The following is a 55,565-nucleotide window of genomic DNA, read 5'->3' on the forward strand; positions in this document are numbered from 1 at the left end:
CCGGGCCGGTTGGGCCGGGGTCGGGTGTGTGTCGGGGTGATCCCCGCAGGGCGCCGAACGCAACGAGGCCGATCTCTCCGACCCCTCGACACGTTCGGCGTCCGAGGAGACACCCCGGCGCGCGCCCGGCCCCGGCACAACCGGCCCCCCGCATACCCGGCCCGAGCGGCGCAGCCAACCGGCGCCCGGCCCCGGCACAACCGGCCCCCACCGTGCCCGGCCTGCTCGGATCCCGGCCAGGGGCTAGGCCGGGCCGGTGGCGACCGGGCGGAGGGGCGAGGGCACGCCCCACTCGCTCCAGGAGCCGTCGTACACGGCGGTGTCCTCGTACCCGGCGAGCTCGGCGGCGAGGGCCAGTACGCACGCGGTCACCCCCGACCCGCAGCTGAAGTAGAGGCGTCGGCGCCCGCCCGCCACCTCCTCGAAGGCCGTACGGAGTTCCCCGGCCGGCCGCATCAGGCCGTCGGGGTCCTGGAGTTCGCCGAACGGGAGGTTGACCGCGCCCGGCATGTGCCCGCCGCGCAGGCCCGGCCGGGGCTCGGGGGCGGTTCCGGCGAAGCGGCCGCGGGTGCGGGCGTCGACGACGGCCGCGGCCGGGTCGGTCAGGGCCGCGGCGACGGCCTCGCCGCCGACCAGCAGCCCGGCGCGGGGCCGGGCGGTGAAGGACCCGCGCGGGCCGTCGTACGCAGGGCCGGTGGCCTCGACGGGCAGCCCGGCGGCGGTCCAGGCGGGCAGTCCTCCGTCGAGGACGGCCACCCGGTCGAAGCCCATGGCGCGCAGCATCCACCAGGCGCGGGCACTGGAGTAGATCCCGGCGCCGTCGTAGACGACGACGGTGTCCGAGTCGTCCACGCCGAGTTCCCGCAGGGCCTCGGTGAACGCCCGCGCCCCGGGCATGGTGTGCGGGGCGGGCGCGTCGTGGTCGGACAGGGCTCCGTCGAGGTCGAAGGGACGCGCCCCCGGAATCCGACGCTCCGCACCCCGGTGGGCGCCGACGGAAGCGTCGAGGACCACGAGCCCGCCCACCCCCAGCCGCGCGCCCAGCCACCCCACCCCGACGAGTGCCCCGGGCGGCGGCCCGATCTCCGACCCGGCCGGCACCCCGGGCAGCGGCACAAGCAGCGGCACGGGCAGCGCTCCGGGCGCGGCGTTCTCGGGCGTGGTCATTCGGCACCTCCGGCTGTGCGACGCGGGTCGCCCCATCCTCCTCGACCCGACCGGACGGGCCCCCGCCCGGGCCCCCGCCCAGGCGGGTCAGGGGCAGCCGCCCGGGCGGGCGTACACCGCGATCCGGGCGCCGCGGACGCCGGTCGTCGAGCACAGTTCGAAGCGGGTGGCCAGCGTGTCCCGCTTGGCCGCCTCCCGCGGGTACGGGTCCAGCGGCTGCCCGGCCGGGTCCAGCAGGGCGATCACCCGCGGCGAGGCGAGCAGCGCCGCCCGGATCCGGTCCGGGGCCAGCTCGGTGCCCTGGAGGCTGTGCGAGGCCGCCGGGGTCCGCTCCAGGGCCACGTCGCGCAGTGACGCGTAGACCTCGGGCGAGGAGAGCAGCCACTCGCGCCGGCGCGCGGGCATGAACACCACCGCGTCGCCCGGCCGGGCCCGCTCCCGGACCGCGGCGGCCACCGCCAGGACGTCGTCCTTGCGGCTCTCCGGCGTACGCAGCCACGCCGACCAGATGCCGAACGGCACGAGCAGCGCCCCGGCCAGCACCCACGGCCACCACCCGCGGGCCGCCGCCAGCCGGGCCCCGGCCAGCAGGGCGGGTCCGGCCAGCGCGTAGAGCACGTAGCGGTCGACGTACCAGGGGTGCACCAGGGAGATCACCATCAGCAGCCCGGGCGGCAGCAGGGCGAGCGGAAGCGCCACCCGTACGAGGTCCTTCGCGGCCCCCCGCGCGAGCAGCAGGGACGCGCCGCCCACCACCCCGTACGCCGCCCAGTCCTGCCAGCTCGGCCGGCCGAGCCAGCCGAGCTGCTGCTCGGCCTGCCGGGCGCTCACCAGGGCCAGCGGCAGCAGCAGGGCCGCCACGATCCCGGCGCTCCACCGCCAGCCGCGCGAACGCCACGCGGTGAAGGCGTGGGCGAGCAGGGCCAGCACGGCGAACTCGTGGAGCCAGCAGCCGAGCAGCAGCACCACCGTGTACGCGGTCCACCGCTCGCGCAGCATCAGGTACGTCGCCCAGACCACGGCGGCCGCGACCAGGGCGTACGAGCGCCCCTCCTGGGCGTACATCTGTACCGGCGGCAGGACGGCGTACACGCAGCCGGCGATCAGCGCGGCCCGCTCCCCCGCGAGCCGGTGCGCGATCGCGGCCACCCCGGCGGCCGCGAGCGCGGTGGCGGCGACGGAGGGCAGCCGCAGCGCCCACAGGCCGCCGTCCCAGAGCTGGAACACCCCGTGCATGAGCAGGTAGTACAGGCCGTGGACGGCGTCGACGCCGCCCAGCAGGTCCCGGATCCCGCCGAGCGGCCGGTGGGCGACCTGCCAGGTGACGGACTCGTCGCGCCACATGCTGCCGCCCCGCTCCAGGCCCCAGAGGCCGAGGACCACGGCGAGCAGCGGCGGCAGCAGTCGCCAGGGGGCGATCCGGCTGATGTCGGCCTCCGGGTGCTGTCGGAACGGGTGTGCGGAATCCATACGGACTCCATACTCGGGGTTGGACCTGAGTGACTGCGGAGGTGGGTGTGCGCGCGTTACGAGCGGTGGCGGGCCTGGCGCTGGGTGCGGCGTTGCTGGCGGGGTGCGGACCGGCCGCCTCCACGGACGGCGACGACGCGCCTCCGAAGACCTCCACGACGTCGGGCCCGAGCCCGTCCGGGGGCACCTCGGGCTCCGGTACGGACCCCACTGCGGGCGCCACCACGAGCCCCACCGCCAGCCGCGTCCCCGCGCCCGGCGAGACCCTGGTCCGCGTCACCCGCACCGGCGGTTTCGCCGGCCAGACCCACACCCTCATCGTCAAGGGCGACGGCTCCTGGACCCGGCTGGACGCCAAGGCGAAGACGGAGAGCACCGGCACGATGCCGGAGACCGGGCTCGCCGCGCTGCGCACCGCCCTCCAGGAGGCGGACTTCGCCCACCTGCCCAGGATCGCCACGGGCGGCCCCACGATCTACGACGGGTACTTCTACGCCTTCGTGCACGGCGGCTACGAGGTGGCGGGCGACCAGGGCTCGCTGCCGCCGGCCCTGAACAAGGTGGTGGACGCCCTGCCCTCCTTCACTGCGGGCTAGGCCGGGGCGGCCGAGAGGTCCCGCAGCAGCCGGTCCAGGAACCCGCGCAGCCGGGCCGGCATGTCCACCCTGCCGGGCGCCAGCACCCACTGGATCTGCAGGCCGTCCATGACGGCGAGGATCTCCCGTCCGGCGGCCTCGCAGTCGGCGTCCGGGCGCAGTTCGCCGCGCGCGACGCCCGCCTCCAGCACGTCGAGGGTGTGGCCGAGCACCCGGGCGTAGCGCTGCTCGAAGTACGCGTGTGCGGGGTGTCCGGGGTCGGCGGCCTCGCCGACCAGGGTGTTGAACATCCGGACGATCCCGGGCCGCCGTTCGTTGTCGGCGGCGAGGTCCACGAGGGTGGTGAAGTACGCGGCGACCGATGCGGCGGGTTCGCCGAACCGCCGCTGCACGTCGTGCCGCTCGCTCTGGGCGAGCACCGACAGCAGCAGGTCCTCCTTGCCGCGGAAGTGGTGCAGCAGCCCGCCCTGGGTGATCCCGCAGCCGGCCGAGATCCGGGCCAGCGAGGAGGCGTGGAAGCCCCACTGCGCGAAGTGTTCGACGGCGGTGTCGAGGATCTTCTGCCGGCGGGCGTCGCCCACCGCGTAGGTCCCGCGCCCGGCGCCCGTCGAAGCCGCCCGCCCCGTGTCCCGTGCCATGCGCACCACCCTAAGGCGCCTCGCGCCCGCCTTCACCGAGGGTGACCCAGGTCACTTTTCAAAAACCTAGCGGGTACAAGGTTTTCGCCCCTACCGTGACGCCCACGCCGCCGAACCGCCCGGTCACGCAGTCCAGGAGCCCCGCCGTGAACGCAATCCCCGAGTACCAGGACGCCTCCCTCCCCGTCGAGCGGCGCGTGGCCGACCTGCTCTCACGGATGACGCTGGAGGAGAAGGCCGGCCAGCTCTTCCACTCGATGCTGATGATGAACGCGGACGGCAGCCCGGTCACCGAGACCGACGGCTCGATGCTCCCCTTCACCACGCCCGAGCTGGTCGAGGACCGCTTCCTGTCGCACTTCAACCTGCTCGGCACCTACGGGGCCCGCGAGATGGCCCGGTGGCAGAACGCCGTCCAGGAGATGGCCGCGGCCACCCGCCTCGGCATCCCGGTCACCCTCTCGACCGACCCGCGCCACGCCTTCACCGACAACGTCGGCGCCTCCTTCAACGCCGGCGCCTTCTCCGCCTGGCCGGAGGCCCTGGGCCTGGCCGCGATCGGCGATCCCGAGCTCGTCCACCGGTTCGCGGACACCGTCCGCCGCGAGTACCTCGCCGTCGGCTTCCGCGTCGCCCTGCACCCGCAGATCGACCTGGCGACCGAGCCGCGCTGGGCCCGCCAGACCGGCACCTTCGGCTCCGACGCCGACCTGACCGGCCGGCTCGTCCAGGCGTACGTACGCGGCCTCCAGGGCCCGGCCCTCGGCCCCGGGTCGGTGTCCGCCATGGTCAAGCACTTCCCCGGCGGCGGCCCGCAGAAGGACGGCGAGGACCCGCACTTCGCGCACGGCAAGGAGCAGGTCTACCCGGGCGGCATGCGCGAGCACCACCTGGAGCCGTTCAAGGCCGCGATAGCCGCCGGGTGCGCGCAGATGATGCCGTACTACGGCCAGCCGACGGGCACGGACTGGGAGGAGGTCGGCTTCGGCTTCAGCAGGGGCGTGGTCACCGGCCTGCTCCGGGAGGAGCTCGGCTTCGACGGGATCGTCTGCACCGACTGGGGGCTGCTCAACGACGCGACCATCTTCGGGCAGGTGCATCCGGCGCGCGCCTGGGGCCTGGAGCACCTGAGCGTGGCCGAGCGGGCGGCCCGCGCCCTGGACGCCGGCTGCGACCAGTTCGGCGGCGAGCAGTGCCCCGAGGTGGTCGTGGAGCTGGTCCGCTCGGGCCGCGTGGCCGAGTCCCGGATCGACGCGTCCGTACGCCGGCTGCTGCGCGAGAAGTTCACGCTCGGCCTGTTCGAGAACCCGTACGTGGACCCGGACCTGGCGGCCGAGACCGTGGGCCGGGCCGACTTCACGGCCCTGGGGGCCGCCGCCCAGCGCCGCTCCCTGACCGTCCTGACCAATGCGGACGGGCTGCTGCCGCTGGGCGGGCGGCCGAGGCTGTACGTGCGGGGCGTGGACGAGGCGGTCGCCGCCGGGTACGGCGAGGTGGTCGCCGGACCGGCCGAAGCGGACCTGGCCGTCCTGCGGCTGCGGACCCCGTACGAGCCCCGGGAGAACATCTTCGAGTCGTTCTTCCACTCGGGCTCGCTGGCCTTCCCCGAGCCGGAGCTGGCCGAGATCCTGGCCCTCCTGGACCGGGTCCCGACCCTGGTCTGCATCAACCTGGAGCGGGCCGCCGTCATCCCGGAGATCGCCGACCGCGCGGCCGCCCTGATCGCCGACTACGGCGCCTCCGACGCCGCCCTGCTGGACGTGGCCTTCGGCCGCGCGGTGCCCGAGGGCCGGCTCCCCTTCGAGCTCCCGCGCTCGATGGCGGCGGTCGCGGCCTCCCGTCCCGATGTGCCGAACGACACCCACGACCCGGTCTTCCCGCACGGGCACGGACTGGCCCTCTGAAGGGCCGCAGACGGCGGGGCACCTGACCGGTCCCGCCCGCCGGGTGCCGGTCCCGTGGGGGGTCCGGCACCCGGTACATATCATTCCGCTTACCCTGCTCCAGCACATATGCCATGTCCGAACCCCACGTAGCCGCAGGCCGGTGCCTCCTCTACGCTGCACCCCATTCACGCGGGATCTTCAGGGGCGGACATGGAACAGACACACACCACACACAACGGCGCCGCGGCGACACCCGGCGCCCAGCGGCGTGTGCTCGTCGTCGAGGACGACCACACCATCGCCGAGGCCATCGCGGCCCGCCTGCGCGCCGAGGGCTTCCAGGTGCAGACGGCGGCGGACGGCCCTGCCGCCGTCGCCGCGGCCGAGAGCTGGCTGCCGGAGCTGCTGGTCCTGGACGTCATGCTGCCGGGCTTCGACGGGCTGGAGGTCTGCCGCCGGGTCCAGGCGCAGCGGCCGGTCCCGGTGCTGATGCTCACCGCGCGCGACGACGAGACCGACCTGCTGGTGGGGCTCGGGGTCGGCGCGGACGACTACATGACGAAGCCGTTCTCGATGCGCGAGCTGGCCGCACGGGTCCACGTGCTGCTGCGCCGGGTGGAGCGGGCCACGATCGCCGCGCACACCCCGCGCGGGGCCACCCTGCGCCTGGGCGATCTGGAGATCGACCACGCGCAGCGCCGGGTCCGGGTGCAGGCCGAGGACGTGCACCTGACGCCGACCGAGTTCGACCTGCTGGTCTGCCTGGCCGGGACCCCGCGGGCGGTGCTCTCGCGGGAGCAGCTGCTGGCCGAGGTGTGGGACTGGGCCGACGCGTCCGGGACCCGTACGGTCGACAGCCACATCAAGGCCCTGCGGCGCAAGATCGGCGCGGAGCGGATCCGTACGGTCCACGGCGTCGGGTACGCCCTGGAGACCCCGGCCCAGGCATGAGCGGCCCGCCGAGCGGACAGCGGCAACGAGAGCGGCCGAGGCAGCGGCACCGGCCCGCCGGGGGCCTGCGACCCTTCTCGCCGTTCTCGATCAAGACCAAACTGGGCACGCTCGTGGTGGTCTCGGTCTTCATCACGACCGGCCTGCTGCTGGTGGCCCTGCGCACCGACACCGAGCTGCGTTTCATCACGGTCTTCTCGGTGATCGCCTCGATGCTGATCACCCAGTTCGTGGCGCACAGCCTGACGGCTCCGCTCGACGACATGACGACGGTGGCCCGGGCGATATCCCACGGTGACTACACCCGTCGGGTGCGCGGGGCCGGGCGCCGCGACGAGCTGGGCGACCTGGCCTCCACCATCAACCTGATGGCGGACGACCTGGAGGCCGTGGACCGGCACCGCAAGGAGCTCGTCGCCAACGTCTCGCACGAGCTGCGCACGCCGATCGCCGCGCTGCGGGCGGTGCTGGAGAACGTGGTGGACGGGGTCTCGGCCGCCGATCCCGAGACCATGCGCACGATGCTGAAGCAGACGGAGCGCCTCGGCGGGCTCGTGGAGACCCTGCTGGACCTGTCCCGGGTGGACAACGGCGTGGTCCCGCTGCGCGCCCGCCGCTTCGAGGTGTGGCCGTACCTGTCGGGGGTGCTGAAGGAGTCGCGGCTGGCGGCCGCCGGCCGGCCGGGGATGCTCTCCGGTTCGGGCGGGCACACCCGCAACGACGTGCACCTGCACCTGGACGTCTTCCCGCCCGAGCTGTGGGCGTACGCGGACAACGAGCGGCTGCACCAGGTGGTCGCGAACCTGATCGACAACGCGGTCAAGCACAGTCCCCCGCACGGCCGGGTCACGGTCCGCGCCCGGGGCGGCGACGCGCCCGGCGCCCTGGTGCTGGAGGTACGGGACGAGGGTCCCGGCATCCCCGAGGCGGAGCGCCACCGGGTCTTCGAGCGGTTCAACCGGGGCAGCGCCCGCGGGGGCGACGGAGGCACCGGACTGGGGCTCGCGATCGCCCGCTGGGCCGTGGAGCTGCACGGCGGGCGGATCGGAGTGGCCGAATCGTCACGCGGCTGCCGCATCCTCGTCACGCTTCCGGGCAGCTCCCAGGCGCCGGGTTGACGTAGGGTTCGAGTGGGAAGGACATGATCTCGGCCACACGTACCCGGGGTCCGTCAGGGGTGCGAAGCCATGGGGGCCGCAACCTCGGTGCCCCCTACCCGAACCACACTTGTTTCCCGCCATTCCAGGCGGTGAAACCCGCCGTTCGATGTGACCTGCGCGACGTAAGTCCCGCCCGGCCTGCATGCAGCGGCCGAGGAGGCGTAGCCTTTATTCCCGCTGTCCATACCTTGTGAAGCGGAAGAGGGCGGTTGCCGCCGTGTCGCCACAGTCCCCCAGTAACTCGAGCACCACGACCGAAGCAGCAGAGGGCGGGAAGAACCCTGCCTCAGGCTTCGGTGCCAATGAGTGGCTCGTCGACGAGATCTATCAGCAGTACCTCCAGGACCCGAACTCGGTCGACCGGGCCTGGTGGGACTTCTTCGCCGACTACAAGCCGGGGGGCGTCGCCGCTCCGGTGAAGTCCGCCGGCACGGAGAAGCCCACGACGACGACGGACGGCGCCTCCGCACAGGCCGCCACCACCGTCGCCCAGGCCCCGCAGGTCGCCGACGCCGCCACGGGGGCGGCGAGCGCCGCGCCCGCGACCGCAGCCCCGGCTCCCGCGCCCACGCCTGTGTCAGCTCCTGCCCCTGCTCCTGCCACCCCCTCTGGTGCCCCTGCTGTGACTGTCACCTCCCAGGCCCCGGCCGCCGCACCGGCCGCGCCCGCCCCCTCCGCCGTAGCCCCCCAGAAGGCCGCGCCCGCCACCGAGGCCCCCGCGGGCCCCGAGCTGGTGACGCTCCGCGGCCCCGCGGCTGCCGTAGCCAAGAACATGAACGCCTCCCTCGATGTGCCGACGGCCACGTCCGTCCGCGCCGTCCCGGTGAAGCTGCTGTTCGACAACCGCATCGTCATCAACAACCACCTCAAGCGCGCCCGGGGCGGGAAGATCTCCTTCACGCACCTGATCGGCTACGCGATGGTGCAGGCGATCAAGGCCATGCCGGCCATGAACAACTCCTTCGCGGAGAAGGACGGCAAGCCGACCCTGGTCAAGCCGGAGCACATCAACTTCGGCCTCGCGATCGACCTGGTGAAGCCCAACGGCGACCGCCAGCTCGTCGTCGCCGGCATCAAGAAGGCCGAGACCCTCAGCTTCTTCGAGTTCTGGCAGGCCTACGAGGACATCGTCCGCCGCGCCCGCGTCGGCAAGCTGACGATGGACGACTTCACCGGTGTGACGGTCTCCCTGACCAACCCCGGCGGCCTGGGCACCGTCCACTCCGTGCCCCGCCTGATGCCCGGACAGTCGGTCATCATGGGCGTCGGCTCCATGGACTACCCCGCCGAGTTCCAGGGCACCTCGCAGGACACCCTGAACAAGCTGGGCATCTCCAAGGTCATGACCCTGACCTCGACCTACGACCACCGGGTCATCCAGGGCGCGGCCTCCGGCGAGTTCCTGCGCATCGTCGCGAACCTGCTGCTCGGCGAGAGCGGCTTCTACGACGCCGTCTTCGAGTCGCTGCGCATCCCGTACGAGCCCGTCCGCTGGAACCGGGACATCGACGCCTCGCACGACGACGACGTCACGAAGGCCGCCCGCGTCTTCGAGCTGATCCACTCCTACCGGGTCCGCGGCCACGTCATGGCCGACACCGACCCGCTGGAGTACAAGCAGCGCAAGCACCCCGACCTCGACATCACCGAGCACGGCCTCACCCTGTGGGACCTGGAGCGCGAGTTCGCGGTCGGCGGCTTCTCCGGCAAGTCGATGATGAAGCTCCGCGACATCCTCGGCGTGCTGCGCGACTCGTACTGCCGCACCACCGGCGTCGAGTTCATGCACATCCAGGACCCGAAGCAGCGCCGCTGGATCCAGGACCGCATCGAGCGCCCGCACACCAAGCCGGAGCGCGAGGAGCAGCTGCGCATCCTGCGCCGGCTGAACGCGGCGGAGGCCTTCGAGACCTTCCTGCAGACGAAGTACGTCGGCCAGAAGCGCTTCTCCCTGGAGGGCGGCGAGTCCGTCATCCCGCTGCTCGACGCCGTCATCGACTCGGCCGCCGAGGCCCGCCTCGAAGAGGTCGCGATCGGCATGGCCCACCGCGGCCGCCTGAACGTGCTCGCGAACATCGTCGGCAAGTCGTACGCGCAGATCTTCCGCGAGTTCGAGGGCAACCTCGACCCGAAGTCCATGCACGGCTCCGGCGACGTCAAGTACCACCTGGGCGCCGAGGGCACCTTCACGGGCCTGGACGGCGAGCAGATCAAGGTCTCGCTCGTCGCGAACCCCTCGCACCTGGAGGCGGTGGACCCGGTCCTGGAGGGCGTGGTCCGCGCCAAGCAGGACGTCATCAACAAGGGCGGCACGGACTTCACGGTCCTGCCCCTCGCGCTCCACGGCGACGCGGCCTTCGCGGGCCAGGGCGTCGTCGCCGAGACGCTGAACATGTCGCAGCTGCGCGGCTACCGCACCGGCGGCACCGTGCACGTGGTCATCAACAACCAGGTCGGCTTCACCGCCGCCCCGGAGTCCTCGCGTTCCTCGATGTACGCGACCGACGTGGCCCGCATGATCGAGGCGCCGATCTTCCACGTGAACGGCGACGACCCGGAGGCCGTGGTCCGCGTCGCCCGTCTGGCGTTCGAGTTCCGCCAGGCGTTCAACAAGGACGTGGTCATCGACCTCATCTGCTACCGCCGCCGCGGCCACAACGAGTCCGACAACCCGGCGTTCACGCAGCCGCTGATGTACGACCTGATCGACAAGAAGCGCTCGGTGCGCAAGCTGTACACCGAGTCCCTCATCGGTCGCGGCGACATCACCCTGGAAGAGGCCGAGCAGGCGCTCCAGGACTTCCAGGGCCAGCTGGAGAAGGTCTTCGCGGAGGTCCGCGAGGCCTCGACGGCTCCGGCCGCCGGCGCCCCGGTGACGCCCGCGCAGACCGCGCAGGAGTTCCCGGTCGCCGTGAACACCGCGATCTCGCAGGAGGTCGTCAAGCGGATCGCCGAGTCCCAGGTCACCATCCCCGAGGGCGTCACCGTCCACCCGCGTCTGCTGCCGCAGCTGCAGCGCCGCGCGGCGATGATCGACGAGGGCACCATCGACTGGGGCATGGGCGAGACCCTGGCCTTCGGTTCGCTGCTGATGGAGGGCACCCCGGTCCGGCTGTCCGGCCAGGACTCCCGCCGCGGCACCTTCGGCCAGCGCCACGCGGTCCTCATCGACCGGGAGACGGGCGAGGACTACACCCCGCTGCTCTACCTCTCGGACGACCAGGCCCGCTACAACGTCTACGACTCGCTGCTCTCCGAGTACGCGGCCATGGGCTTCGAGTACGGCTACTCGCTGGCCCGTCCGGACGCGCTGGTCCTCTGGGAGGCCCAGTTCGGTGACTTCGTCAACGGCGCGCAGACGGTCGTCGACGAGTTCATCTCGTCCGCGGAGCAGAAGTGGGGCCAGACCTCCGGCGTCACCCTGCTCCTCCCGCACGGCTACGAGGGCCAGGGCCCGGACCACTCGTCCGCGCGTCCCGAGCGCTTCCTCCAGATGTGCGCGCAGGACAACATGACGGTGGCCATGCCCACCCTGCCGTCGAACTACTTCCACCTGCTGCGCTGGCAGGTCCACAACCCGCACCACAAGCCGCTCATCGTCTTCACCCCGAAGTCGATGCTGCGTCTGAAGGCGGCGGCGTCGAAGGCGGAGGAGTTCACGACCGGCTCGTTCCGTCCGGTCATCGGTGACAGCACGGTGGACGCGAACGCGGTCCGCAAGGTCGTCTTCTGCGCCGGCAAGGTCTACTACGACCTGGAGGCCGAGCGCGAGAAGCGCGGCATCACCGACACCGCCATCATCCGCATCGAGCGGCTGTACCCGCTGGCGGGTGCGGAGCTCCAGGCGGAGATCGCCAAGTTCCCGAACGCGGCGAAGTACATCTGGGCCCAGGAGGAGCCGGCGAACCAGGGCGCGTGGCCCTTCATCGCCCTCAACCTGATCGACCACCTCGACCTGGCGGTCGGCGCGGACGTCCCGGCCGGCGAGCGCCTGCGCCGGATCTCCCGCCCGCACGGCTCGTCCCCGGCGGTCGGCTCCGCGAAGCGCCACCAGGCGGAGCAGCAGCTCCTGCTGAACGAGGTCTTCGAAGCCTGACCGCTGCGCTGAGCTCAGCACCACGGAAGGCCCGGTTCCCCCTGAGGGAGCCGGGCCTTCCGGCCGTTCGGCGTCGATAGGCTGGACCATCGGCGAGAGCAGAGGAGTGCCCCGTGGGCAAGGTGGTCATGTACGGCTCCGTGTCGGTGGACGGCTTCGTCGCGGACGAGAACGACCAGCCCGGACCGCTGTTCGACTGGTTGTCCAGTGGTGACGTCCCGTTGGACGGGAGCGGCGTGCTGAAGGTCTCGCAGACGTCCTACGACTACACCCGGCCGTACTGGGACCGGATCGGAGTCACGATCGTCGGCCGCCGCGTCTTCGACCTGACGGACGGCTGGGACGGGAAGCCGCCGGGCGGGATCGACCACGTGGTCGTCGTGACGCACCGGCCGGCGCCCGAGGGCTGGGACCCCGGGGCGCCGTTCCACTTCGTCGACGGCGTCGGGGCGGCCGTGGCCAAGGCGCAGGAGCTTGCGGGTGACCGCCTGGTCGAGGTGGCCGCCGGCGACGTCGGTGGCCAGGTGCTCGCCGCGGGCCTGATCGACGAGGTGCGCATGGACGTCGTACCCGTCGTGTTCGGTTCCGGCAAGCGCTACTTCGGGTCGGTCCACGCGCAGCACCTGCTGGAGGATCCCGACGAGGTGATTCAGGGCAACCGGGTGCTCCACCTGCGCTATCGGGTGCGCCGTTGACCGGTGACACAGGACCGCCTACGGCTGCGGTTCGAAGTCCCAGTACGGGCGGACGCGTTGTTTCGCGGAGATCGTGTGGACGTGCTGGGCGCCGAGGGTGCGGGTCAGGCCCTTGATGCCCGCGTCCTCGTGCTTCGCGGCCTCCGTGTCCTCGCGGACGGCGCGGAGGTCGGCCGCGAGCGCGATCTGCGCGCTCAGCGTCATCGGGTGGTCCGGGCCCAGCACCTGTTCGGCCGTGCGCAGGGTGTCCCGGCTCAGGTCCAGCGCGTCCTCCAGCCGGCCGGTGATGTTGCGGTGGCCGGTGGCGTTCAGGGCGCAGCCCAGGGTCCACGGGTGGCGGTCGCCGAGCGCGCCCCGCATGCCGACGAGGGCCTGCTCCGCCAGCGAGAGGGCTTCCGCGCGTTCGCCCTGGGCGCGGAGCACCAGCCCGAGGTTGCCGACGGTGCCGATGCTGTACGGGTGGGCGAGGCCGAGCTGCGTCTGGTAGCCGCGGACCACGTCCTCGGAGATCCGGCGGGCCTCGCCGACGTCCCCGTACTCCCTGAGGTAGGTGGCGTAGTCGGAGGCGACCATCAGGGTCCACGGGTAGTCGACCCCGAAGACCCGCGTCGCCCGCTCCCACACGGTCCGCAGCCGCAGGCCCGCGCCGGGGATGTCCCCGGAACGGCGCAGGCACATCCCGAGGTTGTGCTCGGCGCGCAGGGTCTGCGGGTGGCCCAGCCCCAGCACCTGCGTGTTCAGCTTGACCCCCTGTTCCTGCCGGGTCTGCGCCTCCCGGTAGCGGCCCATCAGCCGCAGGCCCATGGCGCAGGCGATGCCGGAGGCGAGGGTGGAGATGTGCAGGGGCTTCAGGACCCGCTCGCGGCGGCGCAGCGTGTCCAGGTCGAGGTCGTAGGCGTCCTGGTAGCGGCCGAGCAGCCGGTAGGTGGCGGCGAGGTTGTTCTGGGCGTCCAGGGTGACGGAGTCGTCCTCGCCGAGCAGCTCCCGGTAGGTGCTCAGGCAGTGCTCGAAGATCTCCCGGGCCGGTTCGAACTTCGCGATGCACAGCAGTACGCCGCCGTACGCGCTGGTGGCGCGCAGGCTTTCCAGGTCCCGGTCGCCGCGCTCCGCGGTGAGCCGGCCGGACACGGCCTTGGTGAGGGTCTCGGCGCGCCGGAACAGGCCGAGGTTGCGCAGGGCGTTGCCGTACTGGTAGCTGAGCTCGCGCACCTTGGGGTGGTCCTCGCCGAGCACGGCCCGCCAGATCAGGTCGGTCTCCTCGCAGAGCCGCAGGCAGGTGCGGTACTCCCCGGCGAGGATCAGGTAGCGCAGGCAGCGCAGCAGGAAGTTCTGGATGCGCGGGTTGCCGCTGGTGAGCACCCCGGAGGTGGCCAGGTGCGGGACGAGTTCGGCGTAGCGGGGCCACAGCCGGGAGTCGGAGGGCCCGCCGGGGTCGGCGGCGGCGAGGACCTGCCGTACGGCGCGGGCGAGGGGTTCGGCCTCCTCCTCGGAGAGGTTCTCGCGGACGATGCCGTGGACCATGCGGTGCAGTTGTACGGTCTCCAGCCCGCCGCCGCCCTCTTCGGGGGGCAGGTCGGAGTACTCCAGGCGGACGACGGAGAACTGGACGAGCTTGTTGAGGGCGGCGTTCCACCTGATCTGGTCGTTGATCAGCCCGGCGAGCTGTTCGGGGACGTCGTCGGCGGGGAATTCGCGCAGCAGGCGCAGCGGTACCGGTCCGGGGGCGAAGAAGACGAACAGCCGCAGCAGGGCGAGGGCGTCGGGGAAGTTCTCCCGGACGTTGTTGAGGAGTATGGCGAGGGCCGTGGGGAAGGGCAGCGGGTAGTCGTCGGAGACGGTGACGGCTTCGTGGGAGTCCATCCGGCGCTGGAGGAGGGCGAGGTAGTCGCCGACCGCGAGCGGGGAGTCGGCGAGCCAGCCGGCGGTCTGGTCGAGGGCGAGCGGGTAGTCCTCCAGGGCCTCGGCGAGCTGGTCGGCCTCGTCGGCGGTGAGGCGCAGGGCGCGGCGGCGGATGAAGGTGATCGACTCGGGGCGGGCGTAGAGCGGGACTTCGACGAGGCTGGTGTGCCGGGTGGCCCATTCGCGGTTGCGGGAGGTGATGATCACGTCGCCCGCGCCGGAGGGCAGCAGGTCGATGAGGTCGTCGGGGTTGTCGCAGCCGTCGAAGACCATCAGCCAGCGGCCGTACGGGGATCCGCGCCGCAGCGCTTCGAGGACGGCCCGGATCTGCTCGCCGTAGCTGCCCGCGCCGCGGGGCAGGCCGAGGGCGGGGGCCAGGTCGGCGAGGCGTTCGCGCAGGGTGGGCCGGTCCTCGGCGGGGACCCACCACACCACGTCGTACTCGGAGGCGAAGCGGTAGGCGTACTCGGTGGCGACCTGGGTCTTGCCGACGCCGGAGAGGCCGAGCAGGGTGACGGTGGAGGCGCCGGCCGGTGCCTCGGTCAGGGCTTCGCGCAGGGTGCCGATGACGTCGTTGCGGCCGGTGAAGCGCGGGTTGCGGCGCGGGACCCGGCCCCAGATCTCGGGCGGGTCGTTGGGGAAGCGGGGGCCGCGGCGGCCGCTCTCGGTGCCGATCCGGTCGGTGGGCAGCTCCAGCCGGCGCAGCACGCGGTACTCCGCCTCGTACGCGTCCAGGCCCCACAGGTCGGTCTTCTCCAGTACGGCGACGGCGCTGGGCAGCGGGGCGTCGGTGAGGCAGACGGCCGCGAACCGGTCGGGGTGGCGGTCGGTGACGGCGCGCAGGGCGGTGTTCCACTCCTCGTCGGCGTGGGTGCCGGCGGAGAAGTAGCGCTCGCTGAGGACGAGGAGGACCCGGCTGCCGGAGCGGGCGAGGTCGTCGAGGGCGGGGGTGATGCCGGGGCTGTTCTGCGGGTCCCAGCGCTGGAGGGCGACGCGGTGGCCGTGTTCCTCCAGGCGGTGGCCGATCCACACGGCCCAGGGGCGGTTGAATCCGGCGAAGCTGATGACGAAGCGCTGCGGCTGGGCGTGCGGGTACGGGTGCGGGGTGTTGCCCTGGTCCTGCCGACTACCGGTGGTCATGCGCCGTCTCCCTGGGCTCCGGGCAGTGGACGGGACTGAAAAGGTACCGCAGGGGTGCCGGTGGGCGCGGCCCCTCAACCGCGGGCGAACGGGGCGAGTTCGGGATGTGCCTCGCACCAGGCGCGGCGCTCCCGGTCGACGGCCCGGCGGGCCGCGATGTGCTGGTCGCCGGGCGGCGGCAGCTCGTCCATGGCCCGTTCGGCGGCGGCCATCGCCTCGGTGAACTCCCGGCCCGCCGCGGTCAGTCGGTCGTGGGCCAGCAGGGCGGGCAGCACGGCGGCCACCTGGGCGCGGATCCGGGCGTGCTGGGCCCAGGCGCCGCGGGCCCCGTAGAGGGCGGCCCGCTGCCAGTACCCGGCCAGGGCCAGGTGGGCGTAGGCGCCGTGCAGGAGTCCCTCCAGCGGGCGGGGGTCGCCGCGCCAGGGGGCCCAGTGCCGGGGGGTGCGGTCGGCGGTGTGCAGGGTCAGGACGTCGGCGAGGGCGGCGAGTTTGCCGTGCTGGACCTCGTGGACGAGGGTGGCGGCCAGGGCGGGCGGGGCCTGCGCGCGGGCGAGGACGGAGCCGGCGGCCGCGGGCAGGGTGGCACCGTTGGAGCGGGAGCCGCCGGACAGCGGTACGACGGAGCGCAGCAGTTGCGCGGTCTCCTCGGCGCGGACGGTGTCGTAACGCAGCAGCAGGGTGAGCGCGCCGGACCACTGGGTGTCCCAGCGCTTGTGCCCCTTCGGCGTGAGCCGGCGGGCGGGGCGGACGGGCGCGGGCTGCGCGGGTCCGGGCGCCCGGTAGGGGTCGAGGTCGTCGAGGGCGGTCCGGCCCCCGGGCAGGGCGTGCAGGGGCAGGGTGGCCGGGTCGTCGGGGTCCCAGGAGCGTTCGGTGAGGGCGAGGGGGCCGGGGCGGTCGGGGCGCAGCAGTCCGAGGGTGGGCAGGACGAGCCGGCCGTGCTGGGGCCGCAGGGTGTGGGTGAAGGCGATCCCGGCGCGCAGGGCGGCGGCTACGGCGAGGGCCCCGAGGTGGCCGAGGTCGGGCGGGGGTCCGTACGAGGCGTGCAGCCGGCGCAGGGTCTCCTCGGCCCAGACCCCGGTGGCCGGGTAGTGCAGTACGTCGCGCACGGCGCCCGCGTCGCGGCGCTCGGCCTCCTCCAGCAGGGCCCAGTGGCCGGCGGCCTCCCCGGACGGGCCGCCGGGGGCGGCGTCGAGGACCGCGCGGAGCAGGACCAGGCGTTTGGAGCGGCGCACGTCGCGGACCAGGCGGGTGCCTTCCGGGGAGGGTTCGGTGGAGGCGAGGGCGCGCAGGGTGCGGGAGGAGACGGTGAAGGCGGTGAGCGCGGTGGTCATGAGGCGACCGCCGGCGGGTGGACGGCGGTGGCACGGGCGGCTCGCGGGGGGACGGTCGGAGGGGCCTGGGCGGTGCGCTGGGCGGGCGTGGGGAGTGTGGCGGGCGTGGCGGGCGTGGGGGGAGGCTGCGCGGCCCGGTGGACGGCGGTGGCGATGTGCCGGATGAGCACCTGGAGGTCGGCGCAGTACACGGACGGCTGCCGGAAGCCCTCGCCGGCGCGGTAGCGGTGCGGGTAGTGCCCGCCGCCGCACACCTCGACCAGCTCGCAGGCGCGGCAGCCGGCGGCGAGCGCGTCCCGTCCGAGCTGGCGGGCGGCGAGGCCGGGGTGGTCGAGGAGCTGGTCGAAGCTGTGGGTGTCGAGGCTCATGCCGGTCGCGGCGGCGCCCTCGTACGCGGATTTCAGTGAATCGGCCTGTTCGATGGAGCCGTCGGTCTCGATCACGGCGGTGGCGGCGGGCGCGAGCCCGAGGGTCTCGGTGGCGGCGGGCAGGCCGAGCAGCAGGGCGATGATCTCCTCGAAGAGCCGGATCCGGGTGCGCCGTACCCCGTCGTGCCACCAGCGCTCGAAGACGGCGAGCAGCCAGTCGGCGTACGGGGTCAGGCCCGGGTGGTGGCCGGGGGGCGGGACGCTCCAGTTGGCGAGCGGCAGCAGCAGTCCGACACTGGGCGGGGCGAAGGCGAGCAGGGACTCGTACGTCTCCACCGGGTCCTGGTCGAGGTCGACGACGCACAGCACCCCGGCGTAGCTGTCCGGGTGCCGGGCCAGCAGCCGTAGGCCCCGGGCGGCCGCGCCGAAGCCGGGCCGCCCGGCGTGGTCCACGCGCCGGGCGTTGTGCGCGGGCAGGCCGCCGTCGAGGCTGACGCCGACGCGGATCCCGGCGGTGGCGAGCGCGGCGAGGCGGCCGCGGGTGAGCAGGGTGCCGTTGGTCTGGACGGTGGCGGTGACCCGGGTGTGCGGGGCGGCCCGGGCCACGGCGGCCCGTACGGCGTCGACCGGCCCGGCCAGCGCGGCGGGGGCGGTGAGCAGCGGTTCGCCGCCGTGCAGCACCAGGTCGACGCGGGGCAGTCCGTGGGCGGCGGCGTGCTCGGCGATCCGCTCGGCGGCGCGGGCGGCGGTGGCGGGGGTCATCGCGGGCGGCTGGCCGCGCCAGCCCTGGTCGGCCATCTCGTAGACGTAGCAGTAGGTGCAGGCGAGGTTGCAGCGGCTGCGCGTCTTGAGGACGAACTGCCGTATCGGGTGCGGCCGGTGTCCGGCGGCCCGGGCGGCGGCCACGTCGAGCCGGTCATAGGGCCAGGGCGCGTACCGGGCATGACGCAACCGGTGCACCGCGCCGGGCTCCTGCCAGGACCGACCCGCGTCCGGCTGGGACCGACCCGGGGCCTTGTGCGGCCGGGCGGGGTCTGGCTGGGACCGGGCCGGGTCTGGTTGCGGCCGGGCTGGGGCCTCCTGAGGCCGGGCCGGGACCGGCTGGGGCCGGGCCGGGTCCTGGTGGGGCCGGGCTGGATCTTGCTGAGGCTGGGCCGCGGCCTGCTGAGGGCGAGCCGGAACCGGCTGGGACCGGGCCGGGTCTTGAGGCCGGGCCTGGACCGGCTGGGGCCGGGCCGGGTCCTGGTGCGGCCGGGCCAGGACCTGCTGCGGCCGGGCGGGGGCCTGCTGGGGCCGGGCCGGGTCGGGCTGGGACCGGGCCGGGTCCTGGTGCGGCCGGGTTGGGTCGGGCTGGGCTGGGGGCTGGTGCGGGGCGGCGGCGCCGGTGGGCGCGGGCAGGACGGAGTCGCTCGTGACCGCTCGCCTCATCGCCCCGCCTCCCTCCCCCTCGCCGCCGGGGGGCGACCCCCGGCGGACGGTCCATCCCTGCCCTTCGGACGGACCCGGCTAACGGCGGAAAGTGGTCAACTCGCTTTCAAGGTGGGGCGGATCAGGCACGCTCCGGTCAGGCCACTCCGGAGTCGAAGGCGTTGAGGATCTCGGCCGGATGCGTCACCCGCTCGACCATGCCCTCGATCACCTGGGCCAGCACGGGATGGTCGATCCCGCGCAGTGCGGCCAGGTCCAGCCCGGAGAGATCCGGCAGGCGCCCGGGGCACGCCGGGGTCACCGCCTCCACTTCCTGCCGCTTCGTCACCATGTGCCGCTGCTCCCCCTGTCGCGTCGCGGACCGGACGGTCCACTGCCCTTTCCCTCCGGCCGGTCCGCGGAAACAGCGCGCTCCGCTCGGACAGGGCCTGGCCGCTCCGCCGTCAGAGGGCTGATTCCAGGGCCCGCACGCGGGCGCGGAGCGCCTCCGTCCGGCCTTCGGCTTCGGCTTCGGTGCCCGCGTCGGGCCGCGTCCACAGCTCCAGCGCGGAGCGGTACGCGTCCAGGGCGGCGCGGGGGCGGGCGAGGCGCTCCAGCACCTCCCCGCGCGACTCCTGTACGCGGGCGGCCAGTCGGACGGCGGTGCCCGCGGAGCCCGCCGTGCCGGCGGTTCCGGCGGTTCCGGCGGTTCCGGCGGGGGTCTCGTGGCCTGCGCGGCGGTCGAGGTCCGCGCGGATCCCGGGTCCGACCTGCCCGTCCGGCCCGGCCTGGCCGGCGCGGCCTTCGTCGCCTTCGCGGTCGGCCTCCAGGGCGGCCCGCCAGGCCCGCCGGTAGGAGTCCGCCGCCCGGTCCAGGCGTTCCACCGCCCGGGTGTGACCGTGGATCTCCTGCTGCACGTCGCCGTGGTCCCGCCAGGCCCGGGCCCGCTCCAGCGGGCTGCGGCTGTGCCGGACGGCCAGTTCCAGCAGGTACTCCGCCTCCCGCAAGGCCACCGGGTCGCCCTCGTACGCGTGCCGCAGCCGCAGCCCGGTGGCCAGCCGCATCAGCCGGTGCGCGGCTCCCGGGTCCGACTGCGGGACCGCCGCCCGGCTGTCGCGCAGGACGCGTACGGCGGCCCCGGTGAACGGCCGTCCGTCGGCGGCCCGGGCCCGCTCCAGCAGCACCTCGCCCCACTCGGGCAGCAGCTCGCCGAAGGCCTCCCCGTCGCGGGGGATCAGCCGCCGGGCCCGGCCGTACGCCTCGGCCGCGTCCTCCAGCGCCACCGGGTCGGCGTCGCGCGCGTACCGCTCCCGGTGCACCCGGGCCAGGCACACCAGGGCGGCCACCCGCAGCTCCGGGTCCCCGCCGGCCTCCTCCAGGGCCGTGGTCAGCTGGCCGGCTGCCTCCTCCAGCCGGGCCGGCAGGTAGCGCAGCGCCCCGGCCAGGTCCACCCGTACCCGGGCCTCGGCGGCCGTGGCCCGGGCCGCGCCCGCGGCCGGTACGGCCAGCCGGGCGGCGGCCTGTTCGGCCAGGGCCGTGCGCTCGGCCGGGTCCGCGGTGCGGGGCAGCAGGGCCAGGAGCACCCGGCCCAGGGCCCGTTGCAGTGCGGGGTCCGGCTCGGGCCCCGCGTCGGGGTGCGCGTCCAGGTCCCCGCCGAGGGGCCCGTCGAGGGCCCGGCCGGGGGCGGCCGGGGGTCCGGCCGGGGGTCCGGCCAGGGGTTCCAGGGCCGCGCGGGCCTCGCGGAGGGCGCCCGCGTCCGGGCGCAGCCCGCTCAGCCGGATCAGGGTCTCGGCCCGCCGTACCGCGCAGTCCCGCCGCAGCTCCGGGTCGGCCGTGGCGCCCGCCGCCGCGAACTCCCGGTCCGCTTCGGCGAGGAGTTCCGCGTCGGGGCCGTGGGCCAGCGCCCGCTCGTACAGCACCCGGCCGAGGACCGCCCGCGCCGGCGGGGTCCGCAGCCCGGTGACGGCCCGTTCGGCCTCGGCGAGGAGTTCCGGGTCCCGCTGGACCGTCCACAGCCGCAGCAGCGCTCCCGCCAGTTCGGTCTCCGCCTCCTCCGGCGGGTCGCCGGGCGCCACCGGGGCCGTCGCCGCCCGCCGCAGGACCGCCACGGCCTCGTGCAGGGCCCGCGCGCCGCCGTCCGCGGCCGCGTCCGCGAGCCGGGCCCGTGCGGCCCGCACCGCTCCGGCCCGCCCGAGCGGGGGGACGGCGGGAGGCTCCCGGCGGGCCGGGCCCTCCTCCGGCATGCCGGGCACGTAGCGCCGTACAACTTTGGCCGAAACCTGCGCGAAGGCCTGCGGGAGCCGCCCCTCGGGCACCCGCTCGGCGTCCTGCGGCCCGGGGTCGGCCGGCGCCGGCGGGACCCCGGTGAGCTGCGAGACCGCGAGCGCGGGGAAGTTCCGTACGCCCCGCCCGAAGTGCGCGCCCACGTACTCCGAGCAGTGCTTGAGCACCAGCGCCGCCTCGTCCCGCCCCAGTGGCCCCAGCAGCACGTCCTGCACCCCGGGGACGAACTCGTACCAGTGCCCCGGCCCGGGCCCGCTGCGCCGCAGCAGCCCGCTCAGCAGCACCTCCGCCAGGTCGGAGGGCTCCGAGTCCGGCAGCATCGTGCGCTGCACCAGCCGCATCACGGGCAGCGTCAGCGGCGCCGCCGACAGGTACACCGCCAGCTGTACGGCCCGGGGCGCGGCCGAGGACCGGAACCGGGCCACCAGCTCGCGCGGCGGCCGGACGGCGCGCGGCGGCGGTACGGGCACGGCCGGATGGTCGGCCAGCACCCGGCCGACCTCGGCCGGTACCGGCCCGGTGCCGAGTCCGGCGACGAGCCGGGCCCAGGCCCCGAGGGCGGTCGGGCTCGGCGGCAGCACGGGCACGGTGAGCCCGCCCGTGGGCCGTCCGGGCAGCGGCGGCCGGTCGGGGCGGAACCTCAGCCGCTGCCCGCCGCCCTCCGGCCGGGTGAGCGTGCCCCGTTCGGTCGGCAGCCAGCTGCGGCCCCACAGCCGCTGCGGCAGCGGCTGGACGACCATGCACGGGGTGCACTCGGCCCACCGGTACAGCAGCCGCTGCGCGGCGCCCTCGCGCCACAGCGGCCCGGTGCAGTCGGAGACCACCATGGTCAGGGCCCGGCCGGTGGGGTCCCGCAACTGGTCGCCGGAGCGCAGCCCGGAGCCGGGTACGGGGCTGCGGCCGAGGACCGCCGTACCGTCCGGGAGGCGGTGCAGGTAGTGCACCTGGACGTCCCGAAAGGCTCCCAACCGCTCGCACACGGACCGCAGTTCGTCGAACATGTCCTGCCAGACGGCCATCGAGGGGGAGGCGTCCATCACCAGCCGCAGGGTCGCCTCGCGCCGGCTCTCCGGCCGGAACACCGGGATGACCAGCCCGAGGGCCCGGGCGCTGGCCTCGGCGGTGGCCGGTTCGTCGATCACCAGCCGGGTGGGCGGGACGGGCGGGCGGTGCCGCTGGAGGGCGCGCAGGGCCCGCTGGACGTCCAGGATGCGGGGCAGCGCGGCGGCGCGGGGCACCCGTACGGGCACTCCGTACTCCTCGGGCGACTCCTCGGGCCGGTCCCCCTCGGCCCCGCCGGCGCGGCGCGCGCCCGGTGCGTAGAGCCTGACCGGATCGTCGGCGTCCGGCTGTGCCCGTTCGGGTTCGACGGGCTTGCCGGCCGGGTCCTCGGCGTCCTCATCGGGGTCCGGGTACGGCCCCGGCGCGCCCCGGGCGGCCGGCCCCGGACCGCGGATGTGCCCGGCGAGCCAGAGGGCGTCGGCGAGTTCCTCGGCGCTCGGGTCGAGCCCGGCGGCGCGCAGCAGCGCGGCCAGTTCGCGGACGCCCTGCCGGGGCTCGGGAGCAGCGGCGGGAGGTACGGCGGGCGGGGGCGCGGCGGGAGTCGGCGGCACGGCCCGTCACCTCGGGCGGTCGAGGCGCTGGATGAGCAGGTCCGCGAGGTCCTCCCGGGTGGGCGGGGCGGCGTAGTGGGTCAGGTACACGGCGTTGAGCAGCTGGTCGGCGGCGACCAGTTCGGTCTGGGAGCGGCTGAGGAACTCCCGGATCAGGTCCGCCCCGAGCCGGGCGGCCTCCTCGCCGAGGTGGGCGCGGACCATGGTGGCGAGCCGCTTCTCGCCGGGCTGCCCGAGCTTGAGCTGGATGCAGCGGCGCAGCAGGGCGGCCGGGAAGTCCCGTTCGCCGTTGCTGGTCAGGATGATGAAGGGGAATTCCCGGCAGCGGACCCGGCCGCCGCGGACGGTCTCCTTGGTCCCGTCGTCGGTGAGCACCTGCACCTCGGGCTCGGTGTCGGCGACCCGCTCCAGCTCGGGGAGCGCGAACTCCCCTTCCTCCAGCACGTTCAGCAGGTCGTTGGGCAGGTCGATGTCGCTCTTGTCGAGTTCGTCGATGAGGAGCACCCGGGGCCGTGCGGTGGGGAGCAGGGCGGTGCCCAGCGGCCCGAGCCGGATGTACTTCCCGATGCCGGGGGCCGTTCCGGTGCCGTGCGCCGCACCCCCGCCCGCAAGCCCGCCTCCGCCACCGCCACCGCCACCGCCACCGCCACCGCCACCGCCACCGCTCGCCGCGAGCTGTACGTCCTGCAGCCGGGCGAGCGCGTCGTACCGGTACAGCCCGTCCTGCAGCACGGTCCGCGAGACCACCGGCCAGCGCAGCACCCGTCCGAGCTTCAACTCGTGGGCGACGGCGTGCGCGAGGGTGGACTTGCCCGTTCCGGGGAAGCCGGTCACGAGCAGCGGCCGGCGCAGGTACAGCGCCGCGTTGACGGCCTCCAGTTCCTCGGGCTCCGGCCGGTGCAGCTCGGCGGCCTGCCGGTGCGCCCCGAGCCGCCGGGCGACGTTGCCGTCGGCGGCCGCGGCCGGCCCGCCCGGCTCCGCCACCGGTCCGCCGTCGAAGTCCCGCCAGGGCGGCGGATCGGGCAGGGCGTCGATCCCGTCATGGGGCTCACCGACCCCCCGGTATATGAGCCACTCGTCGTTCATTGCCCCTCCCTCACTCGAATCCGCCGGGCCCGGCGCCGTCACAGGTCGCCCTGGAGCGGTTCGTCGTCCGGCAGCGGCCGCGCCGGGTCCTCCCACACGAGCCCGGTCCCGGCCGCCCAGTACGCGTCGGGGTCCGCCCCGTACGCCCTCCCCCGCAGCGTCTGCAGGCGCACCGGCAGCACCTCCGCCCGCCCGGCGTCGGCCAGTTCCTCCCGCAGCCCGCGGTGGAACGGCGCGCACGACTCCCTCGGATCCGGCGGCGGCCGCCGGGTCACCACCACCCCGTACCCGGCGTCCCGCACCGCGTGCAACGACCCCAGCGTGGGCTCCGCGTCCGCGGCCCGGCAGTGCACCGGCACGGTGTTGTCCGGCAGTCCCGACAGCCACTCGGCGGCCGGGCTGCGCGGGCGTCCCCGTACGCAGTCGGCCCGTTCGTCCTGCAGGGGGCCCGCCTGTACCCGCGCCCACCGGGCGGCCGCCTCGGGGTGCCCGCGGCCCGCGGGGTCCCCCGGATCGGCGGGGTGCGCGCGGCCCTCCGGGTCCCCGGGATCCGCGGGGTGGCCGGGGTCCGCCGGGTGGCCGGGTTCCGCCGGGCGCCCGGCCCCGGTCCGCCCGGCGGGGTGGCGCAGCACCACCGGCCGCTGCACCCCGAGCGGTACGCCGCCCGTCACCACCCACTCGTCCACGGCCAGCCCGAACAGCTCCGGGGCCACGGCCACTTCGAGCAGGGCCGCCGCCTCGTGGGTGTCGCAGCGCCGGAAGGCCTCGGCGAGCGGGGCCCGTAACACCTCCCGCAGACCCGCCGGGGTGGCCCGTACGCCCGAGTCCACGGGGGTCACCCGCCCGGGCTGCGCCGGGCCCGCCAGGACGGAGACCCGCCAGTCGTAGAGGTCCTCCCAGCCGTGCGCCCACACCTCCAGCAGCGCCGAGGCCCCGGGCGGCAGTCCGCCGGACCGCCGGGCCGGGCCGCCCACCGCGCGCCCGGCCGAGGCCCGCCGGCGCCGTTCCCGTTCCGCGAGGCCCCGCTCGTGGCGCTCGCCGAGCTCGCGCCGCAGCGGGCGCCACAACCGCTCGGCCGTCGCCCGGATCCAGTCCCAGAGCTCTTCGTCCGCGCCGGGGGTCGGCGGCTCCCGGTAGTCGGCCACGCTCACGTCCGTCGCGTACCGGAGCATGGCCGCGGCCTCCCCCGCCCCGCCGGGCGGGTCGTGCAGCAGCCCCAGCCCGTCGCGCCAGCTGAGCGGGGCCGGCGGCTGCGGGTCCGGCTCCTCCCCGCGGGCCGCCTCGACGAGGGCCCGTACGACCTCGGAGGAGCCCGGCGGGGGCAGTTCGGCCAGCAGCCCGCACAGGGTGGTGCGCTCGCCGGGGGTGAGCCGGCCGCGGCCGCCGTACGGGGAGCCCTCCTCCGCCGGGAGCTCGCCGTGCACGTCGGTCCAGGTCCGGCGGTTGTCGAGGTCGCTGAGGTGCTGGTCGTAGTGGTGCAGGTCGTGGGCCTGCATGACGCGGCGGTAGAGCCCGACCTGGCCGCGCGCGGGCATCGGCAGCGTGCGCAGCTGCACGACGGAGACGGCGAGCCCGCCGCCCGCCCCGTGCCGCCGGGCCTTGACCACTCCGACGACCTCCCCGCGGGCCAGGTCCACCACGGGCCCGCCGGACATCCCGGGGTCGATCTCGTCGTCGCCGCCGAGCCGGATGGCGGCGCCGTTCCCGGCGCTGCCGCGCAGCCGGGTGGTGCGGCCGGTGATCTCGGGCGTGCCCAGGTCCTCGGTGCAGCCGAAGTAGGCGACCTCGTCGAAACGGGGTCTGGACCGGTCCGTCAGCCAGACGCAGGCGTGCGACACGGGGGCCAGGACCCGGAGCAGCGCCAGGTCGGGCAGGTCCCACAGGGCGCCCCGGCGCGGGCGCCGCTCCTCCAGCCGCTCGGGCAGTACGCACTCCACGCGCCCGGTGACCGTCCCGGTCGCCCCGTGGGCCCCGGAGGCGAAGGTGATGCCGACCTCGCGTCCCGTCAGACGCACCGCAGCACCCCCTTCGCCGACCACGTGCGCGCACGTCAGGACCCAGCCGGGGGCGATGAAGAAACCGCTCCCCCACGTGGGACCGGTCCGATGGCTGCCGGGGTTGTCATACCCGCCCGGCGGGGCGTGAACGCGTACGGTCGCGGCCTGGACGAGGGGCTCGAGGAGCTCGAAGGCGCGCGCCGAGCCGGTCGTGCGCCCGTCCGTCATCCGCACCCCCCGCTCGTTGGGCATCCAGGCTAGCCCCGGGGACACCACGGGCGGGAGGCCTCTTCGCCCGCGCGGATTATCCTGGCGGGAAACACCCCCTGCACACCCCCATCACGGCACGGAGCCCGACTTGTACTTCACCGATCGCGGCATCGAGGAGCTGGAGAAGCGGCGCGGCGAGGAGGAGGTCACCTTCGAGTGGCTCGCCGAGCAGCTGCGCACCTTCGTCGACCTGAACCCGGACTTCGAGGTCCCGGTGGAACGCCTGGCCACCTGGCTGGCCCGCCTGGACGACGAGGACGACGACGCCGACGAGTGAGCACGGCGCGTACCGGCAGGACGTGTGGCCGGTACGCACGGCCGGGAGGCGGAGAACGAGAACGGCCCGGCTGCGCTGAGCAGTCGGGCCGTTCTCGTGTGCGTGCCGGACGCCCGCGGCGGGCGCGAGCGGGGGCGGGCGCCGGGTCAGGCGGCCTTGGTCTCCCAGAAGATCCGGTCGATCTCGGCGATGAGCTCGAGGGCCTTGGCGCCGGTCGCCGGGTCGTTGGACGCCTTGGCGGCCGAGAGGGCCTTCAGGGTGTCGTTGACCAGGGTGTGCAGCTGGGGGTACTTCTCGAAGTGCGGCGGCTTGAAGTAGTCGCTCCACAGCACCGAGACGTGGTGCTTGGCGAGCTCGGCGCGCTGCTCCTTGATGGTGATGGCGCGCGCGCGGAAGTCGGCGTCGTCGTTGGCCTGGTACTTCTCCTGCACGGCCTTGACGGACTCGGCCTCGATGCGGGCCTGGGCAGGGTCGTACACGCCGCACGGAAGATCGCAGTGGGCGGAGACCTTCGCCTTGGGGGCGAAGAGGCGGGAAAGCATGGAGTTTGTCCTCCTCGTGATCGTCTTCTCAAGGGGGAGATTACTCGCTGAACAACCGGATTTCGCGGGCGCCCCCATGGGCTTGGGACAAAAGTCCAGAGGCGCGGCCGGACCGATGAGCGAATGTACGGACCCGTGCGGCAGCATGCGGGGGTGACGAGGAGGACACGCATGGTGGAGAACGGGCGCCCGCCGAGGCGGTTCGGGGTGGTGGAGGTGACGGGGCCGTCGATGGTGCCCACGCTGGCCAACGGGGACCGGGTGGTGGTCCGCTACGGGGCGGCCGTCCGTCCGGGTGACGTGGTGGTGCTGCGCCATCCCTTCCAGCAGGACCTGCTGCTGATCAAGCGGGCGGTGGAGCGGCGGCCGGGCGGCTGGTGGGTGCTGGGCGACAACCCGTACAACGAGACCGGCGACAGCACCGTCTACGGGCCGGTGCCCGCAGAGCTGGTGCTGGCGACGGCGGTGCTGCGCTTCCGGCCGCGCGAGGAGGATCAGCGCTCGCTGAGGGCGCGGCTGTCCTGGGCGGTCTCGGCGGTGCGCCCGCTGCCGGCGGACGCCTCGGCCTCCAGCCGCTTGCGGGCGCGGTAGGCGGCCACGTTGGCCCGGGTCGCGCAGCGGTCGGAGCAGTAGCGCCGGGAGCGGTTGGTGGAGGTGTCGAGGTAGGCGTTGCGGCAGGGCGCGGCCTGGCACAGGCCGAGGCGGTCGGGGCCGTGCTCGGTGAGGGCGAAGGCCAGGCCCATGGAGGCCATGGCGGCGTAGCCCGCCGATGCGTTCGAGGGGTGCTCGGCGAGGTGGATGTGCCAGTCGGGGCGGCCGTCGTCGCCGATGGTCTTGTGTCCGGAGACCTGGGGGCTGACCGGGAACTCCATGAGCAGCGAGTTCAGCAGGTCGACGGCGAGGACGTCGTCACCGCCGTCGGCGGCCTCGAAGACGGCGCGCAGCCGGGCCCGTACGTTGCGGAAGCGGGTGACGTCGGTGTCGGTCACGCGGCGGGCCATCTGCACGCTTGCGCCGAACAGGGCACGGACGGCGTCCACGGAGGTGAGCTCGTCCTTGTTGCGGGCCGGCTCCTCGGTGTTGACCAGGCGCACGGCGAAGTCCGAGTAATGGGCCAGTTCCACTTGTAGTCCTTACGGCTGCGGATTAGTGTCTCTGTAACGGCTGAGACGTCTTCGAGGGTATTACGTATGGAGGGGTTCGTGGTGGCGCATACGACGAATACGGCAGATACGACAGACACGGCTGACGGCACGGGGTACTGGCAGGCCTGGCAGAACAGCTGGGACCGGCAGCAGGAGTGGTACATGCCCGACCGCGAGGAGCGGTTCCGGGTGATGCTGGACATGGTCGAGGCCCTGGCCGGACCCACCCCCCGGGTGCTGGATCTCGCGTGCGGTACGGGAAGTATCACGGACCGCGTCCTCAAGAGGTTCCCGGGAGCCACCAGCACGGGCGTCGACCTCGACCCCGCGCTGCTGACCATCGCCGAGGGCCACTTCGCCGGGGACGCGCGGGTCACCTTCGTGACCGCCGACCTCAAGGACCCGAACTGGCGCGCCGCCCTCCCCCACGACTCGTACGACGCGGTCCTGACCGCCACCGCCCTGCACTGGCTGCACAGCGACGACCTGTCCGTCCTGTACGGGCAGCTCGCGCCGCTGGTCGCCCCCGGCGGGGTGTTCATGAACGCCGACCACATGCCCGACCCGGCCACCCCGCGCATCGACGCCGCCGAGCACGCCCACCGGCACGCCGGCATGGACCGGGCGAGGACGGCCGGCGCGGTGGACTGGCGCGAGTGGTGGGAGCTGGCCGCCGCGGACCCGCTCCTCGCGGAGCCGGTGAAGCAGCGCTTCGCGATCTACGGGGAGCACGCGGACGGCGACACCCCGCCCGAGGCCTGGCACATCGCCGCCCTGCTCGGAGCGGGCTTCGCGGAGGCCCGTACCGTCTGGCGCTCCCCCTCGGACGCGCTGGTCCTGGGTCTGAGGTAGGGACGCGATCGGGCACGGGTGAGACGCGCGAGGGGCGGTACGCACGCGTGAGGGGCGGTACGGGAATCCCGTACCGCCCCTCACCTGTCCGCCGGTCCGGAGCTCGCTAGAGCACCTTGGACAGGAACGCCTTCGTGCGGTCGTGCTGCGGGTTGCCCAGCACGTCGCGCGGGTTGCCCGACTCGACGACCACGCCGCCGTCCATGAAGACGAGGTTGTCGCCGACCTCGCGGGCGAAGCCCATCTCGTGCGTGACCACGATCATGGTCATGCCCGATTCGGCCAGGTCCCGCATGACGTCGAGGACGTCACCCACCAGCTCCGGGTCGAGCGCCGAGGTGGGCTCGTCGAAGAGCATCAGCTTCGGCTCCATGGCGAGCGCGCGGGCGATCGCCACGCGCTGCTGCTGGCCGCCGGAGAGCTGGCTGGGGTAGTTCCCGCCCTTGTCGCCGAGGCCCACGCGGTCCAGCAGCCTGATGGCGCGCTCGCGCGCCACCGCCTTGGACTCGCCCTTGACCATGACCGGGGCTTCCATGACGTTCTCGATGGCCGTCATGTGCGGGAACAGGTTGAAGCGCTGGAAGACCATGCCGATGTCCCGGCGCTGGGCCGCGACCTCGCTGTCCTTCAGCTCGTAGAGCTTGTCGCCCTTCTGGCGGTAGCCGACGAGCTGCCCGTCGACGTACAGCCGTCCGGCGTTGACCTGCTCCAGGTGGTTGATGCACCGCAGGAAGGTCGACTTGCCGGAGCCGGACGGGCCGACCAGACAGAAGACCTCACGCGGGGCGACCTCCAGGTCGATGCCCTTGAGGATGTGCGCCGCACCGTAGGACTTGTGGACGCCCTCGGCCTTCACCATGGCAGTCGTCATCAGGCCACCGCCTTGCGGTTCGAGAAGCTGGAGAGTTTCGCCTTGATCTTCTGCAGCGGTGTGGGCGGCAGCGAGCGGAGCGCACCGCGGGCGTAGCGGCGCTCCAGGTAGTACTGGCCGACGCTGAACACGCTGGTCAGGGCGAGGTACCAGATCGAGGCGACGAAGAACATCTCCATCACCGCGAACGACGTGGACGCGATGTCCTGGGCCGCACGCAGCAGGTCGAAGTACTGCACGGCGACGACGAGCGACGAGGTCTTCAGCATGTTGATGAACTCGTTGCCCGACGGCGGCACGATCACCCGCATGGCCTGCGGCAGGACGACGCGGCGCATGGTCTGCAGGCGGGTCATGCCGAGCGCGTGCGAGGCCTCGGTCTGGCCCTCGTCGACCGACTGGATGCCGGCCCGGACGATCTCCGCCATGTACGCGCCCTCGTTGAGGCCGAGACCCAGCAGGGCGGCCAGGAAGGGCGTCATGACCTGGGTCATCTCGTCCTTGTAGAACCCGAGGTTCAGGATCGGGAAGATCAGGGCGAGGTTGAACCAGATGAGGAGCTGCACGTACACCGGGGTGCCGCGGAACAGCCAGATGTAGAACCAGGCGATGGTGCTGGTGACCGGGTTCTTCGAGAGGCGCATGACGGCGAAGAGGACACCGAGCACGAGGCCCAGGGCCATCGAGGCGACGCTGATCCAGATCGTGTTGCCGACACCACGGAGGATGCTGGGGTCGAACAGCTTCTCCGGCACGGTCGCCCAGCGCACGTTGCCCTGCGAGAAGGCCATCACGAGCGCCACGACCAGGCCGATGACGACCACGGCGCTGATCCAGCGGCCGTAGTGGCGAACCGGAATGGCGCGGATCGCCTCGGGGGGTACGGTCCCGGCCGGCGGGGTGTCCGCCGGGTCCGGGACCTTGTCGAGCTTGTCAGTCACAGTGACTGCCCTTCAGTGTGCTGCGGTCGTACGCGGAGGTCAGGAACCGGCGTTGATCTTGGCCTCGGTCACGGCGCCGGAGCCCGCGTTCCACTTGTCGAGGGCGGCCTTGTACGTGCCGTCCTTGATGACCGCGTCGAGGGCTTCCTTGAGCGCGTCGCGCAGCTCGATGTTCTTCTTGTCCACCGCGATGCCGAAGAGGCCAGCGTCGGTCGGGTTGGCGATGGCCTCGAAGTCGTTGCCGCCGCCCGCAGTCTGCGCGATGTACGCGGCGACCGGGGAGTCGTTCAGGTCCGCGGCGGCGCCGCCGGCCTTCACTCGGGTCTGGGCCTCGGCATCGGTCGGGAAGGACTCGATCTTGAGCTCGCCCTTGCCGTCCGTCTTGCACTTCTCGGCCTGGGTCTTGGCGGACTCCTCGTACGTGGTGCCGCGCTGCACGGCGACCGTCTTGCCGCACAGGTCGTCGAGGGTCTTGATGCCCTGCGGGTTGCCCTTCTTCACCAGGATGCCGGTCGAGGCGGAGAAGTAGTCGACGAAGTCGACACCGGCACCGGTCTTGGCGCCCTTGTCGTCCAGGCCCTCCTGACGGGCCTTGGTGTCGGTCAGCGAGGACATGACCAGGTCGCTGCGACCCGTCTGCATGCTGCCGATCAGGGTGTCGAAGGTGCCGGACTCGAACTTGAACTGCACGCCGAGCTGCTTGCTCAGGGCCGCCGCGACGTCGGGGTCGACGCCGACGATCTTGCCACCCTCGGTGAACTCCATCGGCGCGTAGGTCGCGTCCGTGCCGACCTTGATGACACCGGCGTCCTGGATCTTCTTCGGGAGCTTGGAGAAGAGCGGAGCGCTGCTGTTGTTCGCCGCACCCGACGGGCTGGTGGAGGCCTTGTCGGTCTGGTCACCACAACCGGTGAGGATCAGGGTGCCCGCGACCGCGATCGCGCCGACCGCGGCGATCCGGGACCGTGCGGCGGTCGTACGACGGGTGGTGCTAGCGGTCATGGCTTGGTTCCTCCGGCAGTGGTGGAAAAGCATCGAAAAACGGTCGGGCACGCACCATCGAGTGTCGCGACCTCGTGTGATTACGGCATCTTGCCATTCGGACCGAGACATTCAGGGTGCCCGTCAGGTCAAAATCGCATAACGGGCGGTGGGGGTAGCCCAACAGGACTGCGGACATGAGGGTTCGACACCACAGAACCTGCTGTGACCTGGCCTTTTCACCGCAGTTTCTACGGAGCGTCTCGCCTGCCGGACAACAAGGTTTGGACTTTTCGCCAAAAGCGGGGCAACCGACCTACGATTGAGCGGGAATCGACTCGTCTGGGCGAGCGTTCTTCGGGTAGAACAGATCCTTACACCCCTCATCCGGGGCTCAGGGCGCGCGTGCGGCGCGCCCGCGCGTACGAACCTCCCCTCCGCGGAGACGGGCCAACCGTCGACGCGGAGTACGGACGCGGTGCCCGCCCACCCCTTAACCAGGAGTGGCCACCCTCAACGATTCAAAGGACTTAAGGGGTCACACACAGTGGCAGCGGAGATCATCAACCCTCGCAGTGACAGCGTCACGGACAACAACCCGGACGCGGTGTTCGCACTGCACCGGGGCGGCAAGATGGCCATCCAGGCCACGGTGCCGGTCAACGACAAGGACGACCTGTCCCTCGCGTACACGCCCGGCGTGGCGAAGGTGTGCAGTGCCATCGCCGAGCACCCGGAGCTGGTGAACGAGTACACCTGGAAGTCCAACGTGGTCGCCGTCGTCACCGACGGCACGGCCGTGCTCGGACTCGGTGACATCGGCCCCGAGGCCTCCCTCCCCGTCATGGAGGGCAAAGCCATTCTCTTCAAGCAGTTCGGTGGTGTGGACGCGGTTCCGATCGCGCTCGCCACCAAGGACACGGACGAGATCATCGAGACGGTCATCCGCCTCGCCCCGTCCTTCGGCGGGGTCAACCTGGAGGACATCTCGGCCCCCCGCTGCTTCGAGATCGAGCGGCGCCTCCAGGAGGCGCTGGACATCCCGATCTTCCACGACGACCAGCACGGCACGGCCATCGTGACGCTGGCCGCGCTGCGCAACGCCGCCAAGCTCACGGGTCGCACCCTCGGCGACCTGCGCGCCGTCATCTCGGGCGCGGGCGCGGCGGGCATCGCCATCGCCAAGATCCTGGTGGACGCGGGCATCGGCGACGTCTGCGTCACCGACCGCAAGGGCGTCGTGTCGGCGGACCGCTCCGACCTGACGGACGTCAAGGCGGAGATCGCGGGCCTGACCAACAAGACCGGCCAGACCGGTTCGCTGGAGCAGGCCCTCGCCGGCGCGGACGTCTTCATCGGCGTCTCCGGCGGCACGGTCCCGGAGGAGGCGGTGGCCTCGATGGCGAAGGACGCCTTCGTCTTCGCCATGGCCAACCCGAACCCGGAGGTCCACCCGGACGTCGCGCACAAGTACGCGGCGGTCGTGGCCACGGGCCGCTCGGACTTCCCGAACCAGATCAACAACGTGCTGGCGTTCCCGGGCATCTTCGCGGGCGCCCTCAAGGTGCGTGCCACCCGGATCACGGAGGGCATGAAGATCGCCGCCGCCGACGCCATCGCCGGTGTCGTGGGTGACGAGCTCGCCGCCGACTACGTGATCCCGTCGCCGTTCGACGAGCGCGTCGCGGAGGCCGTCTCCGCGGCCGTCGCCGCCGCCGCGAAGGCCGACGGCGTGGCCCGCCTGGTCTGACCACCGCGCGAGCAGCTCTACGGGCAGAGGCCCGGCCGGATCCCTCCGGCCGGGCCTCTCCTCTTTGACGCGCCGCTCGCGCGGTGCGGCCCCGGGGGCCTTACCGGCTTCGCGCCGCTGCGCCGGACTCCGTCCGTCGTCCCGAGGCCGGCCGAGGCCGTTCGCCCACCCGCCTCAGCGGACGAGGGGCCCGCCCAGGCAGTGCCCAGGGGGCATCCTCGTTCCCGCCGGGCGGCCGGTGGCGGCGGGGTGGTTGAGACGAAGGCCTCAGGCGGGCGGTTCGCGGGGGGCTGGAACCCGGCCTTACCGAGCGGTAGCGTCGCGGCATGTTCGCTGCCTACGCCGCCCGAATCGACCGTGACCAGCCGCTGAACGGCCTCGTGCTGGGCGACCGCCCGGCACCGGAGGCCCGGCCCGGCTGGGTGACCGTGAACGTCAAGGCCGCCTCCCTCAACCACCACGACCTGTGGTCGCTGCGCGGGGTGGGTCTCGGCGAGGAAAGACTCCCGATGATCCTCGGCTGCGACGCCGCCGGCATCGACCAGGACGGCAACGAGGTCGTCCTGCACTCCGTGATCGGCCAGAGCGGCCACGGGGTCGGCCCCGACGAGCCCCGCTCGATCCTGACCGAGCGCTACCAGGGGACCTTCGCCGAGCAGGTGACCGTCCCCGCGTGGAACGTCCTGCGCAAGCCCGCCGAGCTGACCTTCGAGGAGGCCGCCTGCCTGCCGACGGCCTGGCTGACGGCGTACCGGATGCTGTTCACGAACGCCGGGGTCCGCCCCGGGGACTCCGTACTCGTCCAGGGCGCCGGCGGCGGGGTCGCGACCGCCGCGATCGCCCTCGGCAAGGCGGCGGGCCTGCGGGTCTTCGCCACCAGCCGGGACGAGGCCAAGCGCAAGCGGGCCGTGGAGCTGGGCGCGGTGGAGGCGTACGAGCCGGGCGCGCGGCTGCCGCAGCGGGTGGACGCGGTGATCGAGACGGTGGGCGCGGCCACCTGGTCCCACTCGGTGAAGTCCCTGCGCCCCGGCGGCACCCTGGTGATCTCCGGCGCCACGAGCGGCGACCGCCCGGCGCACGCCGAGCTGACCCGGATCTTCTTCCTGGAACTGAAGGTGGTCGGCTCGACGATGGGCTCGAAGGACGAGCTGGAGGACCTGCTGTCCTTCTGCGCGACGACGGGGCTCCGGCCGGTCATCGACGAGGTGCTGCCGCTGGACCGGGCGCGCGAGGGCTTCGAGAAGCTGGAGGCGGGCGACCTCTTCGGGAAGATCGTCCTCAAGCCGTAGGCCCGAATGTGTCAATGTGTCAATGAAGGTTGACGCCGCCTCCCGCGTCAACCTAAATTGACACCATGACGGAAGCAACCGATCTCGCCGAGCGGGCCGGCGACCGCGATCCGCGGGTGGGCCTGCGTGCCGTGGCCGCCCTCCGCAGGCTGCTGGAGCAGCTGGAGGCCGTACAGGTACGCAGTGCCCGCGCGCAGGGGTGGTCCTGGCAGGAGATCGCGGCCGAGCTGGGCGTCAGCCGGCAGGCCGTGCACAAGAAGTACGGGAGGCTCTGATGTTCGAACGCTTCACGACCGACGCCCGGAACACCGTGACGGGGGCGGTGACCGAGGCCCGGCAGGCCGGGGCCGCCACCGTCAGCGAGGAGCACCTGCTGCTCTCCCTGCTGGAGCTGGGGGCCCTGGACCGGCTGGGCGTGGACCGCGCGGCGGTGGCCGCCGATCTTTCGGCGGCCCGCCGCCGGGGCGGCATGTCCCGCGCGGACGAGGAGGCGCTGGCCGGACTCGGCATCGACCTCACGGAGATCGTCTCCCGCATCGAGGAGACCCACGGCGAGGGCGCGCTCGCGGCCCCCGCACCGCGCAGGCGCACCCTGCGCACCTCGCTCCGCTCGGCCCTGGGCCGCGCCGAGCCGGACGACCGCGCCGGCAGCCGCCACGTCCCCTTCACCGAGGGGTCGAAGAAGGTCCTGGAACAGTCCCTCCGCATCGCCCTGGGCCGCAAGGACAAGCACATCGGCACCCTGCACCTCCTGCTGGCCCTGCTCTCCCGCCCCGGCACGGTCTCCGAGGTCCTGACGGACCACGGCATCACCTACGCGACAGCCGAAACCACCCTGGCCGCCTGACGATTCAGCCCCGCAGCGTCGCCCTCAGCCGAGCCACGGCGGCCGCCAGCCCCACCCGCGCCTCGGCCACCTGCGCCGCACTCACTCCGTGGTCCCGCGCGGCATCCCGCACCTCGTCGCGGAAGCGGTCCAGCAGCCGGTCCAGATCACGCGCGGGGTCACCGCCGGGCGTCAGATCCTCGGCCCAGCCCACACCGGCCTCCGCCTCGGCCTCCGCCTCGGCCGCCGAAGCCGGAGCCGGAGCCGAAGCCGTCGGCGCGGACGCAGGCCCGGCCCCCGGCTCGGACGGCCCCGCACCGCCCCCGAGCCACGCACCCGCCAGGCTGCCCAGCACCCCACCGGACCTGGCGAACTGCTCCTGCAGCTGGACCGCTATGCGCTGGACCTCCTCTCGGGCCCGCTCCTGGGCCTCCTTGGCCTGGCGGCGGGCCTGCTGCGCCTCCTCGCGGGCCCGGCGGCTCTCGTCCTTCGCCCGGCGCGCCTGTTCCTTCCACTCCTGCTTCGCCTTGCGCAGCTCCTCCTTGGCCGCCTTCCAGGACTCGTCCTCGACCTGGGTCGCGGACGCGGAGGCCGCCTCCCGCAGCTCGCGCCGCAGGTCACCCGCCGCGCCGCGGACGTCGTTGCGGATCTCCGCGGCCAGTTCGGTGACCGAGTCGCGGATCTCCAGCTCCAGGTCGGCGAGTTCACCGCTGCGGTCGGCCAACTCGGCGCGCCCCGCCTCGGTGATGGAGTACACCTTGCGCCCGCCCTCGGTGGCGTACGTGACGAGGCCCTCGGCCTCCAGCTTCGCCAGCCGCGGGTACACGGTGCCCGCGGAGGGGGCGTACAGGCCCTGGAAGCGCTCCTCCAGCAGGCGGATCACCTCGTACCCGTGGCGCGGGGCCTCGTCCAGCAGCTTGAGGAGGTAGAGGCGGAGGCGGCCGTGGGCGAAGACGGGCGGCATGTCAGAGCACCTTCTTGTCGAGCGCGAGCGGAGCGGCGGCGGGCGCGGGGGCGTCGGCGGCGTCAGCGGCGTCGGCATCGACGTCGGACTGCGGGCGGCGCAGCAGCGCGATGCCGCCGGAGACGGTGGTGGCCCGCAGGGTGCCGGTGCCGGAACCGAGCGTGCCGGTGATCCGCTTGGCGCCCAGCTGGCCGGAGACCCGCAGGTCCTCGAAGGCGTTGGAGACGCCGCCGGTGGCGGTGTTGGCCTCCACGCGGGCGTCGGCGGGGTGCGGGAGGCGGATCGCGACCTGCCCGGAGACGGAGTTCAGCGCGATGTCCACAGGGCGTGCGGACGCCGGGCCGAGGTCCAGGTCGAGGAGCATGTCGCCGCTGACCGAGTCGGCCCGTACGCTCACCTCGCCGTCGACGACGGTCAGGCCGCCGGACACCGAGTGGAAGCGGAGGTCGCCGGTGACCGACTGGGCCTCGACGCTGCCGGAGACGGTGTGCGCCTTGACCCGGCCGGAGAGCCCGACCAGCGTGGCGTCGCCGGAGACCTCGGTGACCTCGGTGCCGCCGGAGATGCCGGAGACGAAGGCGGTGGCGTCGACCGCGGCCACCTGGACCCGGGTCGCGGCGGGGACGGTGAGGGTGATCGCGGCGCTGCGCTCCCAGGCCTTGCGGCCGGCGGCGGAACCGGACCACGCCTTCCAGGGCTTGGACTCGAACCACTGCTTGATGCCCTGTGCGCCGTTCCAGGGCACGTCCTCGTAGGAGACCGTGAGGGTGCCGCCGTCCTGCACCACGTACAGCGGCGGTCCGTCGACCTCGGTCACCTCCAGGCGGGCCGGGCCCTCCTCGGCGGCGACCACGTTCACCGTGCCGCTCACGACGCGTACGCGGAGCTCGGTCACCGGCACCTCGAAGGTGACGTTCTGCGGTTCGGCGACGTGCCAGGTCGACTGCGAAGGCGACGGCCGGGACGACTGCTCTGCCATGGTGCTGATCCTCCTCGTGCGTTCACGGACCGGACTCGACGCACGCAACATATCGCGTCTTCTGAGTAACACGATATATCGCGGTTGGGGGAAGTCAAGCCTGTGCGCGGGCATGCCGAAAACGCCGGCGGGGCCGGGAAATCCGGCCTCACCGGCGTGCGGCGCAGGTCAGGGGTGCGGGCCCCGGGGGGCGTCAGGCCGCCAGCAGGGGGCTCGCGTGGTGGTGGAGCCAGGCACGGTACGGGGGCGTGCGCAGGGCCGCCTCGCGATAGGCGGCGCGGAGGTCCTCGTAGACCTCCGCGTGCGCGCCGGGCCGGGTCGCCAGCAGCAGGCGTACGGCGAGGGGGTCCCCCGACAGCGGCCGGATCGCCATGTCGTCGCGCGGCCCGGACGTCGGCTGGCAGGGCGCGACCGCCTCGCCGGAGATGATCAGCGAGGTCGCCGTGTGGTAGTCGGCGTGCAGCACCGGCGGGTCGAGTCCGGCCCCGGCGAAGACCCGCCGCAGCCCGTCCCACTCGCCGTCGACCGAGGGGTCGACCATCCAGCGGTCGGCCGCCAGGTCGTGTAAGGAGACCACCGCCTGCCCGGCGGCCGGATGGTCGCGGGACATCGACACGAACTGCGGCTCCCGCTCCATCAGCACGTGCAGCTGCAGCCCGGCCGGCACCCGCAGCGGACTGCCCTCGACCTCGTGCACGAACGCCACGTCCAGCTGCCCCGAGGCCACCATCCGCAGCAGCGCGTTGGCGGAGACGTCCACCACGAGCGAGGTCTCGGTGTCCGGCATCCGCCGGTGCAGCCGCCGCAGCCATCCCGGCAGCGCCCGGCTGGCCGTGGAGCCGATGCTCAGCCGCGGACCGCGGGCCTGCGCCCGGGCCTCGGCGACCAGCGCGGCCATCTCGGCGAGCAGCGGCCGGGCCCGGCCCAGTACGGTCCGGCCGAAGGGGGTGGGCCGGCAGCCGGTCCGCTCGCGCAGGAACAGCTCGCCGTCCAGGGCCCGTTCGATGCGGCGCAGCTGGGTCGTCAACGAGGGCTGGCTCACGCCGAGTTGCCGGGCGGCCTTGTGCAGGCTGCCGGCGTCGGCGATGGCGCACAGCGCGCGCAGGTGCCTGACCTCAAGCTCCATGACCCGAGAGTAGGCCGGTCCCGGCGGACCGCACCAGCCACTGATAGCCCCCCGAATCCCGCCATTCTCACGCTAGTTGGGCTGTCGAAATCTTCCCGATAGGCCGGCGCTATCGGGCAGTGACATCATCCGCCGGACCACGGCGCTCCCGCAGACTCCGGTACCGAACGACCCACCCCCCACCGCACCGGACGAGTAGGAGCTCCCCCACATGCGCCACTCCCGTAAGGCCGTTCTGGCCACGACCCTCGGCCTCGGCCTCGCCGCCGCCCTCGGCGTCACCCCCACCGCCAGCGCCGCTCCCGCCCCCGTCGGCAATGCCGCCGGTTACGCCGCGTACGCGGGCTCGCCGGAGAACGAGGCCGCCAACCGCGCCTTCTTCGAGGCCGTGCAGCGCTCGGTCGCCGAGCAGCGTGCCGCGAACCCCGGCGTCCTGGCCGTGACCGTCACGTACAACACCCGCAGCGCGCCCAGCTTCCGCAGCCAGATAGCCCGCTCGACGCAGATCTGGAACAGCTCGGTGAGCAACGTCAGGCTGCAGGAGGTGTCCTCCGGCGGGAACTTCTCGTACCGCGAGGGCAACGACTCACGCGGCTCGTTCGCGAGCACGGACGGGCACGGTCGCGGCTACATCTTCCTGGACTACCGGCAGAACCAGCAGTACAACTCCACCCGCGTGACCGCGCACGAGACCGGCCACGTGCTGGGTCTTCCGGACCACTACTCGGGTCCGTGCTCCGAGCTGATGTCGGGCGGCGGACCGGGCACCTCGTGCCAGAACGCCAACCCGAACTCCGCCGAGCGGGCGCGCGTCAACCAGCTCTGGGCCAACGGCTTCGCCTCCGGCCTGGGCGCGAAGGAACTCGCGACCAAGGGCTGAGTCACCGCTCCTCGGGGTCCGCGTAATCGGGGCATCCCGGGTTCCGGCAGGGGCCCCGGCCCCACACCGGAATGAAGATCCCGAGGGACTTGCGCCGCCTGACCACCGTGTCGACGAGGCGCCCGCACGCCGGGCACGTCTGCTGTTCGTGCCCGGCCTGCGGGGCGATCGTCTCGTGTGCGCGCTGCTGCTGTTCACCGGCCATACCTCCAAGGTAGGCCGGTTCGGCGCGTTCCGGGGGGTCGGAGGGGCCCGCAGGCTCGGCGGGGCCCCGGGGCCGGCCCCGGGTCAGCGCTTGACGGCGTACGAGGTGACCGTCTGGCCGCCGCCGAGGATCCTGGACCCGGTCAGCTCCAGGGGGCGCACCCCGAATCCGGCCCGCGACATGGGCATGCCGGTCCCCAGGAAGACGGGGTAGGTCTTGACGATGAACTCGTCGATCTCGTCGATCAGCCGGCCGGCGAGGTCGGCCCCGCCGCAGAGCCAGATGTCGAGCCCGTCCCGGGCCTTGAGCTCGCGGACCCTGGCCACGACGTCTCCGGAGATCAGCTCGACCTCGGGGTCCGGCGAGGTGGCGAGGGAGCGCGAGACGACGTACTGCCCGGGCAGGTGGCCGTAGGGGCTGGTCATGCCCGCCTTGAGGCCCGGCTCGTACGTGTTGCGGCCCATGAGCACCGCGTCGAAGCGCTTCGGCTCGGCGTCGGCGATCCCGAGGGCGGCACGCCCCTGGGCCGCGATGGTCTCCGGGTACTCGGCCTTGAGGAATTCGGTGAACTCCGCGTCGACGTGGGCGTAGAAGAAATCGCCGTCGCCGTCCGGGGCCCCGATGAAGCCGTCGACCGACGTGGCGATGAAGTACGTGAGCTTGCGCAAGCGATTCTCTTCCGTTCGGCAGTGCCACCGCACCGGAGGCACGTCGGAGAAAGTACTTCAGATGAAGTGGTTACGCAAGCCCCTTCGCCCGCCCACGCCCGCTCGGCCCCGGCCCCGGCCCCGGCCCCGGCCCGCCCGCCTACCCGCGCGGCTTGCGCCACATCGGCCACATCAGCGGCCCCTCCGGCAGGCGCACCGCCTCACCCGTGAAGTCCCACCCGAGCCGCTCGTACAGCCCCTTGCTGCGCTCGCTGCTCGCCTCCAGGTACGCCGGCACGCCCTCGCGGTCGCAGCGCTCCAGGACCGGCCGGATCAGCTCGCCGCCCAGCCCCTGCCCCTGCCGGTCCGGGGCGACCGCGATCATCAGCAGGTACTCGTGCTCCTCCGCCGTCGGGTGCACCGCGCCGGTCAGCCGGCCGACCAGCTCGCACCGCTCGTTGTCCGGATCGGCCACCGCGCGCATCCGCGCCGGGATCTCGTCCTCCCCCTCGGGCTCGCCCGCCGGGATCCGCAGCCACAGCGCCGCCGCCGAGCCGTCCACCGCGTAGTCGATCCGGCCCTCGGCCAGCGCCACGTCCACGAAGACGCCGAGGAATTTCCCGTGCACCGCGGCCCGGTGCTCCGGGTCCGGGAAGACCCAGCTGCTCACCGGGTCCGTACGGAAGGCCTCGTCGAGCAGGCGCGCCACCGCGTCCCGGTCCGACTGATCCGCCTGACGTATCTCCAGCGCCACTGGTCACACCCTTCGCTCACGCGTCAACAACCGTGAGCGATCCTAGAGTTGGGGCGGACCCGCGGTAAGACCTGTTCCGGCACCGTGCCGTGCCGGAACAGGCCTCGGTCGTGTCTCACCGCGTGCGGCGCGTCACGAACTCCGCGAGCGCCAGCAGCCCGCCCGCCGCCGCGAGGTCGGGCACGGCGCGCGACAGCTGCTGGACCGCCCGCCCCATCCGGTCCGCGGCATGGGCCTGCGCCCAGTCGCGCCCGCCCGCCCGGTCCACCGCGTCCGCCGCGTCGCGCACGTCGTCCCCGGTCATGGGGCCCGCGTACAGCGCGGCCAGTTCCTCCCCCGCCGCGGTGCCCGAGGTCAGGGCGGCGACGACCGGGAGGGACTTCTTGCGGGCGATCAGATCGGCCCCCGCGGGCTTGCCGGTGTGCCCCGGATCCCCCCAGATGCCGATCAGGTCGTCGATCAGCTGGAAGGCCAGCCCGGCCTCCCGCCCGAAGGCGTCCATGGCGTCGACCTCGTCCGGCCCGGCCCCCGCGTACAGCGCGCCGAGCGCGCACGCGCAGCCCAGCAGGGCCCCGGTCTTGGCCGTCGCCATGGTCAGGCACTCGTCGAGGGAGACGTTCGGGCGCTGCTCGAAGGCACAGTCCGCCTGCTGGCCGGCGCACAGCTCGATGACGCACGCGGCGAGCCGGGACGAGGCCGCCGCCGAGGCCGGATGCGGGTCCTCCGCGAGCAGCCGCAGCGCGAGCGCCATCATGGCGTCGCCGGTGATGATCGCGTCCGGTATCCCGAAGACGGTCCAGGCGGTGGCGCGGCCGCGCCGCCGGACGTCCCGGTCGATGACGTCGTCGTGCAGCAGCGTGAAGTTGTGCGCCAGCTCCACGGCCACCGCCGCCCGTACGGCCTCGTCGGCCCGGCTCGCACCCGGCCCGGCGAGGGCCTGGGCCGCGGCCAGCACCAGGGCCGGCCGGATGGCCTTGCCGGCGTTGCCCGCGGCCGGGGTGCCGTCCTCGCACTCCCAGCCGAAGTGGTACATCGCCACGCGACGCATCCCGCCGGGCAGGCTCTCGACGGTCCGGCGCAGCTCCGGGTTGACCGTGCGCCTCGTCCGTTCCAGGAGGGCGGCGGCCTCCTGGCCCTCACCGGTCGCGGTGGCGTTCACCGTACTCAGCGCCAGCGGCCGATCTCGACGTTCTCCAGCACGCCGAGCGCGTCCGGTACCAGCACGGCGGCGGAGAAGTAGGCGGTGACCAGGTACGAGATGATCGCCTGCTCGCTGATCCCCATGAAGCGGACCGACAGGCTCGGCTCGATCTCGTCCGGGATGCCCGCCTGGTGCAGGCCGATGACGCCCTGCTCGTCCTCGCCGGTGCGCATGCACAGGATGGACGTGGTCCGGGAGTCGCTGATCGGGATCTTGTTGCTGGGGAAGATCGGCACGCCGCGCCAGGACGGCACCCGGTTGCCGTCGATCTCCACCGACTCCGGGTAGAGCCCGCGCTTGTTGCACTCGCGGCCGAAGGCGGCGATCGCCTTGGGGTGGGCCAGGAAGAGCTTGGAGCCGCGCCGCATGCTGAGCAGCTGGTCCATGTCGTCCGGGCTGGGCGCGCCGTCGTGCGGCTGGATGCGCTGGTCGTAGTCGGCGTTGTGGAGCAGGCCGAAGTCGCGGTTGTTGAGCATCTCGTGCTCCTGGCGCTCGCGCAGCGCCTCGACCGTGAGCCGCAACTGCTGCTCGGTCTGGTTCATCGGGTGGTTGTAGAGGTCCGCGACGCGGCTGTGCACCCGCAGGACCGTTTGTGCAATGGAGAGCTCGTACTCGCGCGGGCGCGCCTCGTAGTCCACGAAGGTGCCGGGCAGGACGGCCTCGCCCTGGTGGCCGGCGGAGAGGTCGATCGCGGCCTCGCCGTACTTGTTGGTGCGCTGGGCGGGCAGCGTCCGTACGTTGTCCAGGTGCTCGCGCAGCGAGTCGACCCGGTCGGCGAGCAGCTGGAAGTCCTGGCGGCTCAGGACCAGCGCGGTGCCGGCGGTGGCGGCGCGGGCCGTGTACTCCCAAATCGATTCTTCATCGACCAGGGAGTCCTCGCCGAAGTACGCGCCGTCGGCGACGGTCTGCAGGACCGCGTCGTCCCCGTACGGGCCCGGGCCGATCTGGTCGACGCGGCCGTGGGCGAGCAGGAACACCTGGTCGGCGGGGCTGCCGAAGGCGGTCAGTTCCTGGCCGGCCTCGAAGTCGATCTGCCGGCACCGCTGGGCCAGTTCGCCGAGGACGTCGAGGTCCTCGTAGTCGCGCAGCAGCGGGAGCTCGCCGAGCTCGGCGGGGATCACCTGGACCTGGGTGCCGGTCTTGATGAACTCGACGACGCCGTTGCCGACCGAGTAGCTCAGCCGGCGGTTGACGCGGTACGTGCCGCCCTGTACCGAGACCCACGGCAGCATCTTCAGGAGCCACCGGGAGGTGATCTCCTGCATCTGCGGCGCGGACTTGGTCGTGGTTGCCAAGTTCCGCGCTGCCGTCGTCCCAAGACTGCGCTGCGGTGCCTGGGCCTCGGGTTCGGAACCTGCCTGGACCGACATGTATTTCCCTTTCGATCACTCCATGGATCTGCGGGATCAGCCTTTCAGTACAGAACGTGATGAGACCATTACACAAAAGGGTGGGACTACTCCGTCCGAGTGCGGGGCACTCTTTCGGGCCCCCCACCTCCCCCAGGCATCTGGCGGACCCCTCGCACCCCGTCGTTTTCGGCCAGGCTGCCCTTGCGCACCCCCATCCGGGCGTCTTAATTTGCAGACAAGATGCAAGTTTTCTACGGTGGACCCATGCGGCTGACCCGATTCACCGACCTGGCACTGCGCGTCCTGATGCGTCTGGCGGTCGAGGAGAGCGAACTCCCGACCACCCGCGACGTGGCGGCGACCATGGAGGTCCCGTACACCCACACGGCCAAGGTCGTCGCCAGGCTGCAGCACCTCGGGCTGGTCGAGGCGCGGCGCGGCCGCGGCGGCGGGCTCGCCCTGACCTCCGCCGGGCGGGCCGCCTCGGTGGGCGGGGTGGTGCGCGAGCTGGAGGGCGCGGGCGACGTCGTGGACTGCGACGGCACCACCCCCTGCCCGCTGCGCGGAGCCTGCCTGCTGCGCGGGGCCCTGCGCAGGGCCCAGGAGGCCTTCTTCGCCACGCTGGACCCGCTGACGGTGAACGACCTGGTGGCGGCCCCCACGGGACCGCTCCTGCTGGGCATTTCCGGCCGGGCGCCGACGGGGGCCGACGGGCCCTGACCACCCCGGCCGGATGGCCGGTTCCCACCGCCCGACGACCCCGCGAGGGTCGCCCCCGCCAGGACCTCGAACAGAAGTCCGTACGACCTCACCCCTCCCACCGGCCCCAACTTTCCACGACCATAAATACGCATCTCAGATACCAATTCATGCACCGCACGCAAGGAGTCACGATGCTGTCCGAGAAGTCGACCGCGACCGTACGAGCCACCCTGCCCGCCGTGGGGGCGGCGATCGGCGAGATCACCGAGCTCTTCTACGCGAAGCTCTTCGCGGCCCACCCCGAGCTGATCCGGGACCTCTTCAACCGGGGCAACCAGAACGCCGGCCTCCAGAAGCAGGCGCTCGCCGGGTCCATCGCCGCCTTCGCGGTCCACCTCGTGGAGCACCCGGACACCCGCCCCGACGTGATGCTCGGCCGCATCGCCCACAAGCACGCCAGCCTGGGCGTCACCCGGGAGCAGTACGCCGTCGTCCACGAGCACCTCTTCGCGGCCATCGCGGAGATCCTCGGCGAGGCCGTCACCCCCGAGGTCGCCCAGGCCTGGGACGAGGTCTACTGGCTGATGGCCGGCGCCCTCGTCGCCATCGAGGAACGCCTGTACGCCGAGCGGCAGGTCGCCGCCGGGGACGTGTGGCGCGAGTGGACCGTCACCGGCCGGACGCAGGAGACGGACGACTGCGTCACCTTCCGGCTGGCCCCCGCGGACGGCGCCCCCGCACCCGCGTTCAAGCCCGGCCAGTACGTCTCGGTCCAGGTCGAACTCCCGGACGGTGCCCGCCAGATCCGCCAGTACAGCCTGTCCACCCCGCCCGGTTCCCCGGTCCGCGCGATCACCGTCAAGCGGGTCCACGGCCCGGCCGCCGCGGGCCCCGACGGCGAGGTCTCCCACCACCTGCACGCCCGTGTCCGCACCGGTGACACCCTGCGCGTCTCGGCCCCGTACGGCGACCTGGTCCTGCGGGACTCCACGGCCCCGGTCCTGCTCGCCTCGGCCGGGATCGGCTGCACCCCGATGCTCTCGATGCTGGAGCACCTGGCCGACACCGGGCACGCCGCGCCGGTGACGGTGCTGCACGCCGACCGCTCCCCCGCCGACCACCCGCTGCGCGCCGACCACCGGGCCCTGACGCACAAGCTGGCCGAGGCCTCGGCCCGGTTCTGGTACGAGGAGGCGGCGGAGCCGGGCGACGGCGAGGGCCGCATGGACCTGACGGCCGTCCCCGTCGCCCCCGGCGCCCACGCCTACCTGTGCGGGCCGCTGCCCTTCATGCGGGCCGTGCGCGAGCAGCTGATCGCCAAGGGCGTGCCGGCCCGCGACATCCACTACGAGGTGTTCGGCCCGGACCTCTGGCTCGCTTCCGCATGAGCCGTGTCCGGATCGGCTCGCTCGCCGTACGAAAACACTAGCCTCGGAAGGGTCGCCTCCACTAAACCGTAGCGTGATGAGACGAACACACAGGGTGTCCGTCCCGCACCGCAACGAAGGAGGCGGCCATGGCCGCACCCATGTCCGCGGACCGGTTCATCGACGCACTCCGGCGCGAAGGTCTGACCGTCGTCGAGGTCGGCGCCTGGCGCACCCACAACCGCAACCACAAGGGGCCGTGGGGCCCGGTGCACGGGGTGATGATCCACCACACCGTCACCCGGGGCACCCCGTACACCGTCCAGCTCTGCCGGGAGGGCCACAGCGCCCTGCCGGGCCCGCTCTGCCACGGCGTGATCGCCAAGGACGGCCGGGTCCACCTGGTCGGCTACGGCCGCGCCAACCACGCCGGCCTCGGCGACTCCGACGTCCTGGCCGCGGTGATCGCGGAGAAGCGGCTCCCCCCGGACAACGAGGCCGACACCGACGGCAACCGTCACTTCTACGGCTTCGAGTGCGAGAACCTCGGCGACGGCGAGGACCCCTGGCCGGAGGTCCAGCTCGAAGCCGTCACCCGCGCGGCGGCGGCCCTCTGCCGGGTCCACCGCTGGACCGCCCGCTCGGTGATCGGCCACCGCGAATGGCAGCCGGGCAAGGTCGACCCCCGGGGCTTCACGATGGACTCGCTGCGCACACGCATCGGCGAGCGCCTGAAGTAGCCGGACCGTCGTCCCCGGCGCCGCGCCGGGGACGACGGCCGAGCCCCGCTACCTGCTGCGCGCCGCCATGGCGAGCGCGATCACCCATCCCACCACGGACCACCCGAAGAACAGGTTGACCACCAGCACGGAGCCCTTGTTGGGCACTCCTCGGCCGAAGGCGACGGCAGTCGGAATGAAATAGGCGAGGACGATGAATAAGAGCCCCACCACACCGTACGGAATCGCATCAGTACTGCCCATGAATCCCCCACCGCCAACGGATATGACGCCCCATCATCACCGATTCCCCCGGACACGTGAAGCACCTCTCACCCCCCCGCCGGCCCCCTCTCCTCCCGCGCCACGGAGCCGCCCGGCACACAATGGACGGGTGAATCAGCCCGCGCACCGTGATGTGCTTCTGCAGCCGCGACCGCCGTCCCCGCTCGTCGAGGCGGCGGACGAGCGGTTCGCGGCGTACGGCGTGCGGCTGGTGCTGAAGCGGGACGACCTCGTCCATCCGGAGCTGCCGGGCAACAAGTGGCGCAAGCTCGCGCCGAACCTGCGGGCCGCGGTGGAGGCGGGGCACGACACGCTCGTCACCTTCGGCGGGGCGTACTCGAACCACCTGCGGGCCACCGCGGCCGCCGGGCGGCTGCTGGGCCTGCGGACGGTGGGCATCGTGCGCGGCGACGAGCTCGCCCGGCGGCCGCTGAACGACTCCCTCGCCCGCTGCGCGGCCGACGGCATGCGGCTGCACTTCGTCTCCCGTTCGGAGTACCGCGGCAAGGCGGAGCCGCGGGCGCTGGCGCGGCTGGTGGACGGGGCGGGCGCGGGCGGCGCGTACGTGATCCCCGAGGGCGGCAGCAACGCCCTCGCCCTGCACGGCTGCGCCGGGCTCGGCCGCGAGCTGCGGGGCGCGGCCGACGTGGCGGCCGTGGCCTGCGGCACCGGCGGGACCCTGGCGGGCCTGGCGGCCGGCCTGGCCCCGGGGCAGCGGGCGCTCGGCGTACCGGTCCTGGCGGGCGGTTTCCTGGACGCGGAGATACGTTCCCTCCAGCGCGCCGCCTTCGGTGGCCCGGCCGGCGACTGGTGCCTGGCCGAGGAGTTCCACCACGGCGGCTACGCCCGTGTCCCGGCCTCCCTGGAGGCCTTCGCCGCCGACTTCGAGTCCCGGCACGGCCTCGCGGTGGAGCGGATCTACGTGGCCAAGCTGCTCTGGGCCCTGGCCGACCTCACGGCCTCCGGCGCCTTCCCCCGCGGCACCACCCTGGCCGCGGTGATCACCGGCCGCCCGTAGCCGGGCCGTCCCCACAGGGCTCCGGCCCGACCGGCCCCGGCCCCCCAGACCCCTGACCCCGCCGGGCAACCCGGCACGGGGCCCGTCACGTCGCCTCGCGGTACGCCGCCGCCTCCTCCAGGTCCAGCCGGCGCAGCAGGACCCGCAGCATCTCGTCGTCGATCCGCCGCCGGTCCCGCAGCGCGACGAAGACCTCCCGCTCCGCCTCGATCATCTCCCCTGCGAGCCGCCGGTAGATGTCGTCCGCGGACTCCCCCGTCAGCGGGTTGACCTCGCCCAGCCGTTCCCACACCGCGTTGCGCCGCCGCTCCAGCACCGTGCGCAGCCGCTCCGCCAGCGGCGGCGGCAGGGTGCTGTTCTCCGGTTCCTCCAGCAGTTCCGCCAGCCGCTCCTCCGCCGCCCGCGAGGCCTCGCTCTGCGCCTGCGCCTCCGCGAGCGTCTCGGCCTGCACGTCCTTCGGCGGCAGCTTCAGCCACCTGATCAGCGGCGGCAGCGTCAGCCCCTGCACCACCAGCGTCCCGATGACCGTGGTGAAGGTCAGGAAGAGGATCAGGTTCCGGTGCGGCACCGAGTTCGGCACCGAGAAGGCGATGGCCAGCGAGACCACTCCGCGCATCCCGGCCCAGCCCACGATCACCGGGGACTTCCAGTCGGTGTCCGGCTCCCTCGCCCGGATCCGCGCGGAGACCCAGCGCGGCACGAAGGTCGCCGGGAACACCCACACGAACCGGGCCGCCACCACCACGAGGAACACGGCGGTCGCGTACCAGGCCGCCTGCGGGCCCGCGTACTCGTCCAGCCCCTTCAGGACCACCGGCAGCTGGAGCCCGATCAGCGCGAAGACCACCGACTCCAGCACGAAGGCGACCACCCGCCACACCGCCTCCTCCTGGAGCCGGGTGGCGAAGTCGACCTGCCAGTTCCGGTGTCCGAGGTACAGCGCGACCACGACGACCGCCAGCACTCCGGAGGCGTTCACCCGCTCGGCCGCCGCGTACGCCACGAAGGGGATCAGCAGCGAGAGGGTGTTCTGGAGCAGCGGCTCCTTGAGCCGCGTGCGCAGGTGGTGGATCGGCACCATCAGCACCAGGCCGACGCCCACGCCGCCCACCGAGGCCAGCAGGAACTCCGCGATCCCGCCCGCCCAGCCGGCGCTCACCCCGATCGCGGCGGCCAGCGCCACCTTGTAGGCGGTGATCGCGGTGGCGTCGTTCACCAGGGACTCACCCTGCAGGATGGTCGTCATCCGGTTCGGCAGCCCGAGCTTGCGGGCGATCGCGGTGGCGGCGACGGCGTCCGGCGGGGCGATCACCGCGCCCAGCACCAGCGCCACCGGCACGGACAGCCCCGGCACCAGCAGGTACGCCGCGTACCCGACGGCGAGCGTCGCGAAGAGCACGTAGCCCACCGACAGCATCGCGATCGGCCGGATGTTGGCCCGCAGGTCCAGGTACGAGCTGTCCACGGCGGCCGTGTAGAGCAGGGGCGGCAGCAGCAGCGGCAGCACGATGTGCGGGTCGAGGGTGTACGCGGGCACGCCCGGGAGGTATCCGGCCAGCAGGCCCACGGCGACGAGCATCAGCGGCGCGGGCACGGGCGTGCGGCGGGCCAGTCCCGCGACGGCCGCGCTGCCCGCGATGAGCCCGACCAGCGGCAATACCTCCACGAAGATCCACCCTCATTCGTCGCGTGTCCGCACCGCGGCCCTACGCTGGTCATCATGAGCGAGTGCACCCACGTTGCCGAACTGCCGCGCCCCGAGCCGGTCCCGTCTGCGCAGACCTGTCCCGAATGTCTGGCCATCGGCAGCCATCCCGTGCAACTGCGGATGTGCCTGGGGTGCGGGTACGTGGGCTGCTGCGACTCCTCCCCCTACCGGCACGCCACCGCGCACCACCAGGAGACCGGCCATCCGGTCATGCGGAGCTTCGAACCGGGCGAGACCTGGCGATGGTGTTTTGTCGACGGTTCGATCGTCTGAGGCGGGGTAGGTCAACCCTCCGCCGGTTCCCCCGATTTGAGCCCCGCAGACCCCTAGCCACTGTGCGTACCCATGGGCTTACCATCAGTCACTGGCCGCAGGTGGGTGTCCAAGCGGGCGCCACGAGGGGTGCCGCGACACGATCACCCGGATCGCGATAGCGTCACCGGCGAACAGAGCTCGTACCACCTTGGAGGTGAGGGTGTCCCAGATCGCAGGCGAGCCCGGGACTCAGGACTTCGTGGAAGTCCGGCTGCCCGCTGCGGGTGCCTACCTGTCGGTGTTGCGCACGGCCACGGCCGGTCTCGCAGCACGTTTGGACTTCACTCTCGACGAGATCGAGGACCTCCGCATCGCGGTGGACGAGGCCTGCGCGATCCTGCTCCAGCAGGCCGTGCCCGGCTCCGTCCTCAGCTGCGTGTTCCGGCTGATCGACGATTCGCTGGAGGTGACCGTCTCGGCGCCCACCACCGACGGACGCGCACCGGAGCGTGACACGTTCGCGTGGACGGTCCTGTCGGCACTGGCCGGCAAGGTCGAGGCCACGGTCGAGGAGAACCGGACGGTGAGCATCAGCCTCTACAAACAGCGCGGCGCGGGACCAGGCCCGGCGTGAGCGGCGGGGAGATCCCGGTGCGGGGCGGGGATCGGCCCCGGGTAAGGCACGAGGTCGACGGCGGCATCCCGGAGCAGCAGCACGCCCGGCCGCACCCGGCTGACGCGGATGCGGAAGACGGCTTTTTGGACTCGGCGGAGCGACGGGCGGGCCCTATGAGCGAGAACCAGCACGACCAACCACAGCCACCGGAGGCCGCGGCCCCCGTGGCGCCGGCGGCACCGGCGGCGCCGGTGTTCCCGGTGACCCCGGCGCTGCCGGATCCGCGCGACCGCAGCGGCGCGCGGGCCCTCTTCATCGAGCTGCGGGCGCTGCCCGACGGGTCGGCGGAGAAGGCGGAGCTGCGCAACCGGCTCGTACGGATGCACCTGCCGCTGGTCGAGCACCTGGCCAGGCGGTTCCGCAACCGCGGTGAGCCGCTGGACGACCTGACCCAGGTCGCCACGATCGGCCTCATCAAATCGGTGGACCGGTTCGACCCCGACCGCGGGGTCGAGTTCTCCACGTACGCCACGCCCACGGTGGTCGGCGAGATCAAGCGCCACTTCCGTGACAAGGGCTGGGCGGTCCGGGTGCCCCGGCGGCTGCAGGAGCTGCGGCTCTCGCTGACGACGGCCACGGCCGAGCTCTCCCAGCAGCACGGCCGCTCCCCCACGGTGCACGAACTGGCCGAACGGCTGGGGATCTCCGAGGAGGAGGTGCTGGAGGGGCTGGAATCGGCCAATGCCTACAGCACGCTCTCACTGGACGTCCCGGACACCGACGACGAGTCGCCGGCGGTCGCGGACACCCTGGGCTCGGAGGACGAGGCGCTGGAGGGCGTCGAGTACCGCGAGTCCCTCAAGCCGCTGCTGGAGGGGCTGCCTCCGCGGGAGAAGCGGATCCTGCTGCTTCGCTTCTTCGGCAACATGACCCAGTCGCAGATCGCCCAGGAGGTCGGCATCTCCCAGATGCACGTCTCCCGGCTGCTGGCCCGCACGCTGGCCCAGCTCCGCGAGAAGCTGCTGGTGGAGGAGTAGGACCAGGCGTCGGACGTCCGGTTATCGGGCCTGCTCGCCGGGCCCGATACCGAGTGCCTCGGTCGCCGTCGGATTCACCAGGAGGGCCACGACGGCCACCGCGGCCAGGGCCAGGGCCACCGCGGCGGCGATCATCGCGCCGCCGGTGCTGTAGAGGGTCCAGGCCACCGGCAGCGCCATCAGCTGGGTGATCAGCGCCGGGCCGCGGCTCCAGCGGCGGCCCAGGCGCAGCCCGCGGGCCGCGATCAGCGGCAGCGCGGCGAGGGCGAGCAGGGTGATCCCGCCCGTCTCGGCCTGCTGCGGGGAGTCGGGGTCGCCGGCGATGCCGACGAACAGCATGTAGACGCCGAGGCCGGCCAGTGCCAGACCTTCCAGCGCGGTGAGCGCGGCGGCGGCGGTCAGCCGGCCGGGCAGCCCGGCGGGCGGTGCGACGGTGGGGGCGGGGGCCTGCGCAGGCTGCTTCTTACTCACTCCAGCAGGGTAGCGGCGGGCCCCGGACCCCGGAGGGGACGGGCAGTAGGGTCGGCGGGAGAAGGGGTGGGTAGTCTGGCGCTCATGCGTGCACTTCTCGTGGCCAACCCAGCAGCGACGACCACCAGTGCGCGCACGCGCGACGTCCTGACCCATGCCCTGGCCAGCGAGATGAAGCTGGAGGCGGTGACCACCGAGTACCGGGGGCACGCCCGGGACCTGGGACGCAAGGCCGCGCACGAGGGGCTCGACCTCGTCGTCGCCCTCGGCGGCGACGGCACGGTCAACGAGGTGGTGAACGGGCTCCTGCACGACGGGCCCGATCCGGACCGGCTGCCCCGGCTCGCGGTGGTGCCCGGCGGGTCCACCAATGTGTTCGCGCGCGCCCTGGGGCTGCCCAACGACGCGGTCGAGGCGACCGGCGCGCTGCTGGACGCGCTGCGCGAGCGGCGCGAGCGGACGGTGGGGCTGGGCCTGGCGGCCGGCACCCCGGGCACGGAGGACGAGTCGGTCCCGGCGCGCTGGTTCACGTTCTGCGCGGGCTTCGGCTTCGACGCGGGCGTGGTGGGGCGGGTCGAGCAGCAGCGGGAACGCGGCAAGCGTTCGACGCACGCCCTGTATGTACGACAGCTGATGCGCCAGTTCTGGGAGGAACCGAACCGGCGGCACGGTACGGTCACGCTGGAGCGCCCGGGAGCGGATCCGGTGACGGATCTGGTGCTGTCGATAGTGTGCAACACCTCACCGTGGACGTATCTGGGGAATCGTCCGCTTTACGCCTCTCCGGAGGCGTCGTTCGATACTGCGCTTGACGTATTGGCGCTCGACCGTTTGTCAACTCCGGCCGTCGCGCGCTACGCGACACAGCTCCTGACCTCCACTCCTGAGCGGGGTCCGCACGGCAAGCACGCGGTGACTCTGCACGATCTGACCGACTTCACCTTGCATTCGAAGGTTCCCCTTCCGTTCCAGATGGACGGAGACCACCTCGGACTGCGGACCAGCGTTCGGTTCACAGGCGTACGCCGTGCACTGCGTGTGATTGTGTGAGTGGAAGGGCCAAAGGGCCTTTCACTCGAACGTTTACACGCCGGTCCACCCTCACGATGTAGGGCTGTGACCTAGTAGACACCGACGAATCAAAAAAAACTTTCCGGAAGGGGTTGTATCCCCGTCCGAGGTTTGCGAATCTCTTCATGGCGATCGGGACAGCCCGCACAACCCGGCACCCACACAGATCGCCAGAACCCCTCCACGAATCTCTGACTGGTCTCCCGCGTGAAACCGGGCGGTCGCCCTTCCCTCACGGGGGGATTCGTGAAAGCGTTCACATTCACAAGCAAAGTGCCCGCAATACAAGGAGATGGAGCAGCCATGGACTGGCGTCACAACGCCGTTTGCCGCGAGGAAGACCCGGAACTTTTCTTCCCCATCGGCAACACCGGTCCTGCGCTGCTGCAGATCGAGGAAGCCAAGGCCGTCTGCCGCCGTTGCCCCGTCATGGAGCAGTGCCTGCAGTGGGCGCTCGAGTCCGGTCAGGACTCCGGCGTCTGGGGCGGTCTCAGCGAGGACGAGCGCCGCGCGATGAAGCGCCGCGCCGCTCGCAACCGGGCGCGCAACGCCAGCGCCTGACAACGACTTTCGAGCCTCGACGCGCAGCGCGTAGTACCGAACAAGCGCTCAGCAACGTGCTCTTGAGCCCCGGACCGATCACCAATCGGTCCGGGGCTCAGTGCTTTTCCGATCACACCGAGTGATCTTCCCCCGCCCGGCCGCACGCCGCTTCGGGTGACGGAGCGTTACCGGTACGGCTACTTCTGCGGGCTCGACGGCAGGTCGAGGACGACCTTGGTCCCGCGCGGCTGCGCCCGGACCATGTCGAACGTTCCGCCGAGCTCCCCCTCCACGAGGGTCCGTACGATCTGCAGCCCGAGGTTGCCGGCCCGCTGGGGATCGAATCCCTCGGGCAGACCGCTGCCGTCGTCGAGGACGGTGATCAGCAGCCGCCCGTCGGCGCGGCCGCTCCCGGTGCGGGTCGCGGTCACCTCCACGGTGCCCCGCTCGCCCTGGGTGAAGGCGTGCTCCAGGGCGTTCTGCAGGATCTCGGTCAGCACCATCGACAGCGGAGTGGCGACCTCCGCGTCCAGGATCCCGAACCGGCCGGTGCGCCGGCAGTCGACCTTGCCCGGGGAGATCTCCGAGACCATCGCGATCACGCGGTCGGCGATCTCGTCGAACTCGACCCGCTCGTCGAGGTTCTGAGACAGCGTCTCGTGCACGATCGCGATCGAACCCACGCGGCGCACGGCCTCGTTGAGCGCCTCGCGGCCCTGTGGAGAATCCATTCGGCGGGCCTGGAGCCGCAGGAGCGCGGCCACCGTCTGGAGGTTGTTCTTCACCCGGTGGTGGATCTCCCGGATGGTCGCGTCCTTGGTGATGAGTTCACGTTCGCGACGGCGCAGTTCGGTGACGTCGCGGCAGAGCACCAGGGAGCCGATCCGGGTCCCCTTCGGCTTGAGCGGGATCGCGCGCAGCTGGATGACCCCGCTGTTCCCCTCGATCTCGGTCTCCCTGGGGGCCCAGCCGCTGGCGAGTTTGACCAGGGCCTCGTCCACCGGGCCGCGGGAGGGGGCGAGTTCGGCGGTGGTGTTGCCCAGGTGCTGCCCGACCAGGTCGGAGGCGAGGCCGAGCCGGTGGTAGGCGGAGAGCGCGTTCGGGGACGCGTAGGTGACCACGCCGTCGGCGTCGAGCCGGATCAGACCGTCCCCGACGCGCGGGGAGGCGTCCATGTCGACCTGCTGGCCGGGGAACGGGAAGGAGCCCGCGGCGATCATCTGGGCGAGGTCGGAGGCGGACTGGAGGTAGGTCAGCTCCAGCCGGCTCGGTGTACGCACGGTGAGCAGGTTGGTGTTGCGGGCGATCACTCCCAGTACCCGTCCCTCGCGGCGGACGGGGATCGACTCGACGCGGACGGGCACCTCCTCGCGCCACTCCGGGTCGCCCTCGCGCACGATCCGGCCCTCGTCGAGCGCGGCGTCCAGCAGCGGGCGGCGGCCGCGCGGGACCAGGTGGCCGACCATGTCGTCCTGGTACGAGGTGGGGCCGGTGTTCGGGCGCATCTGGGCGACCGAGACGTACCGCGTGCCGTCGAGGGTGGGCACCCACAGCACGAGGTCGGCGAAGGACAGGTCGGAGAGCAGTTGCCACTCCGAGACCAGCAGGTGGAGCCACTCCAGGTCGGTTTCACTGAGAGCGGTGTGCTGGCGTACGAGGTCGTTCATGGAGGGCACGTTGCGAGCGTACCCCGGGTACGCGTGATGACTTTCCCCACGACGGTACTCAGGAGTATCCAGGAAGGCCGCGGGCCGCGTACTGTTGGAGGAAGCGACGGGTTTTCACGTCCCGTCATTGGATGGACAGAACAGAATGGTCTAGTCCACAATTGACTAAGCTTCCGCCCTCCCCGCACAGGAGGACGGATCGAGGTAAGCCGCGCGCTCTGCCCTGACCGCGCAGGCACCTCCCACCGGCCGTCGGGAACCGCACACCTGTCGGCCGTAAGTACTCCGGGCTACGGTGCCGGACGGGCTGAGGGTCCCGTCCTGCACCGTGGCCCAGAGGAATTTTCGGGCCCGTTTTCCCCGGGCCTACGCGGGCGGCCAGGCCAGCAGGGCCCGCGCCGCGACCGCCTCCAGCTCCTCCCGGCCCGCCCCGTCGCGCGCCTGCTGGGACATCCCCTGCACCACCGCCCC

Annotated in this window: 51 protein-coding genes (1 of these 51 running past the window's edge); 23 read left to right on the forward strand and 28 right to left on the reverse strand. The window is 73.0% G+C overall.

Annotated features, from left to right (window positions below; all coding sequences use genetic code 11):
* Window positions 1-243: 243 nt before the first annotated feature.
* Window positions 244-1,167, reverse strand: a complete 924-nt coding sequence (locus tag ACFYZ4_RS20640) for a sulfurtransferase (RefSeq protein ID WP_390784518.1) — start codon at window positions 1,165-1,167, stop codon at window positions 244-246.
* A gap of 87 nt (window positions 1,168-1,254) precedes the next feature.
* The gene (locus tag ACFYZ4_RS20645) at window positions 1,255-2,637 is read right to left on the reverse strand and encodes a hypothetical protein (RefSeq protein WP_384349853.1); all 1,383 of its coding nucleotides are present in this window, start codon (window positions 2,635-2,637) and stop codon (window positions 1,255-1,257) included.
* 47 nt (window positions 2,638-2,684) lie between these two features.
* On the opposite strand from ACFYZ4_RS20645, the gene ACFYZ4_RS20650 reads away from it, so the two are divergent.
* Window positions 2,685-3,233 (forward strand): hypothetical protein, encoded by a 549-nt coding sequence (locus ACFYZ4_RS20650; protein WP_390784519.1) that lies wholly within the window; start codon window positions 2,685-2,687, stop codon window positions 3,231-3,233.
* Here the strand turns inward: ACFYZ4_RS20650 and ACFYZ4_RS20655 are convergent.
* Entirely contained in the window at window positions 3,230-3,871 is a 642-nt protein-coding gene (locus ACFYZ4_RS20655) for a TetR family transcriptional regulator (RefSeq protein WP_351292412.1), read from the reverse strand. The two genes, ACFYZ4_RS20650 and ACFYZ4_RS20655, sit on opposite strands and share 4 nt — an antisense overlap.
* Before the next feature lie 146 nt (window positions 3,872-4,017).
* Here ACFYZ4_RS20655 and ACFYZ4_RS20660 point away from each other — a divergent pair, with 146 nt between their 5' ends.
* The 5 genes from ACFYZ4_RS20660 to ACFYZ4_RS20680 all read left to right on the forward strand — a co-directional run bounded on the left by ACFYZ4_RS20660 (window position 4,018) and on the right by ACFYZ4_RS20680 (window position 12,659).
* Window positions 4,018-5,775 (forward strand): glycoside hydrolase family 3 protein, encoded by a 1,758-nt coding sequence (locus ACFYZ4_RS20660; RefSeq protein ID WP_390784520.1) that lies wholly within the window; start codon window positions 4,018-4,020, stop codon window positions 5,773-5,775.
* Between the two features lie 192 nt (window positions 5,776-5,967).
* Window positions 5,968-6,708, forward strand: a complete 741-nt coding sequence (locus tag ACFYZ4_RS20665) for a response regulator transcription factor (protein ID WP_351583452.1) — start codon at window positions 5,968-5,970, stop codon at window positions 6,706-6,708.
* Entirely contained in the window at window positions 6,705-7,826 is a 1,122-nt protein-coding gene (locus tag ACFYZ4_RS20670; protein ID WP_351292418.1) for a HAMP domain-containing sensor histidine kinase, read from the forward strand. The genes ACFYZ4_RS20665 and ACFYZ4_RS20670 overlap by 4 nt, the downstream gene beginning before the upstream one ends.
* A 259-nt stretch (window positions 7,827-8,085) precedes the next feature.
* Complete coding sequence (locus ACFYZ4_RS20675) at window positions 8,086-11,964, forward strand: multifunctional oxoglutarate decarboxylase/oxoglutarate dehydrogenase thiamine pyrophosphate-binding subunit/dihydrolipoyllysine-residue succinyltransferase subunit (protein ID WP_351292420.1); 3,879 nt, start codon at window positions 8,086-8,088, stop codon at window positions 11,962-11,964.
* A gap of 113 nt (window positions 11,965-12,077) precedes the next feature.
* On the forward strand, window positions 12,078-12,659 hold the full coding sequence (locus ACFYZ4_RS20680) for a dihydrofolate reductase family protein (protein WP_390784521.1): 582 nt from the start codon (window positions 12,078-12,080) through the stop codon (window positions 12,657-12,659).
* An 18-nt stretch (window positions 12,660-12,677) separates the two neighbouring features.
* Here the strand turns inward: ACFYZ4_RS20680 and fxsT are convergent, their stop codons facing one another.
* From fxsT to ACFYZ4_RS20715, 7 genes are all read right to left on the reverse strand, one after another.
* Window positions 12,678-15,698 (reverse strand): FxSxx-COOH system tetratricopeptide repeat protein, encoded by a 3,021-nt coding sequence (gene fxsT / locus ACFYZ4_RS20685; RefSeq protein WP_390784522.1) that lies wholly within the window; start codon window positions 15,696-15,698, stop codon window positions 12,678-12,680.
* Between the two features lie 74 nt (window positions 15,699-15,772).
* The gene (locus ACFYZ4_RS20690; RefSeq protein ID WP_351292426.1) at window positions 15,773-17,029 is read right to left on the reverse strand and encodes an HEXXH motif domain-containing protein; all 1,257 of its coding nucleotides are present in this window, start codon (window positions 17,027-17,029) and stop codon (window positions 15,773-15,775) included.
* Complete coding sequence (locus tag ACFYZ4_RS20695; RefSeq protein ID WP_390784647.1) at window positions 17,026-18,303, reverse strand: FxsB family cyclophane-forming radical SAM/SPASM peptide maturase; 1,278 nt, start codon at window positions 18,301-18,303, stop codon at window positions 17,026-17,028. The genes ACFYZ4_RS20690 and ACFYZ4_RS20695 overlap by 4 nt, the downstream gene beginning before the upstream one ends.
* A 658-nt stretch (window positions 18,304-18,961) precedes the next feature.
* Window positions 18,962-19,156 (reverse strand): FxSxx-COOH cyclophane-containing RiPP peptide, encoded by a 195-nt coding sequence (fxsA, locus tag ACFYZ4_RS20700; protein ID WP_030709793.1) that lies wholly within the window; start codon window positions 19,154-19,156, stop codon window positions 18,962-18,964.
* Window positions 19,157-19,268: 112 nt separating this feature from the next.
* Window positions 19,269-22,700 carry an SAV_2336 N-terminal domain-related protein gene (locus ACFYZ4_RS20705; RefSeq protein ID WP_390784523.1) on the reverse strand — a complete coding sequence of 1,144 codons (3,432 nt, stop codon included), beginning with the start codon at window positions 22,698-22,700 and terminating at the stop codon, window positions 19,269-19,271.
* Window positions 22,701-22,706: 6 nt separating this feature from the next.
* A complete protein-coding gene (locus tag ACFYZ4_RS20710; protein WP_390784524.1) occupies window positions 22,707-23,786 on the reverse strand; it encodes an AAA family ATPase in 1,080 nt (359 codons plus the stop codon).
* A gap of 38 nt (window positions 23,787-23,824) precedes the next feature.
* Window positions 23,825-26,035: a trypsin-like peptidase domain-containing protein gene (locus ACFYZ4_RS20715; protein ID WP_390784525.1), complete on the reverse strand. Its 2,211-nt coding sequence runs from the start codon at window positions 26,033-26,035 to the stop codon at window positions 23,825-23,827.
* 106 nt (window positions 26,036-26,141) lie between these two features.
* Between ACFYZ4_RS20715 and ACFYZ4_RS20720 the strand changes: the two genes are divergently transcribed.
* Entirely contained in the window at window positions 26,142-26,330 is a 189-nt protein-coding gene (locus ACFYZ4_RS20720) for a DUF6104 family protein (RefSeq protein WP_030709801.1), read from the forward strand.
* 146 nt (window positions 26,331-26,476) lie between these two features.
* On the opposite strand, the gene sodN is transcribed toward ACFYZ4_RS20720, so the two are convergent.
* Window positions 26,477-26,872, reverse strand: coding sequence for a superoxide dismutase, Ni (sodN, locus tag ACFYZ4_RS20725; protein WP_030709803.1), 396 nt, complete (start codon window positions 26,870-26,872; stop codon window positions 26,477-26,479).
* A 171-nt stretch (window positions 26,873-27,043) separates the two neighbouring features.
* Between sodN and sodX the strand changes: the two genes are divergently transcribed.
* Window positions 27,044-27,463, forward strand: coding sequence for a nickel-type superoxide dismutase maturation protease (sodX, locus tag ACFYZ4_RS20730; RefSeq protein ID WP_351291691.1), 420 nt, complete (start codon window positions 27,044-27,046; stop codon window positions 27,461-27,463).
* Here the strand turns inward: sodX and ACFYZ4_RS20735 are convergent.
* Window positions 27,367-27,996, reverse strand: a complete 630-nt coding sequence (locus tag ACFYZ4_RS20735; protein ID WP_351583420.1) for a CGNR zinc finger domain-containing protein — start codon at window positions 27,994-27,996, stop codon at window positions 27,367-27,369. The two genes, sodX and ACFYZ4_RS20735, sit on opposite strands and share 97 nt — an antisense overlap.
* 66 nt (window positions 27,997-28,062) lie before the next feature.
* Between ACFYZ4_RS20735 and ACFYZ4_RS20740 the strand changes: the two genes are divergently transcribed.
* Entirely contained in the window at window positions 28,063-28,869 is an 807-nt protein-coding gene (locus ACFYZ4_RS20740; protein WP_384345297.1) for a class I SAM-dependent methyltransferase, read from the forward strand.
* Window positions 28,870-28,975: 106 nt separating this feature from the next.
* On the opposite strand, the gene ACFYZ4_RS20745 is transcribed toward ACFYZ4_RS20740, so the two are convergent.
* The 3 genes from ACFYZ4_RS20745 to ACFYZ4_RS20755 are packed head-to-tail and all read right to left on the reverse strand — an operon-like array spanning window position 28,976 to window position 31,683.
* Window positions 28,976-29,740 (reverse strand): amino acid ABC transporter ATP-binding protein, encoded by a 765-nt coding sequence (locus ACFYZ4_RS20745; RefSeq protein ID WP_351291685.1) that lies wholly within the window; start codon window positions 29,738-29,740, stop codon window positions 28,976-28,978.
* Entirely contained in the window at window positions 29,740-30,681 is a 942-nt protein-coding gene (locus ACFYZ4_RS20750) for an amino acid ABC transporter permease (protein WP_390784526.1), read from the reverse strand. Before ACFYZ4_RS20750 ends, ACFYZ4_RS20745 begins: the two co-directional genes overlap by 1 nt.
* 39 nt (window positions 30,682-30,720) lie before the next feature.
* A complete protein-coding gene (locus ACFYZ4_RS20755) occupies window positions 30,721-31,683 on the reverse strand; it encodes an ABC transporter substrate-binding protein (protein ID WP_390784527.1) in 963 nt (320 codons plus the stop codon).
* A 526-nt stretch (window positions 31,684-32,209) separates the two neighbouring features.
* On the opposite strand from ACFYZ4_RS20755, the gene ACFYZ4_RS20760 reads away from it, so the two are divergent.
* From ACFYZ4_RS20760 to ACFYZ4_RS20775, 4 genes are all read left to right on the forward strand, one after another.
* On the forward strand, window positions 32,210-33,412 hold the full coding sequence (locus ACFYZ4_RS20760) for an NADP-dependent malic enzyme (protein ID WP_390784528.1): 1,203 nt from the start codon (window positions 32,210-32,212) through the stop codon (window positions 33,410-33,412).
* Between the two features lie 326 nt (window positions 33,413-33,738).
* Complete coding sequence (locus tag ACFYZ4_RS20765) at window positions 33,739-34,701, forward strand: zinc-binding dehydrogenase (RefSeq protein WP_351291679.1); 963 nt, start codon at window positions 33,739-33,741, stop codon at window positions 34,699-34,701.
* A 65-nt stretch (window positions 34,702-34,766) separates the two neighbouring features.
* Entirely contained in the window at window positions 34,767-34,976 is a 210-nt protein-coding gene (locus tag ACFYZ4_RS20770; RefSeq protein WP_030013034.1) for a helix-turn-helix domain-containing protein, read from the forward strand.
* Window positions 34,976-35,548 carry a Clp protease N-terminal domain-containing protein gene (locus tag ACFYZ4_RS20775; RefSeq protein WP_390784529.1) on the forward strand — a complete coding sequence of 191 codons (573 nt, stop codon included), beginning with the start codon at window positions 34,976-34,978 and terminating at the stop codon, window positions 35,546-35,548. The genes ACFYZ4_RS20770 and ACFYZ4_RS20775 overlap by 1 nt, the downstream gene beginning before the upstream one ends.
* Window positions 35,549-35,552: 4 nt before the next feature.
* Here ACFYZ4_RS20775 and ACFYZ4_RS20780 read toward each other — a convergent pair whose 3' ends face one another.
* The 3 genes from ACFYZ4_RS20780 to ACFYZ4_RS20790 all read right to left on the reverse strand — a co-directional run bounded on the left by ACFYZ4_RS20780 (window position 35,553) and on the right by ACFYZ4_RS20790 (window position 38,596).
* Entirely contained in the window at window positions 35,553-36,491 is a 939-nt protein-coding gene (locus ACFYZ4_RS20780) for a helix-turn-helix transcriptional regulator (protein WP_390784530.1), read from the reverse strand.
* 1 nt (window position 36,492) lies between these two features.
* Window positions 36,493-37,470 (reverse strand): DUF4097 family beta strand repeat-containing protein, encoded by a 978-nt coding sequence (locus ACFYZ4_RS20785; RefSeq protein ID WP_351291673.1) that lies wholly within the window; start codon window positions 37,468-37,470, stop codon window positions 36,493-36,495.
* A gap of 193 nt (window positions 37,471-37,663) precedes the next feature.
* Window positions 37,664-38,596 carry a LysR family transcriptional regulator gene (locus ACFYZ4_RS20790; RefSeq protein WP_351291671.1) on the reverse strand — a complete coding sequence of 311 codons (933 nt, stop codon included), beginning with the start codon at window positions 38,594-38,596 and terminating at the stop codon, window positions 37,664-37,666.
* 211 nt (window positions 38,597-38,807) lie between these two features.
* On the opposite strand from ACFYZ4_RS20790, the gene snpA reads away from it, so the two are divergent.
* Window positions 38,808-39,476, forward strand: coding sequence for a snapalysin (snpA, locus tag ACFYZ4_RS20795; RefSeq protein WP_390784531.1), 669 nt, complete (start codon window positions 38,808-38,810; stop codon window positions 39,474-39,476).
* Between the two features lies 1 nt (window position 39,477).
* Here snpA and ACFYZ4_RS20800 read toward each other — a convergent pair whose 3' ends face one another.
* The 5 genes from ACFYZ4_RS20800 to ACFYZ4_RS20820 all read right to left on the reverse strand — a co-directional run bounded on the left by ACFYZ4_RS20800 (window position 39,478) and on the right by ACFYZ4_RS20820 (window position 43,653).
* Window positions 39,478-39,681, reverse strand: a complete 204-nt coding sequence (locus ACFYZ4_RS20800; protein WP_351291667.1) for a hypothetical protein — start codon at window positions 39,679-39,681, stop codon at window positions 39,478-39,480.
* Between the two features lie 83 nt (window positions 39,682-39,764).
* The gene (locus ACFYZ4_RS20805; RefSeq protein ID WP_390784532.1) at window positions 39,765-40,349 is read right to left on the reverse strand and encodes a dihydrofolate reductase family protein; all 585 of its coding nucleotides are present in this window, start codon (window positions 40,347-40,349) and stop codon (window positions 39,765-39,767) included.
* Window positions 40,350-40,488: 139 nt separating this feature from the next.
* The gene (locus ACFYZ4_RS20810; RefSeq protein WP_351291663.1) at window positions 40,489-41,082 is read right to left on the reverse strand and encodes a GNAT family N-acetyltransferase; all 594 of its coding nucleotides are present in this window, start codon (window positions 41,080-41,082) and stop codon (window positions 40,489-40,491) included.
* A 115-nt stretch (window positions 41,083-41,197) separates the two neighbouring features.
* Window positions 41,198-42,241, reverse strand: a complete 1,044-nt coding sequence (locus ACFYZ4_RS20815) for a family 2 encapsulin nanocompartment cargo protein polyprenyl transferase (RefSeq protein ID WP_390784533.1) — start codon at window positions 42,239-42,241, stop codon at window positions 41,198-41,200.
* Between the two features lie 5 nt (window positions 42,242-42,246).
* Window positions 42,247-43,653, reverse strand: coding sequence for a family 2B encapsulin nanocompartment shell protein (locus tag ACFYZ4_RS20820; protein WP_390784534.1), 1,407 nt, complete (start codon window positions 43,651-43,653; stop codon window positions 42,247-42,249).
* Between the two features lie 246 nt (window positions 43,654-43,899).
* Here ACFYZ4_RS20820 and ACFYZ4_RS20825 point away from each other — a divergent pair, with 246 nt between their 5' ends.
* From ACFYZ4_RS20825 to ACFYZ4_RS20835, 3 genes are all read left to right on the forward strand, one after another.
* Entirely contained in the window at window positions 43,900-44,355 is a 456-nt protein-coding gene (locus ACFYZ4_RS20825; protein ID WP_351291659.1) for an Rrf2 family transcriptional regulator, read from the forward strand.
* Window positions 44,356-44,528: 173 nt separating this feature from the next.
* Window positions 44,529-45,725, forward strand: a complete 1,197-nt coding sequence (locus tag ACFYZ4_RS20830) for a globin domain-containing protein (RefSeq protein WP_390784535.1) — start codon at window positions 44,529-44,531, stop codon at window positions 45,723-45,725.
* Window positions 45,726-45,853: 128 nt separating this feature from the next.
* Window positions 45,854-46,444: an N-acetylmuramoyl-L-alanine amidase gene (locus ACFYZ4_RS20835; protein WP_351291655.1), complete on the forward strand. Its 591-nt coding sequence runs from the start codon at window positions 45,854-45,856 to the stop codon at window positions 46,442-46,444.
* Between the two features lie 48 nt (window positions 46,445-46,492).
* Here the strand turns inward: ACFYZ4_RS20835 and ACFYZ4_RS20840 are convergent, their stop codons facing one another.
* On the reverse strand, window positions 46,493-46,654 hold the full coding sequence (locus ACFYZ4_RS20840) for a superinfection immunity protein (RefSeq protein ID WP_351291653.1): 162 nt from the start codon (window positions 46,652-46,654) through the stop codon (window positions 46,493-46,495).
* A gap of 163 nt (window positions 46,655-46,817) precedes the next feature.
* Between ACFYZ4_RS20840 and ACFYZ4_RS20845 the strand changes: the two genes are divergently transcribed.
* The gene (locus tag ACFYZ4_RS20845; protein ID WP_390784536.1) at window positions 46,818-47,726 is read left to right on the forward strand and encodes a 1-aminocyclopropane-1-carboxylate deaminase/D-cysteine desulfhydrase; all 909 of its coding nucleotides are present in this window, start codon (window positions 46,818-46,820) and stop codon (window positions 47,724-47,726) included.
* An 85-nt stretch (window positions 47,727-47,811) separates the two neighbouring features.
* Here ACFYZ4_RS20845 and ACFYZ4_RS20850 read toward each other — a convergent pair whose 3' ends face one another.
* A complete protein-coding gene (locus ACFYZ4_RS20850) occupies window positions 47,812-49,392 on the reverse strand; it encodes a Na+/H+ antiporter (protein WP_351291649.1) in 1,581 nt (526 codons plus the stop codon).
* Window positions 49,393-49,446: 54 nt separating this feature from the next.
* Here ACFYZ4_RS20850 and ACFYZ4_RS20855 point away from each other — a divergent pair, with 54 nt between their 5' ends.
* The 3 genes from ACFYZ4_RS20855 (at window position 49,447) to ACFYZ4_RS20865 (ending at window position 51,342) form a co-directional block, all read left to right on the forward strand.
* Window positions 49,447-49,707 (forward strand): UBP-type zinc finger domain-containing protein, encoded by a 261-nt coding sequence (locus ACFYZ4_RS20855; protein ID WP_351291647.1) that lies wholly within the window; start codon window positions 49,447-49,449, stop codon window positions 49,705-49,707.
* Window positions 49,708-49,909: 202 nt separating this feature from the next.
* The gene (locus tag ACFYZ4_RS20860; protein WP_030012703.1) at window positions 49,910-50,323 is read left to right on the forward strand and encodes an anti-sigma regulatory factor; all 414 of its coding nucleotides are present in this window, start codon (window positions 49,910-49,912) and stop codon (window positions 50,321-50,323) included.
* A gap of 17 nt (window positions 50,324-50,340) precedes the next feature.
* Window positions 50,341-51,342: an RNA polymerase sigma factor SigF gene (locus ACFYZ4_RS20865; RefSeq protein ID WP_390784648.1), complete on the forward strand. Its 1,002-nt coding sequence runs from the start codon at window positions 50,341-50,343 to the stop codon at window positions 51,340-51,342.
* Between the two features lie 21 nt (window positions 51,343-51,363).
* On the opposite strand, the gene ACFYZ4_RS20870 is transcribed toward ACFYZ4_RS20865, so the two are convergent.
* Window positions 51,364-51,813, reverse strand: coding sequence for a hypothetical protein (locus ACFYZ4_RS20870; RefSeq protein WP_351583364.1), 450 nt, complete (start codon window positions 51,811-51,813; stop codon window positions 51,364-51,366).
* 84 nt (window positions 51,814-51,897) lie between these two features.
* Here ACFYZ4_RS20870 and ACFYZ4_RS20875 point away from each other — a divergent pair, with 84 nt between their 5' ends.
* Entirely contained in the window at window positions 51,898-52,863 is a 966-nt protein-coding gene (locus ACFYZ4_RS20875) for a diacylglycerol kinase family protein (protein WP_351291641.1), read from the forward strand.
* A 324-nt stretch (window positions 52,864-53,187) separates the two neighbouring features.
* The gene (locus ACFYZ4_RS20880) at window positions 53,188-53,445 is read left to right on the forward strand and encodes a WhiB family transcriptional regulator (RefSeq protein WP_003953983.1); all 258 of its coding nucleotides are present in this window, start codon (window positions 53,188-53,190) and stop codon (window positions 53,443-53,445) included.
* A gap of 179 nt (window positions 53,446-53,624) precedes the next feature.
* On the opposite strand, the gene ACFYZ4_RS20885 is transcribed toward ACFYZ4_RS20880, so the two are convergent.
* The gene (locus ACFYZ4_RS20885; RefSeq protein ID WP_351291694.1) at window positions 53,625-55,094 is read right to left on the reverse strand and encodes a PAS domain-containing sensor histidine kinase; all 1,470 of its coding nucleotides are present in this window, start codon (window positions 55,092-55,094) and stop codon (window positions 53,625-53,627) included.
* A 366-nt stretch (window positions 55,095-55,460) separates the two neighbouring features.
* Window positions 55,461-55,565: the final stretch of a TetR/AcrR family transcriptional regulator gene (locus ACFYZ4_RS20890; protein WP_351291639.1), read on the reverse strand. Its footprint extends 492 nt past the window's final position; only the last 105 of its 597 coding nucleotides appear in the window; its start codon lies beyond the right edge, outside the window — the gene reads right to left on this strand; the stop codon is at window positions 55,461-55,463.

It is taken from the genome of Streptomyces sp. NPDC001513 (assembly GCF_042894695.1).
GTDB lineage: Bacteria > Actinomycetota > Actinomycetes > Streptomycetales > Streptomycetaceae > Streptomyces.

Coding starts and splice junctions, on each gene's coding strand:
- ACFYZ4_RS20640 (WP_390784518.1), bottom strand. CDS start 1,167: ATGACCACGCCCGAGAACGCCGCGCCCGGAGCGCTGCCCGTGCCGCTG.
- ACFYZ4_RS20645 (WP_384349853.1), bottom strand. CDS start 2,637: ATGGATTCCGCACACCCGTTCCGACAGCACCCGGAGGCCGACATCAGC.
- ACFYZ4_RS20655 (WP_351292412.1), bottom strand. CDS start 3,871: ATGGCACGGGACACGGGGCGGGCGGCTTCGACGGGCGCCGGGCGCGGG.
- ACFYZ4_RS20665 (WP_351583452.1), top strand. CDS start 5,968: ATGGAACAGACACACACCACACACAACGGCGCCGCGGCGACACCCGGC.
- ACFYZ4_RS20670 (WP_351292418.1), top strand. CDS start 6,705: ATGAGCGGCCCGCCGAGCGGACAGCGGCAACGAGAGCGGCCGAGGCAG.
- fxsT (WP_390784522.1), bottom strand. CDS start 15,698: ATGACCACCGGTAGTCGGCAGGACCAGGGCAACACCCCGCACCCGTAC.
- ACFYZ4_RS20690 (WP_351292426.1), bottom strand. CDS start 17,029: ATGACCACCGCGCTCACCGCCTTCACCGTCTCCTCCCGCACCCTGCGC.
- fxsA (WP_030709793.1), bottom strand. CDS start 19,156: ATGGTGACGAAGCGGCAGGAAGTGGAGGCGGTGACCCCGGCGTGCCCC.
- ACFYZ4_RS20710 (WP_390784524.1), bottom strand. CDS start 23,786: ATGAACGACGAGTGGCTCATATACCGGGGGGTCGGTGAGCCCCATGAC.
- ACFYZ4_RS20715 (WP_390784525.1), bottom strand. CDS start 26,035: ATGCCCAACGAGCGGGGGGTGCGGATGACGGACGGGCGCACGACCGGC.
- sodN (WP_030709803.1), bottom strand. CDS start 26,872: ATGCTTTCCCGCCTCTTCGCCCCCAAGGCGAAGGTCTCCGCCCACTGC.
- sodX (WP_351291691.1), top strand. CDS start 27,044: ATGGTGGAGAACGGGCGCCCGCCGAGGCGGTTCGGGGTGGTGGAGGTG.
- ACFYZ4_RS20740 (WP_384345297.1), top strand. CDS start 28,063: ATGGAGGGGTTCGTGGTGGCGCATACGACGAATACGGCAGATACGACA.
- ACFYZ4_RS20745 (WP_351291685.1), bottom strand. CDS start 29,740: ATGACGACTGCCATGGTGAAGGCCGAGGGCGTCCACAAGTCCTACGGT.
- ACFYZ4_RS20755 (WP_390784527.1), bottom strand. CDS start 31,683: ATGACCGCTAGCACCACCCGTCGTACGACCGCCGCACGGTCCCGGATC.
- ACFYZ4_RS20765 (WP_351291679.1), top strand. CDS start 33,739: ATGTTCGCTGCCTACGCCGCCCGAATCGACCGTGACCAGCCGCTGAAC.
- ACFYZ4_RS20770 (WP_030013034.1), top strand. CDS start 34,767: ATGACGGAAGCAACCGATCTCGCCGAGCGGGCCGGCGACCGCGATCCG.
- ACFYZ4_RS20775 (WP_390784529.1), top strand. CDS start 34,976: ATGTTCGAACGCTTCACGACCGACGCCCGGAACACCGTGACGGGGGCG.
- ACFYZ4_RS20780 (WP_390784530.1), bottom strand. CDS start 36,491: ATGCCGCCCGTCTTCGCCCACGGCCGCCTCCGCCTCTACCTCCTCAAG.
- ACFYZ4_RS20785 (WP_351291673.1), bottom strand. CDS start 37,470: ATGGCAGAGCAGTCGTCCCGGCCGTCGCCTTCGCAGTCGACCTGGCAC.
- ACFYZ4_RS20790 (WP_351291671.1), bottom strand. CDS start 38,596: ATGGAGCTTGAGGTCAGGCACCTGCGCGCGCTGTGCGCCATCGCCGAC.
- snpA (WP_390784531.1), top strand. CDS start 38,808: ATGCGCCACTCCCGTAAGGCCGTTCTGGCCACGACCCTCGGCCTCGGC.
- ACFYZ4_RS20800 (WP_351291667.1), bottom strand. CDS start 39,681: ATGGCCGGTGAACAGCAGCAGCGCGCACACGAGACGATCGCCCCGCAG.
- ACFYZ4_RS20820 (WP_390784534.1), bottom strand. CDS start 43,653: ATGTCGGTCCAGGCAGGTTCCGAACCCGAGGCCCAGGCACCGCAGCGC.
- ACFYZ4_RS20825 (WP_351291659.1), top strand. CDS start 43,900: ATGCGGCTGACCCGATTCACCGACCTGGCACTGCGCGTCCTGATGCGT.
- ACFYZ4_RS20830 (WP_390784535.1), top strand. CDS start 44,529: ATGCTGTCCGAGAAGTCGACCGCGACCGTACGAGCCACCCTGCCCGCC.
- ACFYZ4_RS20835 (WP_351291655.1), top strand. CDS start 45,854: ATGGCCGCACCCATGTCCGCGGACCGGTTCATCGACGCACTCCGGCGC.
- ACFYZ4_RS20855 (WP_351291647.1), top strand. CDS start 49,447: ATGAGCGAGTGCACCCACGTTGCCGAACTGCCGCGCCCCGAGCCGGTC.
- ACFYZ4_RS20875 (WP_351291641.1), top strand. CDS start 51,898: ATGCGTGCACTTCTCGTGGCCAACCCAGCAGCGACGACCACCAGTGCG.
- ACFYZ4_RS20880 (WP_003953983.1), top strand. CDS start 53,188: ATGGACTGGCGTCACAACGCCGTTTGCCGCGAGGAAGACCCGGAACTT.
- ACFYZ4_RS20885 (WP_351291694.1), bottom strand. CDS start 55,094: ATGAACGACCTCGTACGCCAGCACACCGCTCTCAGTGAAACCGACCTG.